Raw genomic sequence first — 41,207 nt, forward strand, 5'->3', positions numbered from 1 at the left:
CACCAGTTTGTCGTAGTAGTTCATGAACGGGTAATAGCGCGACAGCGCGAACCCCGCGCCCGCGACCATCACGACGGCGAACAGCCAGTCGACGATGCCGAGGCGCTTCAGGAAGGGGCGCTCGTCAAGCAGATCCACCGTTTGAGCCGCGGTCATTGAGACATCCCACTTAAGCACAGGCGCTGGGTCCGGCGCACCGGCATCAAGAGACGATCGTGTCAGGTTCATGGTCCTCACCGTTGGGCAGATCGCGTCGACAGGATGCCGTCCGCATGCAATTGACTGACTTCCACGCTCGCATTGAGCATCGCATCGTTCGACGCCTGCCTCCCAAAACGCGGTCTTTTAGTGCTGATTCCCGCCCCACAATTGCGCTGCCGGACGTGACCGGGAGAACCATCGCTGCCATGAGCGCCCGCTTCCCGATTCCTTCCGTAAGTTTCCACTGCAGATTGAAAAAAAAGCGCCCGCCGGGGGGAGACGGTGCGCAAACTTTTCGCCATGTCGCTACTGATGCGCTCACTCGAGGCAATCTCAACAATGACGCAGGCGTTCTTGCAGGCGCCGCTGCCGTGCAACGGCTCATCCGCGTTGCACAGACCAGCCGGACGGCTTGGACTCTGAATCGCCACGCCCACGGGCGCAGCGACGGGTAAGGTAACCTGCTCATTGCTCGGCCGGCGGGTTGGCCGCTGCCTCGGTCTCTGGAGGAAACGCTTCCACGAAGGCAGCTACGGCGCGCATATCCTGCTCCGACATATTGCCGCAGACCGCCTTCATGACCTCACCGCGAGGTCTTTGAGCGGTGTCGCGCTGGAAAACCAATAGCTGCTTGACGATGTAGTCCGCGTGTTGACCGGCGAGCCGCGGAAACTGATTCATGCCCTCGCCATGCTGGCCGTGACACGAAACGCATGCCGCGACGCCCTTGTCCGGCAACCCGGACACAAAAATCGCTTTCCCTTCGCCAATGAGCGATTGGTCGCCGGATTCACCCAGAGCCGGCTTCTGACTGGAAAAATACGCGGCAAGTTCGTCGATTTGCACCTCGCTCAGGTGCGTAAAGCCCCACATAAACCTCTTGGCGTTCGGGTCTGATCGGGCATGCGTCTTGAAGTCCGTCAATTGATCGACAATGTATTCCTTTCGTTGCCCCGCCAGTTTGGGAAAGACCGGCGATACCGAAACGCCGTTCACGCCATGACAGTTCGAGCAGACCTGCAGAGCAATGGTCTTTCCGGGGACAGACGGGTTATCGACTGCCCTCGACCGTTCCAGGTCGTGACAACCCGACCCGGCAAGCAACATCCCAAGAGAGATGAACTGCGCCAACTTGTTCATGTCACGAACCTCCAAACTGCGCTTACCGCCCTTAAAGGCTGCGCGACAAAGCGCAGCGCAATCAGTGCGTATTTCAACGCCCTCGCTTCCGCCGATACTGCAAAAACGCAAGGCACCTTCCTTTTATTCCAGGGGCAAGTACGACTAACTTGAGTGGGAAACGCCGGCGTCGATGTCACCAGTAAGCGGCCCATAAATAGACAAACAGCGTGTCGTTGTCTCTTGCGTTGCGCCCGTTACCGTCGTAGTTGGTCGTGGCGCCCAGGTATTTGGTGAAATGCGTGTACTGCACGCCAACGCGAATGTTTTGCACAGGAATCCAGAATATCTCCGGCATCCAGCCCTGCGTGTTAGGAGTGAAATTTGCGCTGCTGCGTAAGCCACGCTATCGGTGCTGCCCGTCACATTGAAGAAAGCGAGGCTCACGCCGTACTTGGCCTGATAGATGTACGACGCTTTCAGCAGCATCGATTTGAGATTTGCCGACTGGCTATCGCCTAAAACGAAATTATTCGGATCACTGATATTCTCGTGAACGTAGCGCGCCTGTGCGGTAATCGTATGGGGTTCCAGCAGGTACTGATACTGCGCATCCACACCGATATCGCGATAGCGGGTCACACCCTGCGTGAATATCGGGAAAGCGTTTGGATCGTTGGGATAGACGTCGGCAAGCAACCCGAACGTCCCCAGCATGACGTTATGCGGGCCCCATTCGCGAGTCAGCGCAAGGCGCCAATACGGGTTGTAGCCTTTCAGATAGGTCTGCGGGTGGGCCAGGTCTCCGGCCTTGCTGCCGTGGCTCAGAAACGACCAGATCCCGTCCGCGGTGCTGTACCCGGTCAGTTCGGCGTATACCATCTTGTTCCAGTACAGGTAGCCGCCAATGCCGACGACCTGCTGCGCCAATGCCCCCTCGATGAGAGGCGTAAACTGCGGGGACCCAACCGCGCTCGTCGACGAAGAGAGGTAGGGGTAGCTCCATGCAGGCGCGGTGTTAAAGACGTCCTGCACAGTCGGATTGTTGTGCAACGTTACGCCCAGTATGAAGTCGCTCGCTTCGCCGATAATCCGTTCCACGTAACGGACATCGGTGTTGTCCGATGCCCATTTACCGATCCACCTGCCGTCGCCATTCTGGTGATCGTAGTTCGTGTAGGTATATTGAGCGAACGCGCCGATCTTGTCGGTGATCTTCCCGGCGAGGAAAATGCTGGCCGCATCCCATGTCAGATTGCCGTCTTTGGGCGAGATGGGATTCCCGTTAGCGTCATTGTTGTGCCTGGTTTTCGTCGCATCGACTGTTCCCATCACAGCGAGCGGGATGGTGCGTTCGCCGAGCGTATATCCGTTCAGCTTGAACATGCGTCCATACGGCGTGAGTTCGGGAAACTGCCCGCCGGCGTGACACGCCACGCAGCTTTGTCCTGTTTGACGTGCGAATATGGGCAGAGCGTGTGCGGTAGAAGCCTGGAATAGACAAAGCGCCACGAAGACTGCCGTCCAACCACAGCGAAGCATCTGATGAAATGCAGGAATACTGATAATAGTCTTTGCCATGGCTATCCCTCCCTGCGCCGTGCTTCACACATTTACCAACGGCGGCAAAAGTCAATGACTTCGTTACTACGTTGCGTCTGACGGCAACAAGCGAAATGAGAAAAAGGTCTTGCAACTGCGGTGACCCATCCCGATGAGGCATGTGTGCCTCTCGCCACGCTTACATTGTGCAAACGGTCGACGGGAAACGACATGGGTGAACGTCCTATTCTTGCGGTAGGGGAGGCTCCCGACCGCGCAGACCATGACATCTCGTGAGTTCTTGCGCGCCGCTCCACGCCTCGTCTCACGACATCGTCACGGCACCATCCAGTCCCCATCGGCAACGAGCCTGACTCGCTCCGGCTCGGCAAAGCGGACGATATAGCCGCCTTTCGACGCGAAGCGCTGTCCCGGCGCCAGCGTCAGGCGCGGGTAGTAGCCAGTCAGAATGCGGCGTTCAAGCATGTCCTGAATGCGCTCGATCAGGTAATCCCTCTCGAACGCATCGACCATATGGCTAAGCGTCTCCGCCAGCAGGCCGCACGCGAGATAGGTGTCCGCCTGGACCTGCGGGGCGACCATCGGGATTTTGCGAATCGAGAACCAGCCGAACGCATAGTCGACACGGACACGCCGTCCGTCCGGCAAGTCGAATGGATACGCGAGGCGCGTGACGCCGCGCCAGCTCGCCGACAACGGTGTGCTATCGAGCCCGCCCAGCAGCCCCGACATGAACACGGTGTCCGAAGGCGGTGGCAAACGCCCGAGCGCCGCGACGTCGGGCGGCCGCAGCCATAGCACCAGCACGTCCGCACGCGACATTCCGTGCAGGGAGCGCGCGATGCTGTCGCCTGGCGCCAGAGCGCGGTTCGACACTGCGATGCCATGGCCCTTCAACGCGGCGGCAAGCGCCTGTGCCCCCCGCTCGCCGTTGTCGCCTGTGCGATAGACCTGCCAGACCCTTGTCGTCGCTTGCACGGGTTTGCCACGGGTTTCATCGAGAATCCGCCTCGCGAGCAGCGCCGCCTCGAGCAGTACGCCCTTCGAGAAATACACGGAATAGAAATCCTGGTCGGTTTCAACCGGCACTTCCACGTTGGGAAAGAGACACGGCACGGCCTCCTGCTCGCAGAACTCGTGGACCGGCGCCCAGTTCTTGCCGCCGAGTCCCGACAGCACCGCAAACACCGGTTGCTCCACCAGAAGGCGCTTCAACTGTTCATGCCACGTCGACGGCGGGCCGCTCAGCTCCCACACATGCAGCTCCCAGCGGCGATTGACCATGAACATCATCTTGCGCGACGCGCGCAGCGGCGGCGTTGCGCCGAGGGGAAATATGTTCTTGTCATCGAAGTACTGTTTGAGCACATCGAGCATGCCGCGCCGTTTCACCGGGTCCGCATCGGGTGTGACGATCGTCGCGATGTGCAGCACCGTGTCCGTCACACCTGCTGACCTGCGTCGATCGAGGCGTTTCAGATAGCCGATCAGCGCTGCCATGTCGGCGTCGTTCAGCGCGTACTGCGGCATCAGACTGCTGAGCGGTTTGCCCTCCGAATCGAGCCCCTCGCGTATCGCCCTTGCGATCGTCGCATCGGTGTAGGGCTCGCGATCGGTGCGCATGCTGGGAACGTACGGGAGATCGAACTCTTCGGGACTCTCTACGCGAGGATGCACCAGATACCGGTCAGTGATCGGCGGGATGCTGCTATTCCCTTCCCTGGAGCCAAGGCCGCTGCGCCGATGGCAGTTCATGCAGGCCGCTGCGGCGCCTCGCAGGTTCACGCCACCGTCGTGCATCGCCTCAAGCGGTTCGCCCGAACCCAGCACGCCCTTCTGGAAGATCGCTTCCCCCGTGCTCGTTGTAGTCACCGGCGGCGCTGACGGGGCAGCGTTCGCCTTGCCCACCGGCACCATCAGCGCGGCGAGCAACACGCCTTGAACGAGCGTGCGCGACGCGAGCGGCCGTGCCCGCGCGATGGCGTCTCGGCTGACCCGGGCGCGATGCATGGCTAGGGGGTCGGCCGGTTCATGGCGCGAAGCGCCGGCGGCGAGGCGTCGACGTCGATCGATACCGAACTGCGCCGTCCCGGCGAGGCGGGCTTGGCGAAAATCACATCGTCCAGCGGTGGATTGAGCGATACCTTGTCTATCGTCAGCTTGTCCCTCGTTCCGGAAGCCGCTGTACCGCTTTCAATCGTATACGGTACCTGCAACCCGTCGATGTTCTTGTAGTCGCTGTAACTCACTTCCACGGTGACCGGCTCGCCGCGAGCGCTCCGCGCCTTGCGGTCGTACTTCACATCCAGAAAGGTTTTAGCGTCGACCCACACATGGCGGATCAGGCCGGAGGGCAGCTTCGCAGCAAGGCGGTAGGCATCGTGTCCGTCGACCTTATCGGTACCGTCGAGCGTGACATCGATACCTTTCGCCTGATGGTCGATCAGCAACCCGTCGATGACCTGCTCATCATGCGCGGACTTCAATTCGTCCATCGTGTAAGGCCGCAGATTCCCGCTGCCCATGCCGCTCGGGCTCGCCTTCCAGCCTTCTCTGCCGTCGAATACCCGGACTGTCTTCTGGTTGAGCACGGTGATCTCGAAACGTGTCTTGTTCGGACGTTTCAGCGCGAGGATAAACGGCAGATCCCGAGCAGGGGAATTCGCACTATCCACGTGCCCGACCCAGACCATCGTCTGGACTTTCCGCCACGCGTCGAGGCCGCCCCTCGCGGCAACGTTCTTCTCGACGATCTGGTCCGCGCTCAGATCGTGCCCCTCCGGTATTTGCTCGCTCGCGTACACGGCCGCCGTCAGGCAGCCGACGAGCACCCACAATGCGATTCGTGTCATGGCCGTGGACCCCGCGCGGATGTTGGCTAGTGGCTCGGCATTTTGGCCATGGCCAGTTGCGGTTTCGCAAACAGGGTGTCGTCCGTTGGCGGATTCACCGTGACATGCTCGATCGTCAACTTGTGCGGCTGTTTGCCACCGGTGACAACGGTCTCCAACGTGTGCGGCACGACGAGCCCACTTTCTTTCCGGTAATCGCGATAGAAGATGGCGACGTCGTGCATCTTGCCGTCGAGCTTGCGCGGTTCGCCATCGATCTTCAATTCCAGAAAGCTGCTTGCATCGATCCAGATGCGGCGTGACGCATTGTCTTTCGTCGTCACTTTCAGGACGTACGCGCGATGCCCTTCCACCTGCTCCATGCCCAGCGCCTCGACCCGCGAGCCCTTGCTCGCATAGTCGATCAGCGGCCCGTCCAGTTCAGCCGATACCGCGGCCGATTTGGCCTCCGCAGGCGTATAGGGCTCGACTTCATCGCGTCCGAGGAAAGGCCTCACTTTCCAGCCCTGTGCGCCGTCGTAGACCTGAAACGCCGTCTGATCGTTGAAGCGAACCTCGAAGCGGCTCTTGTGCGGCCGCTTCATCGTCATCGTGAACGGCAGCTTGGTGTTCTTCTTGCCGCCGGCTTCGATCTGCCCCGACATCGTCATCGTGTTGACCGCGTGCCAGGCCTGAAGCCCGCCGCGTGCCGCGACGTTATGCTCGACGATCTGCGCCGCACTCAGGTGGCTCGCCGCCGCGGCCTGAACCGTCCCCGCGGTCGAGGCCGCGAACGCAACCGGGCCGGTTACCAGAACACCGGCCACGGAAGCCGCCGAGATTGCCTTCAAAAGAAACCGGGTCATGAGTCACCTCCGCTGTTTATGTTGTCGATCGCTGTGCCGCGATCATTCGACGATCAGTCCGTCGATATGAAGCGAACCGACGAAGACGTCGACGCGCTCACCGGCCTTGATCGGACCGCCCTTGTTCGAAAACACCATCCAGTATTCCTGGCCGGGTTCCAGCGGACCGGTCTGGCGCAACGGCCCGACTTTGTCCATCACCGGAATCTCGAGCACCGCGTGGCTCGTTTGCCCGTATAGATACGCAGTCGCGGTCTTCTCGCCGAGCAGATGCGCCGCCACCGGATCCGTCACGCGATAGCTGAAGCGAATCAGATTGCCCGATGCGGTGCTACGCACGCTCAGGTTATCGATGCCCTTCATCATCCCGTAGTAGGTCTTCGCGTGCTGCGACAGATTCACCGGCAAATACGGCGAGTGCCTGAGCGTGGACGCAACCGGCGGTCTGGGCGCCGCCGGTGCGCTCTGCCCGGCCGCGGCCCCCTGAACCAGGGCCGCGGCCAGACACACGCTGCTCGCGAACCGCACCGCCGGCGTCGTCAAGGGGGATCGAAGTTTCATTGCCACGCCCCCCTCACCGGATGGGTGTTACGGACAGGTTCGGCACCAGTCCCAGGAACAGGCCGAGCGGGCCGCTCAACTGGCTCCCTAAGGCGAGCGGATCGATCGTGGTGCCTCCAAGCAGGGTCGGCTGCACGACCTCGACTGCACCGATGTCGTATCCTGCGCCCTGCGGCCGCCGCGTGCCGAAGATGTCGTGATCCGGCGCACCGGCTGACGTGCCGTTATTGATCGCAGGCGAACCGGCCTTGATCGAGTAGTTGCCCAGCACTACGTCATAGCCGGCCATGCCCGACGTGAGCGCTTCGTTGAACAGCGACAGTGGTCCGTACGACATGTTGATCCACTGGTTGCCTTCATCCGGCGTCGCTGACGGCATCAGGGTGAACAGCGGATTGGGAAGAACCGTATCCGCGATGCCCGGAGGCACCGTGATGCCGATTCCGCCCGCTTCCGGCGGTACACGCGAGCCGTTGCAGTACTGGTGCACCACCGCCGGATTCATCAGGCTGTTGTGCGCAGTCGCGGGGTAGTCGCCGGCGTCGGTCAGGATCGAGTACTTCGGGCTCATCGTCAAAGTCGGTTGACGGTTGCTGGCCGAGGTGTCGCCGAACGCGCCGATGTCCCAATAGACCGCAGTCGGATCGCAATAGCCTGTCCCCTTGTTTGCCTGATTCAACGACGGATTCAACGTGACCGCGTTCTGCAGGCCCGCGATGTTCGGATTCTTTCCTCCCACGCTGATATAGAACGTGCGGTTCTGCCAGAACAGATCATTGGTCAGCACCGGGTTCGAGAACGTCGTGCAGTTGGGCAGCCCCGCCGGACATGCCACACTCTTATTGGTGAACGCGGCGATGAAGTTCGTCGTGTGGGCCGCGGTCTCCAGTCCAGCCGGCTGGTATTTCGACGTCGTGATCGGGGGGCACGTCGTTTCCGATCCCACCGTCGTACAGTTCGGCGGCCCAACGTTGGCCTGCGCGGCGGCGGGCGTGTTGAACAGCACGCCTGCGGAAGCCGTCGCGTCGTTGGAGACGACCGTGTTGTTGATGAAGTTCACGGCCACCGCATCCTGCAGCGAGACACCGCCTCCCGCCCAACCGGCCACGTTGTTCGCGATGATGTTGTTGATCACGCGAACCGAATACCACGCGCTCGAGTTGCTGGGGCTGCGTTGCACATCGGTGCCGTTGACGTTCTGCAGCCGCAGGCCACCGCCCTTGCCGCTTTCCGCCGTGTTGCCGACAATCAGATTGCCGTCGATCACGAGCTTCGGGCCAATGCCATCCGAAAGCTGGGGTGCACAATCGACGTCCGTTGTCGCGTTCTCGCAGAACGTGCCGTCGGGCGGCACGCCCTGGGCGATCACACCGCCGCCGTAGGTGGGCAGCGTCGGGTTGTTGCTCTGGTTGAACAGCACCCAGTTATGCGAGATGTCGCCGTTATAGCTGAACCCGAAGTGCGCGACACCACCGCCGTCGCCGCTGCTCATGTTGCCGCAGACCCAGTTGTAGTTGAAGTGATAGTAGTCGGCACCGGTGCAGAAGGTCACGCCGCCCGCTGACGAAGGCGTGGTCGAGTTGATTTCGTCGCCGTACGAAGCATTCGACGTGACCGCGTTGTTGTGGACGTTCACATGCTGGTTGAACAGGAACGGCAACTGCGTGACGCCGTCTCCGGCGATCGTCCCGTCCGGCGTTTCGACCTGGCCCACCGTGATGCCGCCCGTGAGCGTCCCTGCGTTGGCGAAGACACGGTTGTTCGAGACCTCCGTGTAATGGTTCCAGCCGTGCAGGTAGATCCCGCCACCGCCTTGCGAGCTGTTGGTGAAGCTCATGCCGTCGATACGCGACGGATTGCACAGGAAGTTGCTCGGGTAGTTCGTGCAATCCGGCGGGTTCGGCTGGAACAGGGTCGGGCCCGTGAGCGGCGTGCAGATGCCGTTCGCGACGCAGTTCGGGTCGGCGGTGCCCAGCGGCACGTCCTTCACGCCTTTGCCGAGGACGGTAATGGCCGCGCCTTCATACGCGCCCATCAGCGTCGGCTCGATCAGCAGCTCAGCCAGATTGCCGTTGAGGTTGAAATCCCATCCGGAGGCGGGTTCGAACGGTATCGTATCCACCTTGCGCTGCATCGACGCCGGGCAGGCATTTGGATTGTTCGGATCGAACGGATTGCTCGCCGAGATCAAACCACCGTTCAATGCGTCGCCAAACAGACAGTTGACCTCCCTGCGCCACGCGTCCATCTTGCCCGACGGGTGGGTGTTCGCGTTGACGGTCACCGACGTCGCGCCGACACCTTGCAGCCGGACCGGCTTCCACATCAGCAGCATTTCGTTATAGACGCCCGGACCGACGACGATCATGTCGCCCGGGGCCGCGTAGTCGATCGCCTTCTGGATCGCATTGCTCGTGGCGTTCTCGCCATTCACGTAGGTCGGCGGCTTACCGCCGATCGTGACGGTGACCGTATCGATCGAACGCTTGCCGTTGGCGGCCGTGATGACGAGTTCACCGCACATCGCAGCCGGCTGGTTGCGTTGCTGGATCGCGCAGCTCGACGGCGGGAATACGCCGGGCAAGAACGAAGGCGGTGTCACGACCGTAACCTGAATCTGCTTGTCGGTCCATGAATTCACGAATGCCGGCACGCCTCCGATCGTCACCGAGCCCTTCTGCGCACCGAATCCATAGTGGCGCGTGATGAACTTCTGGTTGAACGGCGTCTGGGTCGCGCCCGGACCCGTGTAGGCATGGTTCGGTACCGGCTGGTCGATCAGCGGCGCTTTGATCGTCAGCGTGTGGCCGACGCCGAGCGCGCTGATCCACGGTCCCGCGCCGTTAGTGCCGAACGAGTCGCCTGTCACGCTGGCGATCGCCGGCGTGAGATCCGGGTACGCGCAGTCAGGCTGGTCGTAGCCTTCCGCGAAGGCCGAGACTGGCACCACCGGCGTATCCATGTACTGGGTCTGTCCGGGCATGAACGGAATCTCGTAGCAGAACTGGCTGTACGCCGGGTTGAACAGGGGATCGCGGATCGTCTGGCCGGCATGCGCCGGATCGGGCATGTCCGGATCGTTCATGCAGGCGACCATCATCGTCGGCGCATAACCGGTCGGGTTCGGCGGGTTGACCTGCCATGTCGAATAATTCAAGCCGTTGAAGATGCCCCACTGATCCGCATACACGCGGGCCACTTCGTTGCCGGCAAAATCCTTCATCGAAACCGGCACGTTCGGCACCGCGAACTTCTCGCCGAATTGCGGCGAATACGGATCGAACTCCGAAGAGAAGTCATCCAGCATGAAGCCGGTGTAGTGCGCGGCGACGTGCGTCGAACTGAAGATCCAGAACTTCGCCTGCACCGTCATCTGGTTCGTCAACGTCACTTCCTTGCGGTCGCACAGGTGCCGCGAGGCGCCCGCGAACGGCGCGACTTCCTGCGAGCCCGGGAACAGGCTGATGTAATCGGGCACGATGCGCAGCGCACCGACGCAAGGCCAGGAGATTTCGATGGTGCCCGTGTCGCCCTCACCCCGCGAGTACGTGACGGATCCGAGATTCGTGGTCGGATTCTGCGCATTGTTCTGGTTATAGGTGGAATTCACCGCGGCCTGGTCGGGCAGGATGAAGATGGCGCCGATGCCGCCGAACTGCTGCGTTACCGGCGCAATGTAGTTGTCGCCGATCAGGATGTTCTTGTCTTCCTCCTTCACCAGTTCGTAGCCCGGCGGCATGATCGCTTCGACCACATACTTGCCGGCCGGCAGCATCTGCGTACCGTCGCCCGACGGATTGGCCACGCAGATCTTGCAGTTCGTCGAGACAGGCTTGCCGGTCGTCGTATTCCGGCCCGTCACGCTGGGGAATCTGTACATCCCGTCGTACGGCGCCGGCTGCAGCTGGTTGAACGCGTGCATGCCGTCGTAGCACTTGAACTGGGAATGCGCCGGCAACGGAGTCTTGTTCGGGTCGAGCCACTGGGGAGTGTCCTTCAACGTGAAGAAGAACGGATCGGTGGTCTCCTGTCCCGGACAGTTCATGTTCGGGATACCGTCGGAGCGGAAGCCCTGCGCCCAATCGTCCCAGCTGGCAGTCTTCGTCGTATCCACCAGCGTCAGGCTGGTGGTGCCGTCGGCCGCGGTGCCCTCCTGATACAGGTTCACCGTGACATTCGGCACATCAGGCGTCCACTTCGTGTGGACCAGCAGCGAGGGATCGTCGAACGGCCGCGTCGACGCATAGATCACTTCGCCCCTGATACCGCCGTTTTCCTTCTCCCCAAATTGCGCCTTGCCGAACTCGATAAAGGAACTCTGCCCCGAGAAGCCCTGCCATCCCATCGTGGTCACCCACGGCGGATCGACTCGGCCGGTCGAAGGGTTCGTACCCGAGCGTTCCTTGCAGTCCGCATCGTTGCAATACACCGCCCCCGGCACCCGCAGGTTCATGCCCGGGCTCCACGGCAGGTGCGCCGTTGCCGATTCCAGCGTGTTGGCATAGTTGGCGGCAATGGTCGAGCTGCCCCCGCCGGGCGTGCCGTCGGGTGGACCGCCCGCGTCATACACCACGTGTACGCCCGTCTGCTTGAAGCGGGTCTCGTCGGTGTCGACGACGTACCAGTTGAACAGCGGGAACACTTCGTTGAACGTCGCGTAGCCATTCGGGTCGGTGTTGTTGAAGTTCGAGTAGCTGCCGTCGCGGAAGCGGACATTGGTTGGAACCAGCGGGACCCCCGGATCGTCCGGCGTCGAGACGCCGGTACCGTGCAGGTCCATGAAGGTCCGGGTATAGAGATTCGTGTGCCATTGGAGCACCGAAAGATCCCCGACGTCCACGGTCTGGCCGTTTGCCAGCTGGACCGCCGTCGCGAGCCCATCGACGATCTGATCGTTCCATTGATCGAAGATCGTAATTCTGAACGTGCCCGCGGGCAGGCCGGTAAAGCTGAACTTTCCGTCAGCATCGCACTTCGTGAAGGCGATATCTTCTCCGTCCGGATCGCCGACGCTCACATAGCACTGCGTGAAACCCAGCGAGGTGCGCGAGCCGCTGCCGTAGAGGTTCTCGTTCGGCGGACGGCTGTAGTGCAGGTTCGTCACCCTGCCCTTGAGCCCGTTGGTGCACGTCGTGCTGCCTGCGCAGACGATCGGCAGGCGGGCATTGATGATTTTCGGATTGGCAAAGCCGATCGCGACGTGAAAGCCCGCCGGTCCGAACTCCTGGAAGTACGCCGGGCCGCCAACCTTGACGAAAGCGTCGTGGCCCTTCTGTCCGTCCAGCGTGTTCGTCTGCAGCCATTCCTCGCCGCGGCCGATTCTGTCGGCCGCCGGCGTCGCAACAATGCCGTAACGGCCGGGCATCAGGTTGGCAATGATGGCCTGGCCGACGAGCGGCGACAGCGTCTTGCCATCCGACTCGTATTTCGGACAGGTCGGAATCATGCCGACCATACCATCACTGCTGGTGAGCTGTCCGGTAACCGGGTTGAATGTGTCCGCCTGCCGGGATATTGGGCACGCATCAAGCCCCGTCACCGGATCCTTGGTGCCCTGCAACGAATTGGACAGCGGCATGTTGAACATGTCGTAACTCATCTGTCCAGTCGGGTCGCCGGTGCCGCCTGCATCGTCCCAGAGCTTGATTTCGAATCCGCCGAGTCCGGGCTCACGTGCCGTACCGAACGCGTCGGTTCCGCCGCTGACGTCGACTTCTCCGTTGAGCGGGGCGTCGTCCTCGAAGACGAACACCGAGACCTTCGCTGTCGGGACCGGCGTTTCTTGCACCAGCACACTGACGGTTTTCTGTCCGGCTGCGATTGGCGCGCCGCCCATGGTATGGCCGCATTTGCCCGTGCCCGGCGCAAAATCCGCGGTTGTCGGGCAGTCCGTGGCGATATCGAACTGTCTCGTCGGCCCGCTGACCGGCTGCGGACTGCCCCCGCCATTCGCAAAGGTGTTACCCGCATCGCCCGGCAAGACCGAGATGTAGTAGTGCTTGGTCGGATCGAGCGACACCTGGCCAGGATCGACCGGCGTCTGTTGCGCAGAGCTCGTGCGGCACACGCCGTTGCCGATGTCGCACACGGCCGGCAAGTGGGATTTGGTCCCAGGGTCGTACACGGTCTGCCCCGACTCGCAGGCGACTTTGCCGACACAGCCTGCTGCCACCACCGGCATATAGCTGGTGTGGAAGTTTGCGCCGAGACTGGGAACCGGCAGCGGCGGACACGTCGTTGGACGCGTTGACGCGGTCGTCTGGCATGCAGGATCGATCTGGAAGGTGCGGTCTTCCTCGATGATCCAGCGGTAGTCGGTGAGCTGAACCGGCGTCTTGCCCGGCGCTGTGCTTGGCGCGTCCAGCACCTTGACGATGAGTCCGCTACCGCCCTTGAAGGTCACCGTCACGGTCGCGGCAGCACTCGACGTGCCCTGCGAATTCTTTGCCGTGTACTGGAAAATCAGGTTGGCATTGGTGCTGCCGACAGGCGCCGCCGTCGGTGTGGCGGTGAACGATCCGTCCGCATTCAGCGTGACGCTTCCGCCGGTCACAGCACCCGAAAGCGCCGCGGTGAGCGGCAGCCCGGCCGGATCACTGGCATTGGCCAGCACGCCGGGAGCGCCGATCTGCAACTGCGACGCGATGTTGCTGGTGTAACTGCCGTTGTTGGCCACCGGCGCGCCAGACAGACAGCCGCTGGCGGTCGTGCACTGCGCCAGGTTGACGGTGGTGCAGAGCGGTCCGCTGGTGGCGCCGTTACCGCAATAGGTGAAGGAGTCTGAGAGAACGTTCTGCCCCGGTACATAGGTAAACGTACCGTTAGGATTCAAGGTGAGTGAGCTGCCGAGGCCCGTTGGCCCTGTCAGGACTTTCACCCCGTACACGCCGACGTCATTTGCGATCACGCCCTTGGCCGGGTCTGAAACGGTCAACGTGTTGCCCGCCACCAGGAAGTACTTGTCGGGATTGGCGATCCCATTCTGATTGGCCGCCCCCGCCGTCGGCAGTGCGCCGCCATTGACGCTGACATACGCCTGCATCCCGCCGTCGCGCTGATTGTTGGTCGACAGGCTCAGTTCGCGGTCAAACACCGGCAGCGCCGTTGCGCCCGCAGCTGGTGCGTTCATCAGCACGTCGTAGGTTTTGCCGGCCGCCAGAAACACTTCCGACTGGATCCGCGCACTGCCGGGCAATACGTTGCCGTCCTCCGCGATCAGCGAGAAACCGGAAACAGCAGGATTGCCGGTTTGCGCACCGACTACCGACGGAACGTGCATCCGCAGCCCCGCGTTCACGAAACGCAGGAGCACCTGGCCCGTCGCTGCCGGAGCGGACGCGGCAAACGACGACCCGCCGGCATTGGTCCGGTCGAAGGCGACACCGTTGATCAGGTAGTAGCGCGGATCGTAATTCACCGTCGGCGGATAGCAGGTGCCGAACGACGTCGATTTCGAATCGCCGCAGCCGCCGGGCTGACCCGACCACACCTTGGTTTCGCTAAAGCCTTGCATCGTCACCGCCGCTGCGACCGCGGTGTTTTGCACGGGATCGATTTCGCTCAGCACGAGCGGCACGTCCGCGTCATAGCAGACATTCGGATAAGCCTGGTACGTCTGCGACGCCACCGGGCAGGTCACGCTGCCGCCGACCGGGGTCTTCACCACCAGCACGCCGTAAAGCCCCATCGGCCCCTGGATCGACGGATGCGTTCCCGACTCGATCAGATAGGTACCAGGGCTGAGGTTGGTGCTGCTCCAGATCAGCTGCGTTGTCTGGCTTGTCGCCACCTCGGTCGCAAACGACTGGACACGCGGGGCCTGCGCGGGCGGCGTGAACGACGCGCCGGTCGGGGCGGTCGCGGTGACGGCAATCGGCCAGGTGGTCGTGGTTTGCGTCGGATGCGGGGGACTCGGCATCGTCGTCGCCGTCGTCCCCAGACCGCCACCCAGTTGTCCCACGATCACGAGCGAGGTCGGCACGGCGCCCGGCAGGTTATTGGTGAGATTGATCGTCAGCGGTTGTCCGTACGGCACGGTAATCACCACCGGCGACCAGTTCGCGCCGGCGCCCGGATTCGCCGCCGCGCAGGTGGCCGGCAACGTCGCGGCCGCCGAGCAGCTGTAGCCCCACATCGGCACAGACTGTCCGTCGGGCAACGTGGCAATGGTGGCCTTCGCTGTCAGATTGACGACCTGGGCGAAAGAGACGCCACTGGCCGTCAGCAGAATGGACGCTGCGACACCTGCCTTGAGCAAGTCGAAGAGCGTCGCCCTAAAGTTGGTGGATCTCATCGCGTTTCTCCCCGCCTCTAATTGGATTCGTCAATCAGGAATGCTTGTGGATCGACGAGCATCATCATCATCATTCCGCCAGGGAAGATGTTGTTCGTGGTGATCTCGCGCTCGTTATGCGAGTGCCACATGAATGCAAAACCTGCCTCTGATGCCGGTGGATTCGCGATTGTCCCGCTCGGCGGCGTGGTCCCGGTTGGGGCGGTGGCGCGGATGGTCGCGTCCGGCCCGAGATAAGGACTGCCGCCGTACCAGAAGCCGTTCGTCAGCACGTGCGAGTCCGGCAGCGTGACCGGCCCGCCGCTAGCGACGTTGCCGAACGGATGCGTTTCGAGCGCCTTGCCGTGATCGGCGCACCACTCGTAGTAGTTCGGCGCGTGCGGGTCGGCCGTGTAGTAGCCGTTCACGTCCGGGATGCAGACGACCGGCTTGCCAAGGTAAGCCGCGAATTGCGGAGCGGTGTCGGTGTACACGTCCCCGGGCTTATGCCCGTAGACATCCCAGTTCAGGCCCCTGCCCGTCCAGTAGAAAATTCCGTCCATCGCGAGGCCCGGCGTCGTGGTCGTCGTGAACAGCAGCGGTCCGGCCACCTTGGTCGGGTCCGTCTTGCTGAGCAGCATGTTTCCATCGCGCGCCAGCACCCGCACGTGATTGCCGTGCTCGTGGAACGGATGCTGCCAGCGGCCGGTGCCGATGATCCGCAACAGCACCAGTTCCCCCGGGTGCATGTGCGGATTGCCGTTGTAGGGCTGATGCGGATACTGCACCGCGTAGTTCGGGTCCATGTCGTCCGGCATCGAGCGGCCGTTGACCATGAAATAGGCCGGGTGATAGGGCTCCGTCTCGACGGTCATGCAGCCGTTCGGCGCCGTGCACGCGTTCGCCGCCTGCTGTTCCGCCTGCGCATGGATGCGCGGATCCATTTCGGAGAACTGGAACAGATACTCGCGGTCGTAGCAGGCCGCGCTGTGGTTATAGGCCGCGCCGGCATTGCGGAAGTCCGTTTGCCCATCCGGCAGCGTCGCCGCGACCGCACGGCAACCAGTAGGTACCGCAACCGTGCCGGGCGAGGAGGTCGGCAAGACGATGATCGCGCCGAACAGTCCCATCTCGACCTGCAGATCGCCCTGCGTGCCGCTGTAGTAGGCATGCGTGCCAGCGGTCGCCGCGACGAAGCTATACGTTACCGTGCTGCCGGGGGCCGCCTCGCGCGTCAGCAATCCCGGCGAGCCGGTGAGCGCGGCAGGACAGGTCCCGTCGGGGTTCAGCACTGCGGCGCAGACCTGGAATCCGGGAAAGAGGATCGACGTGTTGCCCGCCGCCGCAGGCAGGTTATTCGTGAGCGTCACCGTGACGACGTCGCCCTGCTTCACGATCAGCGTCGGACCGGGAATCTGCATGCTCGGACAGTTCGCGCCCGCGATCGTGGACGGCGAAAAGCCGGCCGGCGCCGTGCGGCATCCATAGCCCCACGAATAAATGCTCGCGCCGTCGGGCTGGGTGATGCGGTTCGCCTCGGCACTCAGGTCGAAGTGCGTCCCCGTGATGCCGGGCGCGGCGGCTTGCGCGTGCATGCAGACGAGCGTGGCGAACATCGCCGCGCCGACTCGCGCGAGCCGTCCAAGCTGCGCGAGCGCCCCGCGCCATGTGTGGTGAGTAATGTGGGCCACGGCTCTTCTCCTAGGTGCAGGACTTCGTGGTCGGATCCACCGCATGGCAGATATGGACCTCGGTCATCAAGCCGCCAAAATTCTCCTGGTCATTGGCCAGGTGATCCAGATTCGGCGTGTACAGGTAATAGATCGCGCCGGGCTGATACTTCGTCGTGTCGCTGGCGTCGAGGATCACGTCCATCGATTCGCCGCCGCCCATCGTGATCGAGTTCGTCTTGTAGGTCAGGTCGTTGCCGGACATGTCGCGCAGCAGGCGGGCGTTGACACCGACCACGCGCATCGGAATGCCGAGCGACGCCAGCGTCTGATACTCGGTGACATCGAGGTCCGAGATCCGCAGCAGCGCCCTGCCGCCGGCCGGAATGTTGATCAGCGTCGGCAGCGGTTGCGAAAAGCGCGCCACGCCGTCCGCCGCCGGTGTCGACAGCGCGTTCGGATTCACGGTGTCCGGATAGCTTCGGCCGTTCAACATGAAGAACTTGTCCTTCATGTCGGTGAACGGCTCCGGATTGAACGTCATGCCCACGAAGTGGAAGTTCGGATCGAAACCATGTATCTGAACCGGATACTCGACGTCGTAGGCGGTCGAGCCGTCGCCGTCGTTGTACGCGTAGAGCGTCGGCGTATTACTCTTGTTGTTCCCATGGAGCACGCTGTTCTTCGGCGGCGGCGGCGTCGTGCACAGGATGTCGTTGCCGCACGCCGTGCGCAGATCCAATTGCTGCTGCTGCAGCGAGGCGTACAGCGACGCGCCGCCGGGAACGCGGTTCTGGCGCGGCCGCACGAAGATCTGGCCGACCATGCCCATCTGCAAGTGTTCTGGCGGCGTGATGTGGCAGTGCCAGAAGTAGGTGCCGGCATCCGGCGCGAGGTAGTAGTACGTGAAGCTCGCACCGATATTGATCGCCACCGACGCGTCCGGTACGCCGTCATAGAACGACGAGGCGTTCGGATAGCCGTGGAAGTGCACCGTGTGCCTCTCGAACAGGTCGGGGCGCATGATCATCCCGACGTTGGTCAGCGTGAGGAAGAACTCGTCGTCCTCGTCGATCGCCATCGTCGGCGCCGGCTCGTTTCCGTTCATCACGCCGATATCCATGATCGGCCGCGGATCGACATGGCCGGTCAGCAGCCCCGGCGGCGAGGAATCCGGATCGGGCACGAGGCCGACCGCGCCGTTGTAGGTCGGGTCCGTTCTCGGATCGCCGACGGTGTTGAACACCGAGGCGAACTCGGTGCCGGGATTACCAGCCTCGATGTCGGCGAGCCCGGACAACGGACCGAAAGCGAACAGGTAGGTCTGCACGCCGTTACCCATCGTGGCGTAACCATCACCGCCCGAGATCTGCTGGCACTTGATCGCGCCGTTGATGACGCCTGTCGACGTGGAGGTCTGTCCGGTATAGGACGGCCGGGTGTAGGCAGGCTCCCCCGTACCGGGCGGCAGCGCCGTCGGATGCGCCGGCGTGGTTGGCGGGCATTGCACCCGGAACGACTGGGCGAATGAAGGAATGGCGAACAACAGTAACAACAGTGTCGCAACACTATTGAGAAATGCGCGGGTACTGAACATATGACCTCCAGCCCAGGGGTCAGCCAGCGCGATACGCGCTGGACGTCGGGCCGGTAACGACTTCACACTGACCCGTAATCTGGATTCTGCAGATACGCGACGGAGCCTGCGATGGGTCACCTCCCTACACTTGCGGTAGGTGGCAACCCAGCGAGATTCTTCAGATCGGCCGGAGCATGCTTTTGACGGCATCGTGGTGCCGCTTCGCGCTGTCGTTCAAACGTCCGTTCTGATTCTGCCTGGCGGCGCAAACGACGCGGTCCTGGTTTCGGGACGGCAAATGCCGGCTTTTTTGCAGAGACAGGGGGCGAATGCCGGGTGCAACGAAGCGTGGCACTTCCCCTTTCGCTTTTTCTACTGTCGGGTGTTTACCCATGCCGTTCGGCGGGGATCCCTACTGCTTTTCATCGTTTGCGGACGCAAGAATGAGGAAACAGTACCGGGCTCGCGCCGCTCCATCCGCAATCCGTGGTCACACGGCCTTCCGTTCGATGCGCGCAATAGCAAAGGCCCAATGCGGCAAGTCGACGAAGCACGGGTACTGCCTGGTAGCGATGAGGCTGTTGCAGGAACCGCAAACGGATTCGGCCAGTTTTCGTGACCAGGACGCACCCTGGCGGCCATTGGGAAGACCAGGGTTACAACGGGTTCGAGGGAAGAGGCGCTCCCTGGCGGCGCGCCTCCCCTTGAAATGTCCGGTTTCACCATTGAATCGCTGAAGGATCACATCATGAACAAGCTAACCGCTACCATTCTCGCCAGCTGCGTGATATTCGCGACCGCGGGCGCCTTCGCTGCCGATAGCCCATCGAACGACCCGGCTTCCACAGACGCGACGAGTCAGCCGAGCGCGGCAACGGACGCAACGGGACACGACGCGATGAGCGCCGACAGCATGGCCAAGGACGGGATGAAAGAAGACACAATGAAGGAAGATGCGATGAGCCATGACAGCATGGCCAAAGATGGCACGAAGAACGACGAGGTGAAGTAGGAGTTCACCTGGCGAGCGCGCGCCTCGGCGACGACCCGCACAACCAGCCGGTCTTGACAGGCGCACGCGCCAACTATCCCGAAGGATCAGACAGAACGGTTCCAGAAACAGCGGGTTGGCGCTCTGAGCTTGCAGGCTCCGCGCATCGATCACGTCGCGTACGCGGGATAGACACAGTTGCTTGAGGCAGCGTCGATTTCTGGTCAAGGTCATGGCCATACTTTGGATTCCTATTCGTCTGGATGAGGCCCAGCGAGGAGCCGGGTTCTGACATTGAAAAAAATCGCTGAATTCTGTGGCGGGACGGATCAAGGGGATTCTACGTGAGGGAGAACGCCCGTTGACCTTATGCACCGACCGGATGAGAGGTGAACAGGAAGACTGTCATGGACATCCTGAAAATCACGGCAAACTCTGGAATGATAGTCATCCTCAACGATCGAATCGGCTCCGAGGAGTATCGGAGTGTGTACGGATCCATACAGGCACTGCAACGCTTTGCTGATGCCTTGCTCGTCTCGGCGGAGAATGAAACCAGGGATAAGCGTCCAGGCGTTCGGGCGAGCCTGCCATCAAGTGAGTAATGTCATGAAATCGTCCCGCCGTAGCTTCATCCTCATGACCGCTGGTTTTGCGTCATCGCTGGCTCTTTCGCGCGGCGCGCTGGCGGATGCCGTGTCAGTCTCCGATTCGGATGCGACCGCGCAGGCGCTCGGCTACAACACCGATGCGACGAAAGTCGACAAGGCGAAATACCCTAAGTATCAGGCCGGCCAGGGTTGCTCGAATTGCCAGTTCTTTCAGGGAAAAGCCGACGACGCTGCGGGACCCTGTCAGATCTACGGCGGCAAACAGGTCAACGCGAAAGGCTGGTGCAGCGCATACACGAGAAAAGCGTGACGCGTGAATGACCTCGTTTCGAACCGCCGCGCTGCCGCGGCACCGGGTTATCGCATGGTGGTCGCGCCGACCAGAGGATATGCGTTTGCCGCACGACGCCTTGGTTGATTACCGTGCCCTCAGCGTCGGCCAACGTATTGGTGGATCGGTTGGCCGCGACGGTTCCGGACGCGTATGGAACCAAGGCACAGTTGCGAACGTTGCAGTGCCGGGTCAAGGCCTGCCGCATCGTGCGCGCGAAAGAACTGATCCTGGGCGGGCTGCAAAAGTCCGCCGACACGCAAGCTGAAGTGTGAGGAACAGCCGCGGAAAATTTGGAGGCCGAGGGGAGTCGGGCGCTATGCGCGGCAAGCCATGAAAGAGATGAAGAAGAAGGCGAAACTACAACAATTCCTCGGGTAACATACCTTCGTGGGACAACACGACCGGACATCCTGCTATCCACAGGGAGCCTTACGCAATGGATGCTGCCACTTATGCGCTTTCGCTCGGGGCCTCCAGCAAGCAACTCCGGGAGACGATCTCAAATTTCCTACAGGAGCGGCTCCAATCCAAGCTGGACAAGCTCAAGGACGACGATACCGATCAGCGCGAGAAATTGCTGACGGCCTTCCTGCCGGAAAACTGGATATCTGATGCGGCGCGCCGCGTCCTTCAGATTCAGCAGGTGACGCACGCGCTCAAGTTCACCCACCCTGATGCAATGGGCTCAAGCTTGAGCCTGGCGGGGAACCCACGAGTCGGTGAACTCCACGTGAGCACTCATACCCTCGGGGGCAAAGTCCCGCCGGACGTAGTGGGCAACGCCGCTGCTCTGGACGTCTACAAATTCCTGCGTCTGGTCGTTGACGGCAGATCGCTACTGGAGCGTGCGATCGGCAACGACCCGGCTCTCGCTGCCGCGCTTTCCGACCGTCCAGAACAGGCAGGGCAATGGATGGCGGCTTTCGCGTCATTAACGCAACCTAAAGGTCAACCCGCCTCACATGAGTTAGCCAAGCAGATCTATTGGCCGCTTGGGGGCGGTCAGTACCATCTCCTTGCGCCACTTTTCCCAACCTCGCTTGCACATGTTGTCTGGAACACGCTTCGCGAGGACCGCTTTTCCGATGCCGCCAAAGCGTCTCGGGACGCACGTCGGGCGCGAGTATCGCATCCTCAGGGTTATCGTGAATACCCTGATGTGGCCGTGCAGAAATTCGGCGGATCGAAACCACAAAACATTAGCCAGCTGAATAGCGAGCGCCACGGGGAGAACTACCTCCTGCCCTCCCTGCCCCCTTCGTGGCATCGCGAGCCAATACGTCCCCCACTGGGTATGGCGAGTGTGTTTCATCGTCTGTTCGGTCGTCGCCCGCTCGTCCGTGAAGTAACGCGCATCCTGCGGGAGTTTCGCGTGAGCGCTGAAAACGCAGATAGCAGTCTCCGGATTCGCAACAAGCGGGCCGAACTGGTCGGCTACGTCCGTGATGAGTTGCTGCAGTTCAGCGCAGAAATGCACGAGCTTGAAGCGGGCTGGAGTCTGCAGCCGCACTGCCGCCTGAACACGAATGAACAGTGCTGGCTCGACCCATGGCGGGCGGAAAGCGACGAAGTCTTTGCTTTCCTGCGTCGTCGTGGAGACTGGCGGGATGGCGTCTGCAGGCGCTTTGGCAACTGGTTGATTGCAACGCTCACTACGCCCCGCACGCCGATGAGTCAAGCCGAGGCTGCGCATTGGTCGGACGTTCTTGAAAAAGAACTACGGATGATTCGTATGGAGATCGACATCGATGGATGAACCCGCTGCTCTCGTGGTCCTGCCGCGTTTGCAGGTGCAACACGCCAACGCCATATCCGGCTCGATCTGTTGGGGCTTTCCGTCCCCCACTGCCTTTGTCGGCTTCGCCCATGCGCTTGAGCGCAACTTTTCCTCTGAACTGCGGAAAGGCTTTGGCGGAGTTGGAATCATCTGCCATCAGTTTCACCCGCAGGTTTGCCAGTCGCCGGGGCTGCGAACCCACGTTTTTCGCCTCCCGCGCAACCCAGTGGGTGAGGACGGCGGAGCCACTGCGCTGGTCGAGGAGGGCCGCGCACACATGGAAATCAGTCTGGTGATTGCGGTGAAGGACGATATGCCTGCCAGGAGTGGCGAGTATTTTGCTGAAGACCTGCTAACGACGGCCCAAGGCATGCGTGTTGCGGGCGGAAGCATCCTGCCGACTCGCGACGGCAAGCGCTTTTCGGCGCAGTGGTGGCCGCTCGCTGACAATCTGGAAGGCCAAACTGAGGTATTCCGCAAGCTGCGCCGCCAACTGCTGCCCGGTTTCGCGCTGGTGCAACGAGAGGACCTGTTGGCCGAGCGCTTGACGGAAATACGTCTGCAGCACCCGGAGGGCAATTCGCTGGATGCGCTGCTGGATTTATCCCGGCTGAACATTGAGCCCGACAGACCCGGCCCTGATAAGCCAGACGTGCGGCAATGGGGTGTTCGCAAGGAGCCCGGCTGGTTAGTGCCGCTACCGGTCGGCTACAGCGCGTTGTCGCCGCTTTATGCGCCGGGCAAAGTCAGGAACGCGCGGGACAGCGTCACCCCGTTCCGCTTCGTCGAAGGTCTTTACTCGCTGGGTGAATGGGTCGGGCCCTACCGACTGGAAAACGTGCGGCAACTACTCTGGCATGCCGAAACGGACCCCGACAACGGTATTTACCGCTGCATCAACCATTATTCAGCCCCCTTCGCAATCGACTGATCGCCTTGGACAAGGAGGAATGACATGACAAAAAATGAACTGAAAACGGCCTCGGTGCTGGCGTTCGCCCGCAAACTGGACCCTTCGGATGCGTGTTTCACCGCCGGGCGCTGGAATGACCGCGAAAACGGTGAGAAATGGCCTCCCGTAAGCGTGAGAGAAAAGTCCGTGCGCGGCACCATTTCAGACCGGCGCGCCAGCAGGGATCAAGACCCGGCAAAGCTGGATACGGCCATCCAGTCCCCGAACCTTCACACCGTCGATGTCGCAACCCTGCCGAACGATGTCGATACGCTGCGCGTCCGGTTTACTCTTCGCGTGCTCGGTGGTGCGGGAATGCCTTCAGCGTGCAATAACGCCGATTACCAGGAAAAATTGCAGACTACTATCCAGCAGTATGTGGACCAGACCGGTTTTGCCGAACTGGCACGCCGCTATGCCCTCAACCTGGCCAATGGACGTTTCCTGTGGCGCAACCGGGTCAGTGCGGAGCAGATCGAGGTGCAGGTTCGCCACTTGTCCCAAGGCAGTGCGAATAAGATCTGGATCTTTGATGCGCTGAGCTTTTCTCTACGTGATTTCAAGATGCCGACCGATGCGGAACAGTCGCTGAAAGCGTTGGCGCAGGTGATTGAACAAGGCTTGGCTAGCAAAGCGTATGGGTTGCTAGAAGTCGTTGCCTACGCCCGAGTCGGCGACGGTCAAGAAGTCTTCCCCTCGCAGGAACTGATCCTCGACCGTGGCGACAAAAAAGGCCAGAAAAGCAAAACGCTGTATGCCGTCGGAGAGGTCGCTGGAATCCACAGTCAGAAGATCGGCAACGCTCTGCGCACCATAGATACCTGGTATCCGGATGACGGCGGGCCTCTCATTGGCCCGATCGCGGTCGAACCGTATGGCTCGGTCACATCGCAAGGAATAGCCTACCGCAGGCCCCAACAGAAGATGGACTTCTACAATCTGCTCGATAACTGGGTGCTCAAGGACAGCGCCCCGGATGAAGGAAATCAGCATTACGTGATGGCTACCCTGATTCGGGGTGGGGTATTTGGACAGAAGGACTGATGGATGAACGCCTATCTTGAAATAAGCATACGGCCGGACCCGGAATTCATTCCAACCACCCTCATGAATATCCTATTCGGCGAACTGCATCGCGCGCTGGCCGCCCATGGGAGACGAAACATTGGCGTGAGCTTTCCGGACGTCCGGGAGAACAGCCGGTCTCTGGGCACGCGTCTGCGCATCCACGGCGATGCATCAAGCCTCGGCGCACTGACTATGTCCGGCTGCACGGCTGGACTGCTCGACCACATAGAGGTTGGGGAAATCACTCAGGTGCCGACCGATGCAAGGCATCGGGTGGTCAGGCGCGTTCAGGCCAAGAGCAGTCCTGAGCGACAGCGGCGCAGGTTGATGGCCCGAAAAGGAATTGATGCGGAAGCGGCACGGCAGACCATCCCGGACTGCGCGGCAGAGCGTCTTAACCTGCCCTACCTCATTCTGACAAGCAAGAGCACCGGCGAGCAGTTCCGCCTGTTCGTGGAACACCTGCCCATTCAGCAACAGGCGGTGGAGGGTGAGTTCAGCGCCTACGGCCTCAGCGCCATAGCGACAGTTCCGTGGTTTTGAACACTTTTTCGCGACCTATCATGAACCTCTTATAGATGACACACTTGCAAAACCCGTTGCAATTCTGGTTAGCGGGCGCAATAGCGCCTTTCAAAAATCAGGCTGTTACAACCAAAGTTCTGTACTTCACTGCCGGACAGGCAGCTCAGAAAAGATAGGGGCTTATGTGCATTGCACGCCACCTTCACTGCCGGACAGGCAGCTCAGAAATTTGACGCCGGACAAATTGGCGCCCACACCCATGGCTATCGCTCCGTCGTGATTGTGGTCGGGCAATTGACGCCGCCACTGCCTGTCCGGCAGGAGGTCATCGTCCTTTCCGTGCAAATGATCGCAGGAGTCGCGCGGAGAGCGGCTTGCAGCAAGGCGCGGCAGTTCGGCGGCTTTCGCAACATCATCGCGAAGGGACTGTATGCCGAAGCAGCGCTCGCCTGTTTCGTGGTGTCAAAGTTTATCGACGGCTCGCTATATCGCAACGCAGCATTGCTGTGCCGCTTCGGCGGCGAGATCTCACGCAATACGCCCACGGCCGGTATCGTGCGCCCGGGTGAAGCCGATCATCAATCTGCTAGGCGATCACCTGCTGGATAGCGAGATCGTGTTCGGCGACGAGACGGCAGCCGCGAATATGGGCGACCATCAATAGCCGCAGTTCGCTCAGGAAATCGGGCTCCCATAGCAAAGCTGCTGGTTTGCAGAAAACTGTTCGCAGTTTTTGCGTAATTTTGTTCCTAGGATCGAACGCAAGGCTCCATGCCCCCATCGTGCGGACCTGCCGCCGCTTGGGTTAAAAAATCTCGTATGTTGCCTGCCCAGGGCCAAAGCTACTACGCGGACACGTCGCTGGCGCGTCGCCTGTCAATGGCGCCAACGCGCCTGGAGATGGCCCGCAACGATCTGATCCACATTGGTCTGATCGCCTGGCAAAGGCCGCTCTATCAGGTGCTCGCGCTGGATGTGCCGGCTGCGGAGGCGGCGCCGTGTGGCTACCGAAGTCGCCCGGCGTCCTGATCGGCGCCGCCCGCTCCGGCGCCGGATCGCTCGCGCGCCCGCCGACGGCGCGTTGCCATTGGCCGCCCAGCGACTTCGAGAGCGGCTCGCCCCCAAAATGCGCTGAAGAAGCTCTTTTTGCGGCGCGACGCCCATGTTCAGCGCCACCTCGATCGCCGTCGCTTGGATTCCCGAAATGCGTTTGCCCGACAGCGCCGACATCGCCTTGGCAAGAGCTTCCTGCTTCAGCTGTGCTGGCGTGAACGCCGTGATGTGTGGCTCGGGATTCTTCACCCACAGCTGCGCCATTGGGTGCTGATTCATTTTGGTATCTCCTTCGCGCGAGGGCGCGTTGCGATCCAGTGATCGACTTCTGAATCCCGGAAGCCGATGCAATGCCTGGAGAGGCGCACTGGCGACGGAAACGCGCCAATTTTGATTAACCGGCTGAGGCTGTTTTTCGACAGACCTGTCCGTCGAATCACGGCCCGCATCCGGCTGATGCCGTCTCGGTCCGGTGGCGACTGGCTCGACATGGGCATAGGTGTTCCTTCACGAATCCGCGTGGTCGCAGGTTGGTTCCAGCATGCCGTCACGACCAGAGCCGCGCGAGCAGGTCGTGACATCAGACTCGCGACATGGAAGTCAAATACTTCGAATCTCCGGTTTTTCAAGGCGTTTTGCTATTTCGGTGCGAGCGACTGCGCGCCGATCTGACGGCGCAATGCTGCGGGCGAAACTTCATGGGAGCGGCTGCCTTGGCATGCGTCGGCTGTCCCGTCGGCCAACGTCACGCCGAGGCGCTTTCGCTCGACGACGCGAAGCCGGATTCGAAGCGCGGCGTTTCCCGCTGGGATTCGCGGCCGTCTGGCCAGTGCGTGCGATGCGGCAGGCGGGTGCTGCGCCTGGTCCTTGGTCATACGCTTTGCCCGAGTTGCTACAACCGGCAGCGGGAATTCCTGCACGGCCGGAACTCAAAAGGTGGCACGCCGCAAAAATGGGCTGGCCTGCGCCAGGCGCACGTGGAAATCGATCTGCACGGCAAACAGCAACGCCTCGACATTGGCCTGCGCTCGGGCCGACCAGAGATCGAACGTTTCGTCGCACGTCGCTGGCCAGAGGCCATCGTCACCCGGGTCTGGCTGGACGCCGAACCGCCAGCCGTCGTCCCCGCACACTGCCCGGTCGGCACGGCGTGCTCGACTGCGCGGTTCGCGGCAACGCCAGAGATGGCGCGCTAAGGCGCGCTCGTCCAGCAGCAAACACCCTCGTCTTGCAGCGCGTCGTTAGTAACGACTTGCACTATTAACGTGTTGCGTTACTATTGACTTCAATGATTGCCTCGTTGGTGTCAACGATCGGCGACACGCCTGTGTTCGCCTCGGGATCGGTAGCGCGAGTGGCGTGGGAATCATTGAAAACCAATGAAAAGGAGCACGACCATGACCCGGCGGGTGCCGCTTGTGACGCCAGGCAGGATTCTCGCTGACGAGTGGCTCACCCCCCTAGGTATAAGCAAGTACGCGCTCGCCAAGGCGATCGGTGTGCCGGCGCGGCGCATCAATAAAATCGTGCACGGCAAGCGTGCGATCACCGCCGATACGGCGGTGCGCCTCGCGGCATTTTTTGGCACCGATGCGCAGACGTGGATGAATCTGCAGACGCAGTACGACACGGAAATCGCCCGCGAGCAGCTGCGCGACGTGCTGCGCACGATCGAGCCGTACGTCGCGCGCGCCTGACCGGGGATAGGTGCGCACACAACGAGGGGTGTTCCATGTGGATCTGCCTGAAAAACGCTTTTCTTTCCATCGTCAGCAATCCGGCGGACGACGCCACCCTGCTCGTGCGCGCGCGGCGCGCCGGCGACATCGAGACGGTGTTCGGTGCCGGCGTCGAAGTGGTGACGCTGCCGCGCCGTGACTACCAGTTCCGCGCGTTCATCGCCCGCGACGTGGTGGCCACCGCCATCGCCACGCAGCTGCGCCACATCGACTACGGCAACTTCAAGGACTCGGTGGCCGATGCGCCGCTGCACGACGCCTACTTCAAGGTGTGGCATGCGATGGCCGACCTGCAGGAAATCCCGCCGTATGGCACCGAGCCGCGCAAAGGTTTCCGCGCGCCATGACCGGTATTCCGAAACCCGGCGACGGCGGTCTGTATCTGGACGATCTGGTGTCGACCGGCAAGCCGTCGCTGGGCGATCTCGCGGTCGTCTCGCGGCTCGTGCGCGGGTTCGTCAAATACGTGCTGGATACCCGGGCCGCGTGGCACGCGGGTGAGGCGGGCGTGCGCTATCCGCTCGCCATCATCGAGGTCGAGGCCCGCCAGCTCGGGGATATCTTCCTCGGCCGCGACGCGCGCTTCGATGCGCAGCCGTGGAATACCGACCGGCGGCTCGGCATGGTGCTGACGGTGCTGCTGCCCGACGAAACGAAGCACTACGGCGACCCGGGCGCGGCGCTGTTCATGTGGCTGGCCGCGCAGACCGCCGATGCGGCGGAGGACATCGAGCAGGGTGGCGACGAGGTCGATGCGCGGGGGCGGCTCGATCGCATCGTCACCGACGTGACCGAGCGGCTCCTCGGCACCAAATACTGATGCGCGCCTCGAGTTCGAGGCCCTACCTCGGTGACCCGGACGTGGTCGGGGGCCTCGTACGCGGCTTTCTGGCGGGCGTGGTCGACCGTGTGGCCGAGGTCGGCGCAGGACGTGAGGACCGGGGCGTGGCGGCGATGGCCGATACGCAGGCGTGCATAACGATGGGAGATATCTTCCTCGGCAGGGATCCCGCTTGCGAGCCGGTCGGCCAGTGGAACCGCAGCGGCGGCATGGTCAACTGGATGTACCGGCAGCTTGATCATATCTATCAGGAACCGGAGGCGAACCGCGAGGCGCTGGTGGCTGACGTGTTCGCGTGGGCCGTGCGCTTCGCCTATGAGGCGATCCGCGCGCATGAGGACGACGCCGACGAGGCGGATCTGCAGGACGATCTGGTTAACCTCGCCGACGACCTGACGCGCTTTCTGCTCGGCATGCCCGGGCACTTCCCGGATCGCCTGTTTCTGTAGGCAGTCGGCTACTCACTAACGGGCGGACCACCACCTGCGACGACCGCGACACGATCGCCGCCGCACCGGCCGTCTCGGCACTTAGGCCATCAATTGTACGAGCCGCATCTCAATTTCTCTCGCGAATGCCTCGGATCGGCGCCAGTCTTGCCATGGATCCAGTGCTTACGCGGACAATGATCGGGTAACCCAAAGCTTCAGTTCAGATACCCCCGGATAATGCAGCTTTTCTGCTTTTTGTCGCAATTACCGCAAACGCAATATCCCTTTGACAGGTTTCCCCTGCGGCGACGAGGCCTCTAGGGTGGCCTCCGGATGGTTCGTCTTCAACCGGTCGAACCACGCCGGGTAACTTGGCGAAGATTCGGGGATCGCCGCACCCATCTCGTAGGTGAGTTCGAACACATCATCTCGAACTTGCGCGGATCGAGTTGGATGGCCTTGACCGCTGGGCGCGGAAATAACCACTTCGTAACGAGCGCAGGCACCACGGACACTCCATAGACCGGCTAGAGCTAATTTCAATCAACGTTTCGTAGGTATAGCGAGTAGCATACATGCGATCAATAGAATGATCGACGTCCATACGAACATATCTCCGAATGCGTTTGATGTCCCCGCGCCCGCTCCGAACATTGCGGACGATAGATAGAATGTGAGCTTGTCCACGTTAGACCTTTACCTTAGCGGTGGCGCGAATCATTGCGCGGACGGGATAGTAGCCTTCGATGCCTGCGAAACTGAGGGCGAGACGCGCGGCGCATCGGCCTGCAGGGTGGCGCGTTCGCGGTGTGACGGCGCTGAATCAAGCGTGGCGACGCGCGTGATCCGACGCGCATGCAAACGGGCGCAGGTGCCCCGTTTGCATGCGCTGCTCAGGTGAGCTCAGGCTCAAGGCTGAGCAACTAGCGCTTGAACCAGATTGGGCGCCTGCTGGGAGCCCAATCCCGTTACGTAGTCGTAGCCGCCCGCAGCGTTGCAGACCGTGCCGCAGGTGCCGTTGCTGCCCGTCGTCACGTCATGATAATCGCTGCCGTACGCCGACTTCCCGGCCGTGTACAGCGCGTTGTACGTGCCGCCGAGCTTGGCCTTGCCCGCTGCCGTGCGCAGCGAGTTCGCGATCGCGAAGAGCCCGGCCCACTGCGGCGAGCCCGCGCTCGTGCCGCCGACCTGGAACCATCCCGACTGCCGTTTATAGGTGACCGAGTCATACACGGCGAAGCCGGTGTTCGGGTTGCCGTCGTAGCTGACGTCGGGGATGCCGCGGTTGCCGGCGTAGGGCACCGGCCATGCGGCCTGCCCGGCGGGTTCCGCCTCATAGGCGCTCACGCCGCCGCCGCTGCCACTCCATGCGCTCTCGCCGATGTAATTGCCGTATGCATCGATCGACAGTGTCGTGCCACCGACCGACACGACGGATTGCGACGCGGCCGGGTATTCCGCGCCGTAACCGCTGTCGCCGGACGACGCGACGAAGGTCACGCCGGGCGAGGTGCTGAAATGGCTATCGAAGCTGCCTTCCGAGCTGAATTCGCTGCCGCCGAAGCTCATCGACACGACCGACGCCCCGTTTTTGACCGCCACGTCGACCGCCGTCATTAGATCGTTGAAGTTGTTCGACGCCGCCTCGACGAGCACGATCTTCGCCTTCGGCGCGATGGTGTGAGCCCATTCGACGTCGAGCGCCATTTCGAGCGCCCAGCCGGAATCCGCGCGGGGTTTGCTGCCGCTCGCGTAGATCTTCTTGAAGCAGCCGTTCGCGGTCGTGCAGGCGGGAAGGGAAAATTGCGTGCTGAACACGCCGAGGTCCGACTCGATCTTCGGATCGTCGTACGCGTCGACGATCGCGATCACCATGCCGTCGCCCTGATTCGTGATGGTGTCGAAGCCATATGCGTGCCGCACGGTGGCGGGCGTGAGGCCGACGACGGCCGCGGTGCTGGCATGCGGCTTGACGTGGAAAGGCGGGCGGGCATAACCCTTCGGTACGCGGGCGCCTTCGACATAGGGCGCCGATTGCCCGTTGTCCTGCGCGAATGCGTTCGAGCCGGTGAGCGCGGGTATGCAGAGAGCCGTTATCAATATGGACAACCGGTTGTTGTTTTTCATTCGTGATTCTCCATATCAATGGAATGATCCGGCCTGCCCGGAGTTTACAAAAAAACCGTCGCCGTCACCAACTTCGCACTTATCGTCGGTGGATTTGGATAATGTGAACACGCGCCAGTACAACTTCACCAAAAAACTTGTGGTGTTAAAGCATGGGTTTACACGTTCATCGCGTAAATGCGAGGTCTGATCGTCATTAGAGCACCACTAAGACGTGGGCACCGTCTGCAAGGCAACCAAGCTCGAGTCAGCCAGGAGCCCGTTTCTCGCGCGTCGTTCGCCTCTTTACGTTTCTCGCACTGGCATGGCGTCAAGATGTTTAACGGTGCGCGACGGACGATCTTGAGTTGGTGAAAACGTTATAAGTGTCGCCCTTGCCGGGCGACCATGAAGGGCCGAACCGCATCGATCGCAAGCGGCGGGCGGTCGTCCCCCGCGGGGTGATGCGCTCGTGCCGCAATGCTACCCGGGGCGCAAAACTCAGGAGGTAAGGCAGTCCCGCCGAGCGTGCGTGCGTTGCGCTCCGATTTCAAACTGCGTGTCGGCTTGGGCCGCTCGCGACCACTTCTCGAACCTTTGTCCGTTTTGCGTTGATGCGTGAAGCGCTATCGCGCCGCAGCAGCCCTAATGCGCTCATTCTCCGCTGCGTCGCGCCGGGCGATTATTAACCTCTACCCCATCGCCAGTTCGGTATGCGTCCGCCACGGCAACCCTGAGCGCTTGCATCGCCGGATTCCGCCTGTGCCAGCGTAGTTTCGAGATCGTCCGACATGACGCCCCTGTCAATCTGAAATCACAAAGTGTTCGTCGCCCAGTTGCGCCTCGCCGTCCCATCGATATGCAAAGGAGCGGGCCGCGATGGCCGGCGCTATAGTCGACGCAGGCGCCGTTCGGCGCCTGAACGCGTGGCTTTCCGGTCATCGAGTAATGCCCGAAGAAGACGGGCTTGTCAGCCGTGTAGTCCACAGATGCCCCTGCTGGAATGGCCGTATCAGGAAGCCTTTCGGAAATATCCGGCGGCACGATTGCCGCCTGGCGGGACGTGGTCGCCGCGGTATACCGACAATTGGCTCGGGATGGTGCTGCGCGTGCCGCTGCCGCAGAAATCGAAGGACTACGGTGACCCGGGCGCGGCGCGCTATTCATGTGGCTGGCCGCGCAATCGGCCGAGGCGGCAGCGTTCATGGAGCGGGGCGGCCCGGAGGACGAGGCGAAAAAGCGGCTCGACGGGACCGCGGACGACGTGACCGCGCGTCTGCTCGGCATCAAATACGCTGTCCAAACCGGAGGCGAACCGCGAGGCGCTGGTGGCCGACGTGTTCGCGTGGGCGGTCCGCTTCGCCTACGAGGCGATCCACGCGCATGAGGACGACGCCGATGAGGCGGATCTGCAGGATGATCTGGTGAACATCGCCACCGACTTGAGCCACTTCCTGCTCGGCGTGCCCGGCCATTTTCCCGATCGCCTGTTTCTTTGACAGCCAAAATGCGCGCGGCCCATCGCTCGCGCCGATTTTGGGAACGGCTGATAGTGAACATCGGCATTGTCTTGGTCTTTGCAGCCTTCTATTTGAGATTCCTAAAGAGCCCGTAAGCTAAGCGCCGCGGCACCAACTGGCTGCCTAATACCCACATCGATTCCGACGGCTTACCCTTCCGCTACGCTTCAGGGCACGCCGTGGCTCACATGGAACGTTCAGGGAAACTCGGCTGTTGCCCTCGAGGCGACGCCTGCCGTCCACGCGTCGAAGAGCGGCACAACGGCATCGGCGGCCCGCGTACGGCCAACAGCGGACCTTCAAGATAACGGGACAAATCGTCGACAAGGCGTGTATGTCCCCGCGGGGACTGGTCGGTTCGGGATCACCCTGAGCGCCTCACAAGAATGCCTTCAGGAGAATCTGCCAGATTTCGAAAGAAAAGGATGATTACCGCCCGAATCAGCTTCCGTACTCGGGGGGCGCGCTCATTCCCGAGTCGCTATCGATTGTAGTTTGCTATCACGGCGCGTATTGCCGGGTCATTCATGTTTGCGCGCGTCACCGTCACCACGTCGACAAATACCTTTGGACGAGGCGGATGCCCCTCCAAGGCAGCGATCAGCGTCTCGACCGCCTGATAACCCATACGGTAGGGGTCCTGCACAATGTCCGCGTATACCATGCTGCGTTCGAGCGCATCCTGAAATTCCGGGCGCCAATCGAACACGACCAGACGAGGACGAGTGCCGGCGGGCATCTCTTCGATGACGTGCAAAGCCCCATAGGCCGTCGTCTCGTTCGGAGCGAAGGCCGCGTCGAGGTGCCCTACGTCACCGGTCAGGACCTTGCGCACCTGTGCTTCCGTCTCGCGAAACTGATACCCGACATAGGGGGCGATGACCACACGCCACCCCATCTCACGTGCGACGGTCAAAAACCCCTCTTCACGCGCGGTCGTCGAACTGATATTCGGCGCGAGTCTCAGCACTGCAATTCTGGCGCCCTTGTGCAGAACGGGTACCAGACTCAGGGCCGCAGCTCTACCTGCCGCGAAATTGTCGGTGCTTACAGTGGAAATCGCGTTGTAATCCGTGCTGCTCCGGTCGACGAGTACCGTAGGAACTGCGACCGAAATCGGAGTCGCTACATCTTGCAGTGGCTCGGGCGCCAACACGATACCCGCTACGCCGCTCTTCACCATGTAGTCGATCATGCTCAACTGGATATTGGGTTGTGCGCCGAGTGACATTCCGTCGGAAGGACTGCGTATTACCAGTTCGACATGGAGATCGTCAGCGGCACGGTGCATACCCTTGCTCATCGCCTGCCAGAAATCCAGGATCGAGCCAGCGAGCACCACACCAATCTGGGTGGCAGGCGCCGCCTGCACCGCCCCCGCCAATGCAGTAACTACTACAAGAAGTGAAAGCGCTCGGCGCATTGAGTGTTGCCGTGGTACCGAATATGGGTTCTGCTCGCACGCAGCGCGGCCCAAAGGGCCGCAACTGATTTAGCCTGTGTCAGCGTGGAATCAGTCGGATGACTTGTCCCAACCATTGGAAAACTAATTGCGCCCGATGGATGTGTCAATGCATTTCGGATATCCATCTCCCAGTCTGCAGCTTGCCTCGACGACCTGAAAGACCCGAGGTCATTCCCTTAGCTGCAATGCGCAAATCATGTCCTGCATTGCGAGGACGAAGGCGTTGGCCATGCAACGCGCACATGAAGTCAAAGGGTCGCAAACGGATGTCCGGGGGCGTGGCGAAGGTCCGCCCTGGGTCGCGTCCCGCCGATCGACGACAGGCAGTGACCGGCCACAAAGGGACACCAGACGGGGCAGCCTACATCGTCGGCAATGACCTTCCCTAAGCCGCAAGCGTGGCGACGGCGCTGATCGCAAGTAGATCAGAAGCAATGCTAGGCAGCGTCACATCCCGAGCGCATTTGGCGTTATCTTGCGTTGAGAGTCCAAAGAGATAGCTTGCGCCGGCCGCCTAGATTTCCGCTGCATGATCACGGAAGGCACATGACTGCGGCGTACATCCCGCGGCGCCGGGGATCGACACCCACCCATCGGGCACCGGCCCGTCAGGACGCTTTTTCCAGGGGTAGGCGTAAATAACGACGTAGCCCGCGAGACGACGCAGGTCAACAGTGTCTCCGCCCGTCGAGTTCAACGCAATTCCGGGCACGCGCTCCCCCTTCAGATGACTTGCGCCACCGTCGTCTATAGGGATCGGCATGGTTGACCAGTCGATGGCCATCGTCTCTTTCATGTTCAGCTCTCTCGGTGAGCCGACCACTGATGGGGCACCCAAAAACCAAAAACAAAAAGCCCCGTCGTTGCTGGCGGGGCTTCGTAGCGCATGTTGCTGCAAATTTCTAGCGTATGCACGTCCCCAGTGGCAGTCCCAAGTGTGCATGCGCATGATGATGAATCGCAATCGTAAAGGACGTGAAGGCTTTCATGGGTAACGAGTGTGCCTTCAGTTGCTGATCTCGTCGACGAATGTCTTATGTGGCGCTTGCTTCCGTTTCCACAAGTTTTCGCTCAGTTCGCAATGGCCGCTTTCGAGCGCGGCGATCGGCAGGTTAGGGTCGATGCTGTTGAAAAAGTCGCTCCGTCGCTTTTTCAGTTCGCTCGCGAAAAAATCGACCTATTAGATCGGCCTACAAGCCGCTCGCGACCACCGGTCAAGGGTAGGAAGACCCCTTAAAACCTCGCGACAGCGACCGACAGCGATTTTTTCAAATGTGAGTGACTTCCCCGTCCCGGTGCGACGCTGAAGTCGCGGGCATCAAGTGCCATGATTGAGGTGCCATCCATCAATCGGAACAGGAGGGGGAAGTCATAGACCAGCTTACTACCGTCGGCATCGACCTGGCAAAGGACATCTTCGCGGTCTGCGTGCTTGATGCTACCGGTGCCGTGTTGCAGCGGCGCGTGCTGCGACGTGAAGCGTTCATGGGGTGGGCTGAGCAACTGCCTCGGTGCCGCGTCGCGATGGAGGCCTGCGGCTCCTCCCACCACTGGGGACGCTGGTTTTCCGCCCGCGGTCACATCGCTCGCCTCATTCCAGCCGAATTCGTCAAGCCGTTCCGACCCAGCGGCAAGAACGACGCAGCCGATGCTGAAGCGATCGCCGTTGCCGCACGGCAGCCGACCGCGCTTTGTGGCAATCAAGTCTGTCGACCAGCAGGCCATTCTCGCGTGGCACAGCGTACGTCAGGGCTGGCAGGAGGAACGTACCTCGCTGCTTAATCGCACGCGTGTGGATTGCTCGCTGAATTTGGAGTGGTGATTGCACGTTCAGCCGATCGCTTTCTTGGCGCGTTGCCCACACTGATCGAAGACGCCAGACTGCCTGACCCGGTGCGCGCCATGTTGCTCGAAGTGCGCGAACAAATGGTCGCGCTGAACCTGAGGCTCGCCCGCTGCGATCAGCAGATCGCCACTCACGCCAGAAACAGTGATGTCGCAAGACGCGCCGGCGAACTGCTCGGCGTCGGTCCCGTAACCTCGAGTGCGCTGGCCGCCACGGTGCCCGATGCGAAGGTCTTCAGAAACGGCCGGCAGTTCGGTGCCTGGCTCGGCCTGACGCCACGGCAGCACAGCTCAGGCGGCAGGGCCCGGCTGGGGCATATCAGCCTGCGCGGTAACGTCTATCTGCGCACGCCGCTCGTTCAGGGCGCCCGAAGTACATTGCAGTCGGCGTTGCGTGCGGACCCCACGCACGCAAGCCGGCTGCAACGGTGGATCAGGCAGCTTCACGAACGCAAGGGCTATCACAAGACGCTCATTGCGATTGCCAACAAGCATGCCCGGATGTTGTGGGCGATGCTCGCAAAAAACGAACGTTATGACGCCGACGCGTGGCAACGCCATCCGATACATCCGCCGTTACCACCCGCTACAGCATGACCCGATTAGCCTGAGACTCAATTATTGCTCGACGCGATAGCAAGACGAGGTCGGACCGAACGGGAGAAGAACCCGACGATTCTGTTGGCGAGTCGTTACCGCATGAGGCTCAATGTCCCATGCCTGTTCGCCGGTTTTCAAATAGGGTTCTCCTGTGCGGCTCATATCGTGGCCCGCCCGATACGTCTCGGGCAACAAGGCCGTTTGCAAAGGCGCAGTCTGTTCCTGGTATTGCTTCAACACGACAGCGGCAGCCGACTTGAGGAAAATGACATGACCACGCCAACAGGCCCGCCTGCAAGTGCGCGCCAGATCTCTGCGAGAGTCGAAAAAAATAGAACCCCGACCTTGACTCTCGGGGGAAGTCCTTGCAAACATTATCGGTCGACATGAGGCGGTCGGCTCAGGCAGCAGTCGGCCGGGTTTGGCTGAGGTGAAGCTCTCGGCGTCGGCTCTCGTGAACTGGCCGGCTGCCTCTAACTGTCTTACGTTTTGTTGCCGACGGCTCGACGAGATATCGAGGGGTGGAAACGCGGTGCTATTTCGCCGGTGATGGCAAGTGTTGTGAGCATCTGACAAAATCTCTAGAAGAATGCTAAGAGCGGAGGCATCTTGCGGACGGTCGAATACCGCTTTTCCACCATTTGGCGCATCGATGCGCCAGTGCAGGAAGTTTGGGCGGCAATCCAGGATTCGGCGCGCTGGCCCGAGTGGTGGAATAACGTCGAGCGCGTGGACCAGCTAGAGGCGGGTTCCGATCAGGGCGTGGGCGTCGTACAACGCTATACGTGGAAAGGCTGGTTACCCTATCGCCTCGTGTTCGATATGCGGGTGACGCGCGTCGACCCGTTGGTCGCGCTGGAGGGGGAAGCCAGTGGCGACGTCGAAGGCGCCGGCCGGTGGAGCTTTTCGACCGACCGACGCAACCTTACCGTGGTCCGCTATGACTGGTGCGTGCATACGACCCGCGCATGGATGAATGCATTGGCGCCGTTGTTGCGACCGGTTTTCCAATGGAACCACGATACAGTGATGCGCGAAGGCGGCGCGGCACTAGCGCGGCGGCTGGACGCGCGGCTGCTTGACATCGGGCATGGATGAAGCCAGCGCGGCAATGGATTGAACGCTCTGCAACGTTTCCCATTTACCTCGATGGTATCTCTTGGCATCAAGGGAGATGATGCGCTTGAGATGGTGGAGCAGACTGAAGTTTGAACCCAGGCGCCGCCGGATGGAGGTCAACCATCGGTCACTGTCCGGCCAGTTTGAGACGGTCACCGTGGTCGCGTGAGCGACCGTTGCACGAGGTACACCGGTCGGTCACCTCTAACGAACACAGCTCGACCGGATCTTGTCACAGTCCCGCCTCGCTCCCGCCCACCTAAAACAGTTGTTGCCAGCGCAGGCTGCCCGCTTGAGACACGTAAGCCGAACCTGCCTCGACGTGTATCGGGCGGTCAGACTTAGGTTGTTCGGCCGCAGCAGCATCAGTCCAGCTGAAATTACTGCCGAGTTTTCGACCGGACTTGCGTCGAGGGTCGTGAAGTCGGTTTCGCCGGTTGTATCTGCCGCATCGCTTGCGTTGACCAGAGCCTTCGTATAGTCGTACTCATGATGCCAGGCAATCTGCAGGTCCGGCACGATGACATCTCAACTGGCCGACGGTTCATGCGAGTCTAGACGACCGGATCATTTGACAGTCTATCTATGAGTAGATATGGTTCGAGCGATGGAAACGACAACGACAGTGCGCGAACAGATCCTCGACCATGCAATCACGCTCATCATGCTGCGTGGTTACAACGGGTTTAGCTACCGTGATCTATCCAGTCTGGTTGGCGTAAAGACCTCGAGCATCCACTACTACTTTCCGTCGAAAGACGATCTGGTTCTGGAAGCGGTCAACGAGTACAGCAAGGAAGTACTCAACGCCGTCCACGCAGTCGACGCTTCGTTGCCGGCCGATTCAAAGCTCAGCAAGTACGCGAAGATGTTCGGCAGGACCCTCGGTGACGGCGATCAGATCTGCCTGTGCGGCATGCTCGCTGCCGATATCGAGTCGCTGCCGGATAACATCCGCCAAGCAGTGCAGGCTTTTTTCAAGGCTAACGAAAGCTGGCTGGCCAAGGTTCTGGCGCAAGGCGCTCAGGAACGTACGCTGGCGGTGAACGGCAAACCGGAAAACGCGGCGCGCGCCCTCTACGCGGCTTTTCAGGGGAGTGTGCTGGCAAGCCGGCTGTTTCACACCAAGGCTCGACTCGAGGATGTCGAGGCTTCGGTGAGGATTGCGCGATAACGCAGTCGATGTGAGGTGGTGAGCCACCTCTTTGTTTGGTCCCTTTGTCTATCTTTGCATAGATAGACAAAAGGATAAATGTGTTGTCCAATCGTCCGTTTTTTTATGGACGAATCTATCTAGTAGTAGATAGCAAAGCCTGATTACTATCCCCTTTTAAAGGAGCTTCACCATGTCACTCGAAAAAGTCCTCTACCGCGCTCATGCCCACGCCACAGGCGGCCGCGACGGCCGTGCTGTCGTCCCCGCAGGCAATCTCGACTTCAAGCTGACCACGCCCAGGGAATTGGGCGGTGCGGGCGGCGAAGGCGCCAATCCCGAGCAGCTTTTCGCCGCCGGCTACAGCGCCTGCTTCCTCGGCGCGATGAAGTTCGTGGCAGCGCGCGACAAGATCGCCATCCCCGCAGACGTCTCGATTGACGGCAGCGTCGGCATCGGCGCGATCCCGAACGGCTTCGGCATCGAAGTCGAATTGAAAATCTCCTTGCCCGGCATGGCACGCGAAGCGGCGCAGGTACTGGTCGACAAGGCGCACATCGTCTGCCCGTACTCCAACGCCACCCGCGGCAACATCGACGTCACCCTCACGATCGTTTAACCACGCGTCCAATCGACTCGCACAGGATCAAGCCATGAAGACCTTCAAGCCCTTGCTACTCGCCGCCGTTCTTGCGGCCAGCGCCACCCTCGCCATCGCCGCAAGCCCGGCAGCACCCGCCTCGCCCGATCTGGTGACCAGCCAGTTCCTTCATGCGCTGAACAGCGGCACAGGACCGGCAATCAACACGTTGACACCGGCGCAGGCGCGTCAGGTGCTGGTCGACGCGCAGAACAGCGTGAAGGTTGATCTGTCCGGCATTGATGTGTCGAACAAGACCATCGAGCAGGACGGCATCACCGTGCCGATCACGATCGTACGGCCGCAAGGCGCAACGGGCACGCTGCCAGTCTTCATGTTCTTCCACGGCGGCGGTTGGACCCTTGGGGACTTCCAGACGCACGAGAGGCTGGTGCGCGAACTCGTCGTGCAATCAGGGGCTGTGGCGGTGTTTGTCAATTACACGCCGTCGCCCGAAGCGCGTTACCCGGTGGCGATCAATCAGGCGTACGCGGCCACCAAATCTTACTTTCCGCAGGTCGCCGATCGAATTTGGGCGTAATTTCCCGGACGCCCGGGTCGGTTAGGGTTTGCGTGGCGCTTCAGCGTCTATCAGGCGCTCGGTTTCGTCCTCCCACTCCTGCATCAGCTTCTTCGCCTTCCGATAGTTAGCGATGGCATGCCGCAAGACGGCGGCCTGCTTGGGCGAGACCGTCCGATGGACGAGCTTGCCGCCTTTCATATGTCCCCACTCATAGTATGGGCCGTGGCGGGCGTCGGGATCCTGGGCGCAGCGGCAGCCCGGCTTGCCGCAGACCTTCATGCGTTCCAGGAGCGTGCCGGAACACAGATAGTCGATCGCATTGAGCGTCTCCCGGATGCGCTCGATGCGCTCGCGGGCCTGCTTGATGATGACTTCGGGTCGGCGTGGCATGAGCTTGACTTTTGAATATCTGTCGCTAAGCTTAGCGACAGAATGAACGGCACGCAAGAACCTTCCCCGCACAAGGCTCGCTTCACCCTGCACAGCGAGCGTCTGGGACCTTTGCCCCTCATCAATCACTTTATTGGACGCATCGGCCTGGAGGACGTGCTCGAACGACACGTCCCCTCGGACGCACGCTGTGCTGTTCCTCATGCCCGGGCCCTCGGCGTCCTGCTGCGCTCGATCATCGTCGAGCGTGAGCCGGTTTACCGCCAGCAGGAAACCGTCCACGGCTTCGCCAGCGGGATGTTCGGCATCCGCGCCGAGGAGATGGAGCACCTCGGCGATGATCGGCTCGGACGCGCCCTGGATCGGCTGTTTGATGCCGATCGCGCAGCGCTGCTGACTGACGTGGTGTTGGCGGTCGCAGAGCGCTTCGGCGTGAACTTTGACGAGTGCCATAACGACAGCACTTCGATCAGCTTCTATGGCAGCTATCGTGGCGCCTCAGGCCGCAAGATCCGCGGACGAACTGCGCCGGTGATCACCTATGGTCACTCCAAGGACCATCGGCCCGATCTGAAGCAGTTGCTGTTCATCCTCACGATGACCGCCGACGGCAATATTCCCGTGGCGTTTCGCTGTACCGACGGCAACGCGAGCGACTCGCGAACCCACATCGAGACCTGGAATACGTTGCGCGCCGTGGCAGGGCGCAGCGATTTCCTCTATGTGGCCGATTCGAACCAATACCCGACATGATGCACACCTCCGTACGTCACTGAAAAGCAAGGGTTCCCTGATCAGGATCAGGTGTTACCGCTATGTCGATACCACCCGCTGCGGCTTGCTTGACCGCGGGCGCTTGCAG

The 41,207-nt window shown here is 61.4% G+C and carries 34 protein-coding genes and 3 pseudogenes; 21 read left to right on the forward strand and 16 right to left on the reverse strand.

All coding sequences use genetic code 11. The annotated features are described in order from the left end of the window. Nucleotides 1-156, reverse strand: a pseudogene (locus GNZ13_RS53015) (c-type cytochrome biogenesis protein CcsB); the annotation flags it as partial. Between the two features lie 116 nt (nucleotides 157-272). Between GNZ13_RS53015 and GNZ13_RS38710 the strand changes: the two are divergent. Next, a complete protein-coding gene (locus GNZ13_RS38710) occupies nucleotides 273-656 on the forward strand; it encodes a hypothetical protein (protein ID WP_172174991.1) in 384 nt (127 codons plus the stop codon). Between the two features lie 10 nt (nucleotides 657-666). Here the strand turns inward: GNZ13_RS38710 and GNZ13_RS38715 are convergent, their stop codons facing one another. The 9 genes from GNZ13_RS38715 to GNZ13_RS38755 all read right to left on the reverse strand — a co-directional run bounded on the left by GNZ13_RS38715 (nucleotide 667) and on the right by GNZ13_RS38755 (nucleotide 18,680). Next, on the reverse strand, nucleotides 667-1,341 hold the full coding sequence (locus tag GNZ13_RS38715) for a c-type cytochrome (RefSeq protein ID WP_172174994.1): 675 nt from the start codon (nucleotides 1,339-1,341) through the stop codon (nucleotides 667-669). Nucleotides 1,342-1,485: 144 nt separating this feature from the next. Beyond that, a complete protein-coding gene (locus GNZ13_RS38720) occupies nucleotides 1,486-2,901 on the reverse strand; it encodes a cytochrome C (protein ID WP_236002382.1) in 1,416 nt (471 codons plus the stop codon). A 297-nt stretch (nucleotides 2,902-3,198) separates the two neighbouring features. Further along, nucleotides 3,199-4,893, reverse strand: coding sequence for a c-type cytochrome (locus tag GNZ13_RS38725; RefSeq protein WP_236002383.1), 1,695 nt, complete (start codon nucleotides 4,891-4,893; stop codon nucleotides 3,199-3,201). 2 nt (nucleotides 4,894-4,895) lie between these two features. Further along, nucleotides 4,896-5,735, reverse strand: a complete 840-nt coding sequence (locus GNZ13_RS38730; RefSeq protein WP_172174997.1) for a LolA-like protein — start codon at nucleotides 5,733-5,735, stop codon at nucleotides 4,896-4,898. Nucleotides 5,736-5,761: 26 nt separating this feature from the next. Beyond that, the gene (locus GNZ13_RS38735) at nucleotides 5,762-6,580 is read right to left on the reverse strand and encodes a LolA-like protein (protein WP_172175000.1); all 819 of its coding nucleotides are present in this window, start codon (nucleotides 6,578-6,580) and stop codon (nucleotides 5,762-5,764) included. A 42-nt stretch (nucleotides 6,581-6,622) separates the two neighbouring features. Further along, nucleotides 6,623-7,141, reverse strand: coding sequence for a hypothetical protein (locus GNZ13_RS38740; protein ID WP_172175003.1), 519 nt, complete (start codon nucleotides 7,139-7,141; stop codon nucleotides 6,623-6,625). 13 nt (nucleotides 7,142-7,154) lie between these two features. Continuing rightward, complete coding sequence (locus tag GNZ13_RS38745; RefSeq protein ID WP_172175006.1) at nucleotides 7,155-15,434, reverse strand: choice-of-anchor Q domain-containing protein; 8,280 nt, start codon at nucleotides 15,432-15,434, stop codon at nucleotides 7,155-7,157. Nucleotides 15,435-15,451: 17 nt separating this feature from the next. Continuing rightward, a complete protein-coding gene (locus tag GNZ13_RS38750; RefSeq protein ID WP_172175009.1) occupies nucleotides 15,452-17,104 on the reverse strand; it encodes a multicopper oxidase domain-containing protein in 1,653 nt (550 codons plus the stop codon). 10 nt (nucleotides 17,105-17,114) lie between these two features. Beyond that, complete coding sequence (locus tag GNZ13_RS38755; protein WP_172175012.1) at nucleotides 17,115-18,680, reverse strand: multicopper oxidase domain-containing protein; 1,566 nt, start codon at nucleotides 18,678-18,680, stop codon at nucleotides 17,115-17,117. A gap of 730 nt (nucleotides 18,681-19,410) precedes the next feature. Here GNZ13_RS38755 and GNZ13_RS38760 point away from each other — a divergent pair. From GNZ13_RS38760 to cas6f, 8 genes are all read left to right on the forward strand, one after another. Then, entirely contained in the window at nucleotides 19,411-19,674 is a 264-nt protein-coding gene (locus GNZ13_RS38760) for a pentapeptide MXKDX repeat protein (protein WP_172175015.1), read from the forward strand. 386 nt (nucleotides 19,675-20,060) lie between these two features. Further along, nucleotides 20,061-20,258: a hypothetical protein gene (locus GNZ13_RS38765; RefSeq protein WP_172175018.1), complete on the forward strand. Its 198-nt coding sequence runs from the start codon at nucleotides 20,061-20,063 to the stop codon at nucleotides 20,256-20,258. 4 nt (nucleotides 20,259-20,262) lie between these two features. Next, entirely contained in the window at nucleotides 20,263-20,574 is a 312-nt protein-coding gene (locus GNZ13_RS38770; protein WP_172175021.1) for a high-potential iron-sulfur protein, read from the forward strand. Nucleotides 20,575-20,723: 149 nt separating this feature from the next. Further along, on the forward strand, nucleotides 20,724-20,870 hold the full coding sequence (locus GNZ13_RS38775; RefSeq protein WP_172175024.1) for a hypothetical protein: 147 nt from the start codon (nucleotides 20,724-20,726) through the stop codon (nucleotides 20,868-20,870). 164 nt (nucleotides 20,871-21,034) lie between these two features. Continuing rightward, on the forward strand, nucleotides 21,035-22,354 hold the full coding sequence (gene csy1 / locus GNZ13_RS38780) for a type I-F CRISPR-associated protein Csy1 (RefSeq protein WP_172175027.1): 1,320 nt from the start codon (nucleotides 21,035-21,037) through the stop codon (nucleotides 22,352-22,354). Further along, the gene (csy2, locus tag GNZ13_RS38785) at nucleotides 22,347-23,306 is read left to right on the forward strand and encodes a type I-F CRISPR-associated protein Csy2 (RefSeq protein ID WP_172175030.1); all 960 of its coding nucleotides are present in this window, start codon (nucleotides 22,347-22,349) and stop codon (nucleotides 23,304-23,306) included. The genes csy1 and csy2 overlap by 8 nt, the downstream gene beginning before the upstream one ends. 24 nt (nucleotides 23,307-23,330) lie before the next feature. Beyond that, nucleotides 23,331-24,371, forward strand: a complete 1,041-nt coding sequence (gene csy3, locus GNZ13_RS38790; protein ID WP_172175033.1) for a type I-F CRISPR-associated protein Csy3 — start codon at nucleotides 23,331-23,333, stop codon at nucleotides 24,369-24,371. A gap of 3 nt (nucleotides 24,372-24,374) precedes the next feature. Next, entirely contained in the window at nucleotides 24,375-24,938 is a 564-nt protein-coding gene (gene cas6f / locus GNZ13_RS38795) for a type I-F CRISPR-associated endoribonuclease Cas6/Csy4 (protein WP_172175036.1), read from the forward strand. An 858-nt stretch (nucleotides 24,939-25,796) separates the two neighbouring features. Here the strand turns inward: cas6f and GNZ13_RS38800 are convergent. After that, on the reverse strand, nucleotides 25,797-26,252 hold the full coding sequence (locus tag GNZ13_RS38800; protein WP_172175039.1) for a hypothetical protein: 456 nt from the start codon (nucleotides 26,250-26,252) through the stop codon (nucleotides 25,797-25,799). Beyond that, complete coding sequence (locus tag GNZ13_RS54455) at nucleotides 26,249-26,554, reverse strand: helix-turn-helix transcriptional regulator (protein ID WP_407945687.1); 306 nt, start codon at nucleotides 26,552-26,554, stop codon at nucleotides 26,249-26,251. The genes GNZ13_RS38800 and GNZ13_RS54455 overlap by 4 nt, the downstream gene beginning before the upstream one ends. Nucleotides 26,555-26,671: 117 nt before the next feature. On the opposite strand from GNZ13_RS54455, the gene GNZ13_RS38810 reads away from it, so the two are divergent. From GNZ13_RS38810 to GNZ13_RS38830, 5 genes are all read left to right on the forward strand, one after another. Next, entirely contained in the window at nucleotides 26,672-27,169 is a 498-nt protein-coding gene (locus tag GNZ13_RS38810; RefSeq protein WP_172175042.1) for a hypothetical protein, read from the forward strand. Between the two features lie 201 nt (nucleotides 27,170-27,370). Further along, nucleotides 27,371-27,670: a HigA family addiction module antitoxin gene (locus GNZ13_RS38815; RefSeq protein ID WP_172175045.1), complete on the forward strand. Its 300-nt coding sequence runs from the start codon at nucleotides 27,371-27,373 to the stop codon at nucleotides 27,668-27,670. Between the two features lie 35 nt (nucleotides 27,671-27,705). Beyond that, nucleotides 27,706-28,059: a hypothetical protein gene (locus GNZ13_RS38820; RefSeq protein WP_216675200.1), complete on the forward strand. Its 354-nt coding sequence runs from the start codon at nucleotides 27,706-27,708 to the stop codon at nucleotides 28,057-28,059. Continuing rightward, on the forward strand, nucleotides 28,056-28,532 hold the full coding sequence (locus tag GNZ13_RS38825; RefSeq protein WP_172175048.1) for a hypothetical protein: 477 nt from the start codon (nucleotides 28,056-28,058) through the stop codon (nucleotides 28,530-28,532). Before GNZ13_RS38820 ends, GNZ13_RS38825 begins: the two co-directional genes overlap by 4 nt. Further along, entirely contained in the window at nucleotides 28,532-29,002 is a 471-nt protein-coding gene (locus GNZ13_RS38830; protein ID WP_172175051.1) for a hypothetical protein, read from the forward strand. Before GNZ13_RS38825 ends, GNZ13_RS38830 begins: the two co-directional genes overlap by 1 nt. Before the next feature lie 891 nt (nucleotides 29,003-29,893). Here GNZ13_RS38830 and GNZ13_RS38835 read toward each other — a convergent pair. Beyond that, complete coding sequence (locus GNZ13_RS38835) at nucleotides 29,894-31,111, reverse strand: S53 family peptidase (RefSeq protein WP_172175054.1); 1,218 nt, start codon at nucleotides 31,109-31,111, stop codon at nucleotides 29,894-29,896. Nucleotides 31,112-32,418: 1,307 nt separating this feature from the next. On the opposite strand from GNZ13_RS38835, the gene GNZ13_RS38840 reads away from it, so the two are divergent. Further along, on the forward strand, nucleotides 32,419-32,589 hold the full coding sequence (locus GNZ13_RS38840) for a hypothetical protein (protein WP_172175057.1): 171 nt from the start codon (nucleotides 32,419-32,421) through the stop codon (nucleotides 32,587-32,589). Nucleotides 32,590-33,091: 502 nt separating this feature from the next. Here GNZ13_RS38840 and GNZ13_RS38845 read toward each other — a convergent pair. Both GNZ13_RS38845 and GNZ13_RS38850 read right to left on the reverse strand, forming a co-directional pair. Then, nucleotides 33,092-34,033 carry a substrate-binding domain-containing protein gene (locus tag GNZ13_RS38845; protein WP_172175060.1) on the reverse strand — a complete coding sequence of 314 codons (942 nt, stop codon included), beginning with the start codon at nucleotides 34,031-34,033 and terminating at the stop codon, nucleotides 33,092-33,094. 556 nt (nucleotides 34,034-34,589) lie between these two features. Further along, the gene (locus GNZ13_RS38850; RefSeq protein ID WP_172175063.1) at nucleotides 34,590-34,871 is read right to left on the reverse strand and encodes a thioredoxin domain-containing protein; all 282 of its coding nucleotides are present in this window, start codon (nucleotides 34,869-34,871) and stop codon (nucleotides 34,590-34,592) included. A gap of 575 nt (nucleotides 34,872-35,446) precedes the next feature. On the opposite strand from GNZ13_RS38850, the pseudogene GNZ13_RS38855 reads away from it, so the two are divergent. The 5 genes and pseudogenes from GNZ13_RS38855 to GNZ13_RS38875 form a co-directional block, all read left to right on the forward strand. Beyond that, nucleotides 35,447-36,517 (forward strand): annotated as a pseudogene (locus GNZ13_RS38855) (IS110 family RNA-guided transposase). A 612-nt stretch (nucleotides 36,518-37,129) separates the two neighbouring features. Next, on the forward strand, nucleotides 37,130-37,618 hold the full coding sequence (locus GNZ13_RS38860) for an SRPBCC family protein (RefSeq protein WP_172175066.1): 489 nt from the start codon (nucleotides 37,130-37,132) through the stop codon (nucleotides 37,616-37,618). A gap of 628 nt (nucleotides 37,619-38,246) precedes the next feature. Continuing rightward, on the forward strand, nucleotides 38,247-38,813 hold the full coding sequence (locus tag GNZ13_RS38865; RefSeq protein WP_172175069.1) for a TetR/AcrR family transcriptional regulator: 567 nt from the start codon (nucleotides 38,247-38,249) through the stop codon (nucleotides 38,811-38,813). A gap of 172 nt (nucleotides 38,814-38,985) precedes the next feature. Beyond that, on the forward strand, nucleotides 38,986-39,411 hold the full coding sequence (locus GNZ13_RS38870) for an organic hydroperoxide resistance protein (RefSeq protein ID WP_172175072.1): 426 nt from the start codon (nucleotides 38,986-38,988) through the stop codon (nucleotides 39,409-39,411). Between the two features lie 34 nt (nucleotides 39,412-39,445). Next, nucleotides 39,446-39,934: pseudogene (locus GNZ13_RS38875) on the forward strand (alpha/beta hydrolase); the annotation flags it as partial. A 60-nt stretch (nucleotides 39,935-39,994) separates the two neighbouring features. Here the strand turns inward: GNZ13_RS38875 and GNZ13_RS38880 are convergent. After that, nucleotides 39,995-40,345, reverse strand: coding sequence for a DUF6788 family protein (locus tag GNZ13_RS38880; RefSeq protein WP_172175075.1), 351 nt, complete (start codon nucleotides 40,343-40,345; stop codon nucleotides 39,995-39,997). A gap of 42 nt (nucleotides 40,346-40,387) precedes the next feature. Between GNZ13_RS38880 and GNZ13_RS38885 the strand changes: the two genes are divergently transcribed. Then, nucleotides 40,388-41,098, forward strand: a complete 711-nt coding sequence (locus tag GNZ13_RS38885) for an IS1634 family transposase (RefSeq protein WP_172175078.1) — start codon at nucleotides 40,388-40,390, stop codon at nucleotides 41,096-41,098. Nucleotides 41,099-41,207 lie beyond the last annotated feature (109 nt).

Source organism: Paraburkholderia elongata, assembly GCF_013177735.1.
In the GTDB taxonomy this organism is placed as follows: domain Bacteria; phylum Pseudomonadota; class Gammaproteobacteria; order Burkholderiales; family Burkholderiaceae; genus Paraburkholderia; species Paraburkholderia elongata.

Coding starts and splice junctions, on each gene's coding strand:
- GNZ13_RS38710 (WP_172174991.1), top strand. CDS start 273: ATGCAATTGACTGACTTCCACGCTCGCATTGAGCATCGCATCGTTCGA.
- GNZ13_RS38715 (WP_172174994.1), bottom strand. CDS start 1,341: ATGAACAAGTTGGCGCAGTTCATCTCTCTTGGGATGTTGCTTGCCGGG.
- GNZ13_RS38720 (WP_236002382.1), bottom strand. CDS start 2,901: ATGGCAAAGACTATTATCAGTATTCCTGCATTTCATCAGATGCTTCGC.
- GNZ13_RS38725 (WP_236002383.1), bottom strand. CDS start 4,893: ATGCATCGCGCCCGGGTCAGCCGAGACGCCATCGCGCGGGCACGGCCG.
- GNZ13_RS38730 (WP_172174997.1), bottom strand. CDS start 5,735: ATGACACGAATCGCATTGTGGGTGCTCGTCGGCTGCCTGACGGCGGCC.
- GNZ13_RS38735 (WP_172175000.1), bottom strand. CDS start 6,580: ATGACCCGGTTTCTTTTGAAGGCAATCTCGGCGGCTTCCGTGGCCGGT.
- GNZ13_RS38740 (WP_172175003.1), bottom strand. CDS start 7,141: ATGAAACTTCGATCCCCCTTGACGACGCCGGCGGTGCGGTTCGCGAGC.
- GNZ13_RS38745 (WP_172175006.1), bottom strand. CDS start 15,434: ATGAGATCCACCAACTTTAGGGCGACGCTCTTCGACTTGCTCAAGGCA.
- GNZ13_RS38755 (WP_172175012.1), bottom strand. CDS start 18,680: ATGTTCAGTACCCGCGCATTTCTCAATAGTGTTGCGACACTGTTGTTA.
- GNZ13_RS38760 (WP_172175015.1), top strand. CDS start 19,411: ATGAACAAGCTAACCGCTACCATTCTCGCCAGCTGCGTGATATTCGCG.
- GNZ13_RS38765 (WP_172175018.1), top strand. CDS start 20,061: ATGGACATCCTGAAAATCACGGCAAACTCTGGAATGATAGTCATCCTC.
- GNZ13_RS38770 (WP_172175021.1), top strand. CDS start 20,263: ATGAAATCGTCCCGCCGTAGCTTCATCCTCATGACCGCTGGTTTTGCG.
- csy1 (WP_172175027.1), top strand. CDS start 21,035: ATGGATGCTGCCACTTATGCGCTTTCGCTCGGGGCCTCCAGCAAGCAA.
- csy2 (WP_172175030.1), top strand. CDS start 22,347: ATGGATGAACCCGCTGCTCTCGTGGTCCTGCCGCGTTTGCAGGTGCAA.
- csy3 (WP_172175033.1), top strand. CDS start 23,331: ATGACAAAAAATGAACTGAAAACGGCCTCGGTGCTGGCGTTCGCCCGC.
- cas6f (WP_172175036.1), top strand. CDS start 24,375: ATGAACGCCTATCTTGAAATAAGCATACGGCCGGACCCGGAATTCATT.
- GNZ13_RS38800 (WP_172175039.1), bottom strand. CDS start 26,252: ATGAATCAGCACCCAATGGCGCAGCTGTGGGTGAAGAATCCCGAGCCA.
- GNZ13_RS54455 (WP_407945687.1), bottom strand. CDS start 26,554: ATGTCACGACCTGCTCGCGCGGCTCTGGTCGTGACGGCATGCTGGAAC.
- GNZ13_RS38810 (WP_172175042.1), top strand. CDS start 26,672: ATGGGAGCGGCTGCCTTGGCATGCGTCGGCTGTCCCGTCGGCCAACGT.
- GNZ13_RS38815 (WP_172175045.1), top strand. CDS start 27,371: ATGACCCGGCGGGTGCCGCTTGTGACGCCAGGCAGGATTCTCGCTGAC.
- GNZ13_RS38820 (WP_216675200.1), top strand. CDS start 27,706: ATGTGGATCTGCCTGAAAAACGCTTTTCTTTCCATCGTCAGCAATCCG.
- GNZ13_RS38825 (WP_172175048.1), top strand. CDS start 28,056: ATGACCGGTATTCCGAAACCCGGCGACGGCGGTCTGTATCTGGACGAT.
- GNZ13_RS38830 (WP_172175051.1), top strand. CDS start 28,532: ATGCGCGCCTCGAGTTCGAGGCCCTACCTCGGTGACCCGGACGTGGTC.
- GNZ13_RS38835 (WP_172175054.1), bottom strand. CDS start 31,111: ATGAAAAACAACAACCGGTTGTCCATATTGATAACGGCTCTCTGCATA.
- GNZ13_RS38845 (WP_172175060.1), bottom strand. CDS start 34,033: ATGCGCCGAGCGCTTTCACTTCTTGTAGTAGTTACTGCATTGGCGGGG.
- GNZ13_RS38850 (WP_172175063.1), bottom strand. CDS start 34,871: ATGAAAGAGACGATGGCCATCGACTGGTCAACCATGCCGATCCCTATA.
- GNZ13_RS38865 (WP_172175069.1), top strand. CDS start 38,247: ATGGAAACGACAACGACAGTGCGCGAACAGATCCTCGACCATGCAATC.
- GNZ13_RS38870 (WP_172175072.1), top strand. CDS start 38,986: ATGTCACTCGAAAAAGTCCTCTACCGCGCTCATGCCCACGCCACAGGC.
- GNZ13_RS38880 (WP_172175075.1), bottom strand. CDS start 40,345: ATGCCACGCCGACCCGAAGTCATCATCAAGCAGGCCCGCGAGCGCATC.
- GNZ13_RS38885 (WP_172175078.1), top strand. CDS start 40,388: ATGAACGGCACGCAAGAACCTTCCCCGCACAAGGCTCGCTTCACCCTG.